This window comes from Shinella sp. HY16, assembly GCF_028534175.1.
Taxonomy (GTDB): domain Bacteria; phylum Pseudomonadota; class Alphaproteobacteria; order Rhizobiales; family Rhizobiaceae; genus Shinella.
Genome location: NZ_JAHYXL010000005.1, coordinates 57672 through 114364 on the forward strand (window position 1 = coordinate 57672; position 56693 = coordinate 114364).

Sequence of the window (56693 nt, forward strand, 5' to 3'; positions counted from 1 at the left end):
CTTCCATTCTCGTGCGTACCAGCGTGCAGCAGCGCACCGGCCACTATCGCACCTCTCTTCCGCACAGCGACGACTATGAGGTCTGGTTGCGGCTCGCCATGCACGGCTCCGTCGCCGCGCTCGATTGCGTGCAGGCCGGAATCCGTACCCACGCCGCGAACCGTTCGACAGACCTTTGGACGCACCAAAGCCTGCACGTCCTCCACACGGCCGCGGCGGCGGAGAGTTTTTTCCACCACGAGGGCCGCTGGCTGGACGGGGCCGAAGCGCTGCGCAAGCGCGCCAGGCGCGGCATCGCCCAGCGTGCCTACTGGTCGGCAGTGTCCCATGCCCTGCAGGGGAATGCGGAGGCCCTGCGATTGCTGAGGATCGCCTTTCAACTCTCCCCCTTCACGGCTCTCGTACCTCCTCTCGGTTATCTCCTCCGGCGCCGCGATATGATGCCGCGTGTGCGTTCGCTCCTCGCCCGGGCGTTGCGCTAGCGCCGATTGGGACAAGTTGCCTGCGATGCCTGTGCACAGGGGTAGGCCGCCTATACGTTCGGTGGAGGTTCTACCCCATACAGGCGCGTTAACACCGCCGGAACGGCCCAATATAGTGTTTGTTGCGGGCGTTCGGCCTGTCCGGCCTTGCCTCATGGGGGAGAAGATGACTGTTTCCGATGCAGCAGCCGTTGCCGAAAAGAACACCCACTACGACAAGTCCTATTTCGACAAAACGTTCGAGCACCAGCGCTACGCGGCCTATTTCGATCGCCTGAAGTTCGAGAGGTTTGTCGGCCCTTCGGATCGCGTGATCGATTTCGGCTGTGGTGGCGGCTACATTCTTTCCGGTCTCAACGTCAGGGACAGGGCTGGCGTCGAGATCAACGAGGCAGCCGCAGCGGTGGCACGCAAGAACGGCATCCAGGTTTTCGACAGTCTCGAGAAGATCGAGGAAGGCTGGGCCGACGTCATCATTTCCCATCATGCGCTCGAACATGTCGATGACCCGCTGAGTACGGTGCGGTTGATGCTCACCAGGCTCCGTGCGGGAGGCAGGATCGTGCTCGTGACGCCGAGCGAGTCCTTCAAGATGCGCTACCGTGAGGACGATCCGAACTTCCACCTGTTCACATGGTCGCCCGGCAACCTCGGCAATCTGCTGAAGCGCGCAGGTTTTACGGAAATCAGCGCGGTGCCCGTTCATCACCGCTGGCCGCGCTACTGGTGGCTTGTCGGCCCGGTTGTCGGCAAGAGCGTCATGAACCGCATCTGCACCGTCTACGGACGACTTATGACAGGGATCAGCCAGGTTAGGGCGATCGGCTACAGGCCTTGAGCAGATCGCCGTTACGGTTTTCCTTCGAAATCGATTGGGTTGGCCCACCGGCACTTTGTCTAAGTCCGACGCAGGATTATCCAGTCTGAAACGCCGCCGCACAGCCCGTCGAGGCAGCGTGTGGTGTCCTTTCCAGGTATTGGAAGCGGTTTGTGTCCAGGCTCATCGCCGGGCGATGTTTGCCTCGTCGAGGATGATGCTCACGCGAAGGATATCGCCTGCCAGGATCGGGTCGGTCTGGCCGACTTCGACTTCCTGATAGTTGCCGTCAAGCATCCGGATGGCGGAGAAGCGGAAGGCGACCTGCCGGCTGCCGTCCTTCTTCTGCAGAGCGATGCCGGCCTCCGCCATGGCCTGAATGTTGTAGGCCATCTTTCGGCGCAGACGCAGGATGTCGATGTTCACCTCGCGCAGATCCGCTGCGGCCTCACTGCGACGCTGGCCGCGAAGCGATACGAGGCGGCTGTCGATCAGCGTCAGGTTCTGGCGTGCCCGCGCGAGGAACGAACCGAACTCCAGGACATCGCGGTTGGTGGCGGATATTTCCCGTTGCTTCTCGCGTAGCTGGGTTTTCGAGGTGAGGCCGCGCTCCACCATCGCACTTGCCACCTTGACGTCCTCATTGAGCAGGGCAAGCTCACCGTCGCGCAGCTTGCCGCTCTTTTCCAGCGTGTCGATCTCCTCGACATAACCAACCTTCTGCCGCGCCAGGCTGTTCAGCTCGGCATCGAGCGATGTGCGCCGCATCTCGAACAGCGTGCGCTCCGCTTCCACGACCTGCTGGACGACGCGGGCATCGGGTGTTCCGATATCGTCATTCGCCAGATAGGCGAAAGGCCGTCCGTTGAGTTCCGCTTCCAGGCGTGCCCGTTTCACGTCCTGGGCGAGAAGCTGTACACCGAGATCGGCATATTCCTGCCTGAGGCCGGCAAGGCGTGTAGAGCCACTTTCACCTTCCGCCAGCGCCTCCTTTTGTCCGCCGCCGAGTGCGAACAGTTCGAGCGCGATCATGCCCGGGTGAAATTCGTATTTGCCTGGTTTCTGCACCTCGCCGACGATGTAGACGGGCGCATAGTTCTCCACCACCACGGCGACGGAGAGGTTGGCGATGTGCACCTTCAGCCCGTCATCAATGGTGGCGCGGACCTGCTCGATGCTCTTTCCCGTCACGGGGAGATTGCCCAGCAGCGGATAACCGATCGTGCCATCCGCACCGACCGGAAAGGAGCCGCTCAGCCCCGTATCGCCATAGACGGTGATACGCAGCACGTCGCCATTTCCCACCGGATATTCGGCGCCGATCGCCGTGTCCGGCCCGTTCGAAACGACGAGCAGCAGTGCGCCAAGAACCGCAGCCAGACGGGTTGCGCCTCGCCGACGGCCGGCGGCAGTGGGAATGGCCTCTTGCGCCTTCAGCATCTGTTTCAAGCCTCACATTCCGGCGATGGACGGCATGTCTACGGCCGCATCGCTGCGTTTTCTGCCTTCGTTTGCAGCCTGGAGATCCGCGGTGGTGCTCGCCCGACGGTTCAAGGTGCCGCGCGAGGCCTCGTTGATGACGAGCCCGTCTACAACGACGCCTGCCGCCGCGGCCTTGCGCAGGCCGTTCATCGCCTGCAGGGAATCACCGCCGGCCGGTATGACGAAGATGGTTGCGTCGACGAGGGCCGAGACGAGCAGCGCTCCCGATCCGCTCCCCACCGAGACGGAATCGATGACGACCGCGTCATAGGTCTGCTTGAGCGTAGAAAGCAGCCGGGCGAAGGCCTCGTGGCCGAGGATATGCTCGACGGGACCTTCCGCCACGCCGGCGCAGACGAGATCGATGCCGGATACCGCGTCATGGCGCAGGACATCGTCAAGTAGGACGCTATCGCGCGCGGCAACGAGGTCAACGACGGTGCGGCCGGGCTGGACGGAAAACTCCCGCGCTACGGCGGGGGCCAGAAGGTTTGCGTCGAGCAAGACGGTCCGTAGCCCCGTTGCCGCCAGCGATCGGGCAAGACAGGAGGCGATGAAGGTCTTGCCTTCACGAGGGCCCGCGGATGTCACCGACACCGTCAGGGCGTTGCCGGCGCGGGCAGAAAGCCGCAGGCGCCCCTGCAGATCTGCCACCGCGTGGGCGAAGGGCGTATGGCCCTGGCAAATCAGCTTGGCCATGCCGGCGCGCTGATGCTGCGACAGTTCCGGAATGCGCCCGACGATCGGCACGCCGCTATGCCCTTCATAGGCGGTCGACCGGCGCAGGAAGGCGGAGCGCACTTCCAGAAGCACGGCAACGAGCAGCCCGCCGGCGAGGCCGAAGACGATCCCGGCGAGCAGCCACGTCGATGCATCGGGGCTTGCCCGCACGGACGACGGCATCGCCTTGGAGATGATGCGTGCTTCCGCCATCGCGATGCCGTCCTGCTCGATCGTCTGCTTGTAGCGGGCAAGATAGCTCTCGTAGATTGCGCGGTTCGCACTCGCTTCGCGATCCAGCTGGTCGGCCTGGACGATTGCCTCGTTCGCGGTGGACATCTCGGTCTGCATCTGCCGGAGGCTGGCTTCCAGACCGGCCTGCTGACGCTTGGAGACCTCGATCTCGTTGCGCAGGCTCTCGACGATCTGGGCCACCTCCACCTCGATCTGCGCCTGGATCGTTTCAAGCTGGGATTTGAGCTCGGGGATCTGCGGGTTCTTGACCGCGCCGCTCTCGCTGATCGTCGCAAGCGAGCGTTTGAGCCGGGCCTCCTCGGTGCGCAATTGCTGGATTGCCGGTGAGTTCAGGACCTCTGACAGGGCGAGGCCGCTTTCGGCCTTGGAAACGTCGAGTGCGGTTTCCAGTCGGGCGCTTGCCCCTGCGACCTGCGCCCTGAGCTTTGCCAGTTCCGTATTCAGCCCGGCGATCTGCTGCGAAAGCAGGGTCGTTCCGCCCGATTTGACGATGCCGGATTTTTCGCGGAACTCGGTCGCCGCATGTTCGGATCGTTCGAGTTCGCTGCGCAGGCTCACGAGACGGGTGCCGAGCCAGTCGCTGACATGCCGTGTCGCGGTCGTCTGCACGTCGACCTGATAGTCGATGTAGGCCTCCGCATAGGCATTGGCGACGATGGCGGGAAACTCCGGGTTGGCGCCGCTGAACGAGATGTAGATCGTATAGGAGCGGCCATCGTTCGCGACCCGCACGCCGGAGAGCAGCTGATCGACCAGGATGCGATCGTCAATGGTCGCGTGGGACCTCGGCTCAGCCGTCGTTGCCGCCGCGGAACCAGCACCGGTCTCTCCCGTCAGGCCAAGACCCTTGGCGACGTCGACGCCAGCCTTCTGGAGTTGTGCCAGGACCTTTTCGCCCATCGATCGCGAACTGATGATGTCGATCTCGGTCCGCAGCGCGGGGCTTTCCTGCGGCAGGGGCGAGACGACGGATTCGGTCGGCAGCGCCTGGAACTTGCGCACATCCAGCGCCAGCACCGCCTCGGCGAAGTAGCGCGACGGCTGGTCCAGATAGCCGACCGTCGAGCTGAATATGCCCGCCGCCAGAAAGGAGAGGATCAGCCATTTGCGCTGCAAGACAAGCGACACCGCCCGAGAAACAGCAAGTTCCTCGGAGACGCCAGGGCTCCCCGACACGATCATGACACTATTCCTGTTGCGGGGCGCTCTAGGCCCGGCCGAGATGATGCTCGGCGTCAGGCAAGAGTTCGCCGACCTTGCACGCGACCTCGGTGCGGTTCGTGGCGCCGAGCTTTTTCATGATGTTCCGGATATGCACCTTGACGGTGCTTTCGCAGAGATTGAGTTCCCGTGCGATCATCTTGTTCGCCTTGCCACGGCGCAACGCCTCGGCGACGGCCGTCTGGCGCACGGTGAAGGCGGAGCGGATCGCCTTGCGGGCGACGAAGCCACCCACGAGACCGCGCATCGCGAGTACGCTGCTTGCCGGCACGAACTGCCCGCCGGCAATCGCCAGCCCGATCGCCTCGATACACACATCGACATCGACGGAGCTTGGAATGAAGCCATGCACACCGAGATCGATGGCCTGCAGCACATGGTCCAGCGCCTGGCTGTTGGAGAGCACCACGACCGGTACCGGCTCCAGCGTCGTCACGAGCTGGGTGATTTCCTGCCGAATCGAGATGTCGCTGATATCGTTGCTGCCGATGTTGATCACCGCAACCCTGAGGGTGCCGAGCGTCGTCTTGCATTGCTGCCAGCTGGCGATGCCCGAGAAGGTGAAGATGCTGATGCCGATCTGATGGGAAATGAGGCTGTTTGCGAGGCATTCCCGGTCGAGGTTCCGCTTGTCGAAAATCGCCAGGTAGTCGTTTGCCGCGTAGGTCTGCGGCGGATAGTCAACTCGCTCGCTCACGGCCTCTCGCCGCTCGACGCCGAGCGAGTTCCGCGATCGAAAGATGTCGATTGACTGCCTCTCCAAAAATGTTTCGTCTTTCGCCATGGCACCCCTCACTAACTACTGGTTCGAAATACGAGCCTTGGTCTGGTTCCGCTTATTCCTCGTTCCGCTTTATTAGCGTTAACGTTTCATGTCGGTGAATCCACCTAAACAAGCGCTAATTTTCTCACTGTGAATGCCTCTGCGAAGAGCGAAGGCGAGCGGCATTCCATTCCGCGCACCCGGGCAACGCCTCGAAACACGTCCTCGTGAAACCAATCCTTCGATCTCTGCGTCGAAAAATGCTCCATGAGCAGCTCGATCTTGCGTTCGATCATTCCTGGCAGCAGCGGCACATAGGTATTGCGCTCGACGAAGTCGCCGTCCCATTTCGGGATTTCGTATTCCAGCACGAAGTGGTCGCGGAAGACGTTTGTGGTCAGTTTGTTCAGCTCCTGATGATCCTGGTGCGCGTCGAAACGGCTGTGCGTGAAGATGACATCGGGCTCCACGCGCTCGCGCAATGCCAGCAGGAACTGTTTTATCTCCCGGCTCTGGCTCGGAAAGTAGCTGTCTTCGAAGCCGCAGACCTCCACGGCCGCGCAGGCAGCGCCCTCGAGAAAGGCAGCTGCCGAACGGCGGGTTTCCAGTGCTCGTTCGGGTGTTGCGCTCATCACGCACCAATGGACGTCGAGCCTCACGCCGGCTGCGATGAGGCCGAGGATCGTGCCGCCTGCGCCGATCTCGATGTCATCGGCATGTGCGCCGAGGCAGAGGACCTTCAACGGGAGCCCGGCAGCGGCCATCGACAGCGTTTTCATGAGCGGCCTGCCATTCGAAGGCTGGAGACCCGGCCGGCCGCCACCTGGCGCACCCACGGCATCTCGCCGCGCTCGACCATTTCCTCCAGCATCTGCCAGTCGCGCAGCGTATCCATCGACCGCCAGAAGCCCTCGTGCTTGTAGGCCATCAGCATGTCGTCCTTGATCAGCCGCGCGAAGGGCTCGAGCACCAGCTCCTCGCCCTCGCGCATGTAGTCGAAGATCTCGCGGCGCATCAGGAAATAGCCGCCGTTGATCCAGATTTCCGACGTGTCCGACGAACGGAACTCGACAACCCGGCCCGCCGGATCGATGTCGGCAAGATGATAGGTCAGCGGCGGCCTGACCGCGAGGAAGCAGGCGATCTTGCCGCTGGCCTCGAAGCGGGCGACCATGTCGTCAAGATCAACATCGGTCAGGCCGTCGCTGTAGTTGGCGAGGAACATTCGCTCACTCATGACATGGTTGCGCACGGCCCACAGGCGCTCACCGATATTACGCCAGATGCCTGTGTCTATCAGCGCCACGCGCCATTGCTCCTGGGCCTCGCCAAGAAGTTCGACCCGCCCCTCGCCGGACACCACGCAGTCCGAAAAGGTTTGCGGGCGGCAATTCAGGAAAAATCCCTTGATGACATCCGCCTTGTAGCCAAGGCAGAGGGTGAAATCGTCATGTCCATAGGAAGCGTAGTACTGCATGACATGACGCAGGATCGGCTGGGTGCCGAGCGGGATCATGGGCTTCGGAATGCTCTCGGAATATTCCCGGATGCGCGTACCCCGGCCACCGCAGAAAAGCACGACTTTCATGACCAGGCCTCCGCGGGATCGATGATGCTGACATCGGGGATGGGGATGATGAACTTCGCGCCCCAGTCGCCGACATGGCGCATCTGTGCGACGATCTCGTCCTTCAGGTTCCACGGCAGGATGAGAATGTAGTCCGGCCTGTGCTGGTCGATCGCTTCCACGGGCAGGATGGGAATGTGCATGCCTGGCGTGAACCGGCCGTGCTTGTAAGGATTGCGGTCCACGGTGAAGTCGAGGAAATCCGTGCCGATGCCGCAATAATTGAGCAGCGTGTTGCCCTTGCCGGGCGCGCCATAGCCGCAGATGCGCCCGCCGCGCTCCTTCACGCCGATGAGGAAATAGAGAAGATTGCGCTTGGCCTTGCGGGCTCTGGCCGCAAACGATGTGTACGCCTCTACCGTATGGAGCCCTGCGCGCCGTTCCTGCCCCAGGAGGTCGGCGACACGGGGACTGATCACGCTATGTGCGCCGGCATGGCCGAGATAGATCCGCAGCGAACCGCCATGCGTCGGCAATTCCTCCACGTCGAAAACCTCAAGCCCGTGCAGCCGCGCAGCTATCTGTACCGTGAGCAGGGAGAAGTAGGAAAAATGCTCGTGATAGATCGTGTCGAACTGGTTGTGTGCCAGAAGCGTCGCGACATGGGGAAATTCCAATGTGATAGCTCCATGCGACTTGAGGATGCGCCTCATGCCGGCAAGGAAGTCATTGAGGTCCGGCACCTGTGCCAGAACGTTGTTGGCGGCGATCAGATCCGCCTGCTGGCCGGCTGCGACCATGTCGTCGGCGAGCCGCTGTCCGAAGAAGGCGATTCTCGTCGGCACGTTTCTCGCAATGGCGGCCTTCGCCACATTGGCGGCGGGTTCGATGCCGAGCACGGGAATGCCGCGCGTGACGAAATGCTGGAGCAGGTAGCCGTCATTGCTGGCGATCTCCACCACGAAGCTGTCGCCACCAAGGCCGAACCGTTCGATCATCGCTCCGCAATAGCGTTTTGCGTGTTCCACCCAGCTCGTGGAGTAGGACGAGAAATAGGCATACTCCTCAAAGATGCTTTCGCGGCTGACATACTCCTCCAGTTGGACGAGCATGCATTCTTCGCAAACCCGGACATGGAGCGGGTAGTATTCCTCCATACGACCAAGTTCATTTTCCTGGCGAAAACTCTCGCAAGGTGGAGACATACCGAGATCAACGACAGTATGGTTCAGTGCCGTTCCGCATAGACGGCAGTTCGGCTTCAAGGAAATCTCAGAAACATACGAAAATGAAGGACTACTCTGAGAGCTCATCTACCGTCTCCACAGAAAGATTCGACAGAATGGGAACGAAAAGCTGAACGAGGGCAGCCTTCCAAATTGAAATCGTCTCTTGGCCCACTGTCAGATTAGGCGAGTGGTACGGCAGTTTCGATACTGCTATGCGAACACGCCCCCTGTCTGAAAGGCGTAGCATTTCGAACGTGTGGTAAGCTTTCCTTAACTATACGCTCACCGGCCGGCCAGAATACGTCGGAAGAAGCACTTGGCAGCACGACGGCGCGCGGCAGGATAGCGGACTCCAGGGAGGAAGGGTGCCATGTTGTTCGCCCAAACTGATCTCGAAGGTGTATGGTTGATCGAGTCGTGCCCCATTGCGGACGAGCGCGGTTCCTTTGCGCGAACCTTCTCCATCGATGAGATGGAGCATCACGGACTCGAACGCCATTTCGTGCAGCACAGCCTTTCCCGCTCGCGAGAAAGACACACGCTCCGTGGCCTTCATTTCCAGGATGAGCCGCATGGCGAGGTGAAGCTGGTGTCCTGTCTCAAGGGGGCGATCTGGGATGTTGCGGTCGACCTGCGGCCGCAATCTCGCACCTATCTCCGCTGGACGGCAGCAGAGCTTACCGAACAAAACATGCGGCAACTCTATATTCCCAAGGGGTTTGCGCACGGTTTCCTGTCACTCACCGAGGATGTCGCAGTCGGCTACCTAATATCGGCCCGCTATGAGCCGACGGCAGGCCGTGGCATCCGGTATGATGATCCGGCGCTCGGTATCGACTGGCCTGCGGCACCGTCCGTCGTCTCGGACAAGGACAGAAACTGGCCGCTGCTTTCAGGGTGATCCGCCCGCAACGCCAAGCAGCCCGCAGGCCTTCAGCCGGGCGGCGGCCTCGGCGATGTCGCGGAAGGAGAGGCCGGACCGGCGGGCGATATCCAGAAGCGTATGGGTGCCATCCGCCAGATTGAGGACCCAGAGGTAGCCCATCGTAACATCCGAGGTTACCTTGTGCCCGCCCGTCGTCGAATAGAGCCCGCGCCGCCCGAGCTGCGGCTCGCCTTTCGGAGAGAGGTTCAGTGGCAACCAGTCCCCCTCGAGAACCTCCACGATATCGAGGATCATCCGGAAGGAGGATGCCAGGTATTGCGGTTGCACCAAGTCCAGGTTGTCGGCCGAGGTATGATATTCCGGGAAGGTACCGAAGGCGCTTCGTTGCAGCAGACCCACCGGAAGATTGAAGCCCGGCGAGCAGAACTGGCGTTCGTCATAGCCGAAGGGACTGAAATCCACCGTTGCCACCCGCTGCCCGTCGCAGCGCACGGCATCGATCACCCGGTCGATAACGGCATTGCCACGGCGGCTGCGCTTGTAGACCGGACCGCCGCCGTCGCCGATGCAGGAGACCACCAGGCCATGGTCGATGCGATGTGCAGCCCCTTCATTTGCCGCCAGCCAGCAGAGTGAGCCTATGGTGCCCGGCGCGAAGAGAAAGCGGTAGCCGAAACGATTGCGCCGCTGCGCCAGCGTTTGCGCCAGACGGGTGAGCACGGCGAGACCCGAGCAATTGTCGTTCGCCAGAGAGGGATGGCAGATATGGGCGGAGAACAGGACCTCGCGATCCGTTTCGCCTGGCAGGAAGACTTCACCATAGGTCAGCGTCCCGTCGGCAAGTTCCGTGTCGATGATGACCTCGTACTCCTCGTCGGGTAGGGCCAGGTAGTCGCGATGGGCCATGCAGAACCCCCAGTCACGGGCGTAGTAGCTGGTGCGGTAGGGAATGAGGTCCGGCTGATCCGGCAGCGTGTGGAGATGCGGCCTCAGCTCCTCCAGCGACAGGCGGCGCGACACCGGCTCGCTGTAGTTCACGAGATGGAGGTTCGAGCTGGCGAAATCCACGATGGTTCGGCCACTGGCGGTGCGCAGAACCGCGCCGCGCACGGTCCATTCCTGCGGCACGATCCAATCAAAGACCTGCGTGCCCGTCCGCACTTCGCGCACCGCGATATCGATATGTTCGGACAGGATGGAGAGGGTTTTGCGCACCCCTTCGCCGGTGATGCTGCGGCAGATCGGAAAGAGCCGGGCGACGAGCGCAAAAAGCGCGCGGCCCGGATCGGCCGTGTCGCCCGGCAAGGCTCCGGGGAGAAATGGTGTGGCCTCACCCATGCCGATGCCTCAAATGTGGATTTCCCGCATGGCGGCCGGGTTGGGTACCGCCGGGCGCCAGCGCAGGTCCGGATCGATTGCGCCGGTTTCGAGGAGCTGGCGGATCTGGCTGATACGCTGGTAGCGCGGACCTTCGAATTCTGTGAGGCTCAGCCCGGCGCTGCTATAGGCCGCATAAAGCTGGCGCGCGCCGGCCACCACGTCCCATTGCGGCTGGAACGCCGGCAGAACACGCGCGATCTTGCCGAAATCGACGCGATAGGAGCGTGCGTCCGGTCCGGCTTCCTGGGCATATTCCAGCCGGCACCCCGGCACGATCCGCGCGACGACGTCGGCGATCTCGCGGATCTGGTAGTTGTGTGCCGTCTGGCCGACGTTGAAAGCCTCGTTGAAAACGCTCTTTGCCGGCGCCTCCAGGGCCGCAAGGAAGGCCCGGGAAATATCCTCGATGTGCACGATCGGCCGCCAGGGCGTGCCGTCCGACTTCAAGAGGATGAGGCGCTGCGTCACGGCCCAGGCGACGAGATTGTTGAGCACGATATCGAAGCGCAGCATCGGCGACAGACCGTAGGCCGTCGCAGGCCGCAGGAAGACCGGACAGAACCGGGCGTCCGCAAGTTCGGCGATATCGGCCTCGGCCCGCACCTTGGAGATGCCGTAGGCGGAGACGGGATTGAGCGGTGCGTCCTCATTGACGAGATCAGCGCCGGCAAGGCCGTAGTTGCTGCAGGAAGAAGCAAGGAGGAGGCGGGAAACGCCTGCCTGTTTCGCTGCACGCGCAACCCGCACGCTGCCCCTGTGGTTGATGTCGTAGGTGACCTCGGGATCGAGATTGCTGAGCGGGTCGTTCGAGAGGGCGGCAAGATGGATCACTGCGTCGAAGCCGTCGAGGTCACGGGGCGAGATGTCGCGCACGTCCTTGAGCACGGAGGGAACATCGACTATCGCGCCACCCGGCGCGTAGGTGCAATGCCGGTAGAGCCTGGCATCGTAGCCATGCACGTCGTGTCCGGCGCGCAAGAGGAAAGGCACCATCACGGCGCCGATATAGCCCTGGTGTCCAGTCACAAGCACTTTCATGTCGAAAACCCCCATCTGACGTTCGGGGATGGTAGGCGTGGGGGGCGGTGACCACGATTGAGGACAAAGACGGCCTCCCCTGCCGGAACGGTGCAGTCGTCGCGTCACCGTACCCCTTTCGGCGGATCAGGCCTTGTGCGCAGCGCTGTTGTAGCGGCGAAAGACGACCTCGGAGGGCCGACCCACAAGGTGGCGCTCCACGCCGTCTTCGAGTGCCATCCGGTAGATGTGGAGCGCGCCGTCGAAGGCATCGATGGTCTGGTCTATATCGTCGTCGCCGTGCGAGTAGCTCACGACGAGCGAGGGGGCGAGCACGCCGCGGCGGATCGTTTCCTGAAGGAGCAGGGTGCGGAACAGCTGTGAGGGTTTTCCCGTCGCATCCCGTGTTCCGTAGGACAGACAGGCCGGGTGCCCGGCGACATTGACGTGGCGTTCCAGGCCGTGCCGGGTGATGATCTGGTCGATCCCTGCCTTCAGCCGCAGCCCCTGGCTGCGTAGATGCTCTATGACGGGCTCCTGCGCATAGACATGCATCGTCGCGATTGCCGCCGCCATGGCATGGGTCTCGGCACCATGGGTCGTCGACAGCAGGAAGACCCGCGGCTTCTCCACCTGCTCGATGCCGCCGAGGACCATGTATTCCCGCTCGCCGGCGAGAGCGGAGATGGCGAAACCGTTGCCCAGCGCCTTGCCGAAACACGAAAGGTCCGGCCGCACGGCATACTGCGCCTGTGCGCCGCCACGGGCCCAGCGAAGCCCGGTGATCATCTCGTCGAGGATGAACAGTGCGCCGTTGTCATGGCAAAGGTCTTTCAGGTTCTGGAGATAGCCCGGTGCAGGATCCTCGCCGCGCGAGGCCTCCAGGATGAGCGCGGCGATGGCGCCGGGATGGCGGGCGAAAAGTGCACGTGCATCGTCGAGGTCATCGTAGCGAAAGCCCAGTGTCAGGCTGCTGACCGCTTTGGGGATGCCGGCATTCATCTCGGTCGTGCCGATGAACCAGTCGTCCGTCGAGAAGAACGGATGGTCGCTGCACCGCGCGACGAGATCCCGCCCCGTCACCGCGCGGGCAAGCCGCACCGCACCGGAGGTCGCATCCGATCCGTCCTTGCAGAACTTCACCATGTCGGCTGTCGGGATCATGTCGAGGAAGGTCGAGGCACATTCGACCTCGATGTGCGAGGGCCGCGTGAAATTGCAGCCGAATTCGAGCTGTCGCATGACCGCATCGAGCACGTGGCGATAGGCATGGCCGAGGCCGACGGCCCGGTTGCCCATGCCGTATTCGATGTAGCCGTTGCCATCCACGTCCCAGACATGGCAGCCGTAGCCGTTGACGATGAAGCCGGGGGAGAGCACCGGATATTGGTCGTCGCCCTTGGCATAGGTGTGGGCGCCGCCGGGGATCATCGAATGCGCGAGATCGCGTAACCTGTTCGAATTGTCGAAATTCTGGATGAACCCGGCCATTGGTCAGTCCCCCCTCGGTTCCCTAGACCTACCACCGCAGGGGTAGCGCGCCATCCAAACCCTTGGGCGTGATGGACTGGCCGATAGAGGTAGGCCTCAGCTGAACAGCTCGTTGAGCTTGAAGATGACCTCCGTCCGGTTGTGGACCTTCAGCTTCTTCATGATGTTGCGGATATGCACCTTGACTGTGCTCTCCCTGAGCGCGAGTTCGTAGGCGATGATCTTGTTGGCCTTGCCCAGCTTGAGCATGGAGATGACCTCCTCCTCGCGGCTGGTGAACACCTCCGCCCGCTTACGCTCCTGCTGGTCGGCAACGGACATCAGGCGGCGCAGCTCCGGCAGGCTCTCGGTGGAGATGAAGATGCCGCCCGAAAGGGCAAGCGAGATCGCCTTGACGCAGACGGCGATGCCGACTGCCGACGGAATGAACCCCTTGATGCCGAGATCGAGCGCCGTGAGGACCTGGCGAAGGTCGTGATTGTCGGACAGGATGATGACCGGCAGCTCGGGAAATTTCGTAACGAGCATGCGAATGCTCTCTTCGATGCCAGACTCGGTGAAGTCATGGCTTCCAAGGCTGATCAGGAGGCCGCTCGAGTCTCCGGAATATTTCGCCATCCATGCTTCGATGGAGCTGAACAGCACGATCGTCATGTTGAGACCGTGCGATACGAGGCTCTGCGACAGACACTCGCGGTCAAGTGCCCGCTCGTCGATGATGTCGAGAACCGGTGCGCGGTAGAGCGACGGTTTCACGTTTACGGACGATGGAAAAGGGGAGGACGGGATTGTCCCGTTCAAACCTTTTCCGGTGCCGGACCCGATTATTCCCCTAACTTCAGTCACAGCGAAACTCCTGGTACATCACGCTTACGGTTGCGAATGTTTGGTCGCCGGGTCACACTCCTAAAACGGTTGCAACGTCAAAACTGAGTGTGACAAATGCGGTTTCCCCGCCTATCGGCGGCAGTCGTCTTCTCGTATTTTTCCACTTTCTACTATACCTCATTAAAAAGCGACCCGAACAGATTCGGAAAATACGTAATTATCACAATTGCTTATTGTAAATAGTGTTACTTTTAATCATGGGTTGTATCTTCGGCTGGCGTAACAATCAGTTGCACGCTAGGGATAGTCATGCCGTCCATGCACGCTGCGGCTCATCTTCTTCCATCGATCGTACAGTTCTTCGATACCGGCTCTCAGGCCAATGCTTGGTGCCCATCCGAGCGCGCGAAGGCGCGAGCAGTCGAGCAGCTTTCTGGGTGCGCCATCCGGTTTCAGGCTGTCGAAAACGATATGGCCGCGAAAATTGACGATGTCGGCGATGAGGAAGGCAAGTTCACCGATCGTGATTTCCTCGCCGGAGCCGATGTTGATCGGTTTCGGGCTCTCGTACTGCTTCATCAGGAAGACGCAGGCATCGGCAAGGTCGTCGACATGCAGGAATTCGCGCCGGGGCGTGCCGGTGCCCCAGACGACGACGCTGTCGCGATGGGCGATCTTTGCCTCATGCATCTTTCGGATCAGAGCTGGGATGACATGGGAGTGATCTAGGTCGAAATTGTCGTTTCGTCCGTAGAGATTGGTCGGCATGACGGAGATGAAGCGGTGGCCATACTCTTCCGCATAGGCGGCGGCAAGCTTCATGCCGGCGATCTTGGCGATCGCATAGGCCTCGTTGGTGGGCTCAAGGCTTCCCGTCAGAAGGGCCTCCTCGCGGATCGGCTGCTCGGCATGTTTTGGATAGATGCAGCTTGAACCGAGGCACATCAGCTTCTCGACGCCCAGCTCGGAGGCCGCCTTGATGACATTGACGAGGATGAGCAGGTTCTCGACAAGGAATTCAGCAGGATAGCGGGCGTTGGCGCTGATGCCGCCAACCTTCGCGGCGGCGATGAACACTGCCTCCGGCCTCGCCTTGCGCATCCAGTTCGCCGTGTCGGCCTGGGACGTCAGATCGACTTCGCTGCGCGGCACGGTCTGTAGATCGCAGGCTTCGCCCTGAAGGCGGCGCACGAGCGCAGAGCCCACCATCCCGCGATGACCGACCACCCAGACGCGTTTTCCGCGCAGATCATAGGGACTTTCATCCATGGAGGTCATTGCGGCCCTTCTCCCTCATCATGATGTTCACATCCGACATCACCATCTCCGAAACGAGATTGCCGAAGGAAACCGTCGGGCTCCAGCCGAGCCGGGCCCAGGCCTTGCCTGGGTCGCCGAGCAGGAAATCCACCTCGGCGGGCCGGAAGTATCTGGGGTCGATCTCGATGAGGCGCTCGCCGGTCTTGCGGTCGTAACCGACCTCATCGACCCCGCGCCCCTCCCACACGATGGTCCGCCCGACGACGTCGAAGGCGCATTCCACGAATTCGCGGACGGTGTGGACCTCCCCGGTGGCCAGCACATAGTCGTCGGGCGTATCCTGCTGCAGGATGCGCCACATGCCCTCCACATAGTCCTTGGCGTGACCCCAGTCGCGCTTGGCTTCGAGATTGCCGAGATAGAGCTTGTCCTGCATGCCCCATTCGATCGCTGCCACGGCGCGCGTGATCTTGCGCGTCACGAAGGTTTCGCCCCGCCGGGGGCTCTCATGGTTGAACAGGATGCCGTTCGAGGCGTGAAACCCGTAGGCCTCGCGATAGTTGACTGTCATCCAGTAGGCGTAGAGCTTCGCCGCGGCATAGGGGCTGCGCGGATGGAAGGGCGTGTCCTCCCTTTGCGCCGTTTCCCCCAGTCCGCCGAAGAGTTCCGAGGTCGAGGCCTGGTAGTAGCGGCAATCTGCGCCGAGCTTGAGGATACGCATTGCCTCGAGGATCCGAAGGGTGCCGAGCGCGTCCGTGTTCGCCGTGTATTCCGGTGTCTCGAAGCTCACCTGGACGTGGCTCTGTGCACCCAGATTGTAGATCTCGTCCGGCTGGACCTCCTGGACGACCCGGCAAAGGTTTGTCGCGTCGGTGAGATCGCCGAAATGCATCTGGAAGCGCACGCCGGGCGTGCGCGGATCGACATAGAGATGATCGACCCGGGCGGTGTTGAACGACGAGGACCGGCGCTTCAGGCCGTGCACATGGTAACCCTTCTCGAGGAGCAGCTCCGTCAGATAGGAGCCGTCCTGGCCGGTTACGCCGATGATCAGGGCTTTCTTGTCGGTCATGGCTCGCGCCCCCTCTCATTCTGCGAGAGTCAGCGAGCGGGCGGGGGATCACAAGGTGACCGTTCGAGCAGTGCGATGCGTTTCTCCTCCTCCGATAAGGTGAAACCCGCTGCCGGCAAGCCGAAGGTCTATACTCCTCCTGCGGAAGGCGTAGGACGGATAGGGCAGCGCGATGCGCCATAGCGCCTTTGGAGAGCTTGCCGGATGCGGTGCGGCTGGCAGGATCGTAGCCTCTGGAATTGAGACGGAGTGCGGTCGTGCGGGTCATTTTCGTCAATCGATACTTCCATCCCGACCAGTCGGCGACGAGCAGGATGGTCTCCGCCCTCGCCTTCGGGCTGGCGCGATACGGGACGGAGGTTACGGTTATCGCCAGCCGCAGCCGTCATGACGATCCGCAGAGCGTCCTTGCTGCTGATGAAACGGTATCCGGCGTCAATGTCTTTAGGCTCGCAACGAGCCGTTTTGGCCGCCACACGCTGCCGGGGCGGGCTGTGGACTACCTTTCCTTCCATCTCACGGCTTTCCTCTGGCTGCTCCACCATGCCAGACGCGGCGACATGGTCGTCGTCTGTACGGATCCGCCGCTGATCTCGCTCGCCTGCGGACTACCGGTGCGTCTGCGCGGTGGCCAGATGATCAACTGGATCATGGACCTCTTCCCCGAAACCGCCGTCGAGCTCGGCCTGTTTCGCAAGGCGCCAATCCTCGGCCGGCTTGCCGCGTATTTGCGTGACCGGTCGATCGTCCGGTCGCGGCTGAGCATATGCCCGACCGAGAGGATGGCGGATTTCCTGCGCCAGCGCGGCGTGCCGGCAGACCGCATCAAGGTATTGCACCACTGGTCGGATGCCACCGAGATCCGCCCGGTCGCAAGGGAGAGAAATGCTCTGCGGGCTGCCTGGAACTATGGCGAAAAATTCGTCGTCGGCTATTCCGGGAATTTCGGCAGGGCGCACGAATTTGCCACCCTGATCGACGCTGCGACCCTTCTGCAGGACAGGGCGGATATTGCTTTCCTGATGGTCGGCGGCGGTTACAAGCTTGGCTCGGTGATGGCTGCCGTGCAGCAGCGCGGCCTTGCGAATGTGGCCTTCAAGCCCCTGCAGCCGGCGGAGCGTATCGCCGAAAGCCTTGGCGTGCCGGACATACATGTCGTCTCTCTGCTCCCCCATCTCGAACATTGCATCATTCCGAGCAAGTTCTACGGCATTCTCGCTGCCGGCCGCCCGACGCTCTTCATCGGCGATCCCAAGGGTAGCGTCGCGGCTGTCATCGACGCGCAAGGCTGCGGCGTCACGGCTGCCATCGGCGATCCTGAACGACTGGCCGGCGTAATAGAGGCGCTTGCCGCCACGCCGGAGCGTGTGGCGGCAATGGGTGTAAAGGCGCGGGCCGTGCTTGAGGCGGACTACGCCTATGACCGTGCCCTCATCACCTGGCGCAAGCTCTTTCACGCGCTGGCCGAGGAGGGCACGCTTCCTGCCCGATCCCGCATCCTGGAGGAGGAGCCGTCGTGAACGAGACGATCGTCGTCAGTCAACTCGGCGCCCGTATGCATTATGCCGTGCCCCGGATCCTGGCGCGGGAAGGTCAGCTCGGCCACTTCTTTACCGATATCTGTGGTACGAAGAGTTGGCCCGCTCTGCTGCGAAAGCTGCCGCCCGGCCTTCTGCCAAGGGCGGTACGGCGCCTGACCGGGCGCGTTCCGAGTGGCGTTCCCGCCGAACTCATCACGGATTTCCCGCTGTTCGGCCTCAGATCCGGCCTCCGCCGTCTGCGCGTGGAAAACGATATCGAGGAAATCTCGCACGCCGTCTGGGCAGGCAGCCATTTTTCAACACTCGTCGCCAGCCGTGGTTTTCACGATGCGGCCGGCCTCTACGCCTACAGCGGCGATGCGCTGGAGCAGATGCAGGCGGCCAAACGTCTGGGCATGTGGACTGCCGTCGAGCAGATGGTCGCGCCGCGCACCGTGCTGGAAGCCATCCTTGCGGAGGAGATGCTGCACTTTCCGGACTGGGCCGGACCGCCGAAGCAGAATCCGTTCGCCGATACGCTCGCCGAGCGCGAACGAGCCGAATGGCGGATTGCGGACTGCATCGTCTGCCCCTCGGGATTCGTCCGCGACCATGTCGTGGCGGAGGGCGGTCCGGCCGAGCGCTGCGTCGTCGTTCCCTATGGCGTCGATGCCGAGGAGCGGTATGGCCCGGCGGGGCGTACGCCCGGGCCGCTCCGCGTTCTCACCGTCGGTGAAGTCGGGTTGCGCAAGGGCTCGCCCTATGTGCTCCAGGCCGCCGAACGCCTCGGCGCCGCTGCCCGTATCCGCATGGTCGGTCCCGACCGCTTGCCGCCCTACATTCGCCGCAGGATGGGCCGCTCTGTCGAGTTGAGAGGCATCGTGCCACGTCAGCAGATTGCCGCCGAGTACCATTGGGCGGACGTCTTTCTGCTACCCTCGCTCTGCGAAGGCTCGGCGACGGTCGTCTACGAGGCACTGGCCTCGGGTCTCCCTGTCGTCACCACCTACAGCACGGGCAGTGTCGTGCGTGACGGCGTGGAGGGGCTCATCGTGCCCGAGCGCGATCCCCAGGCGATCGCAGACGCCATCCGGCATCTCGCCGACAACGAGGACATCAGGGCAAGCATGTCGCAAAATGCCCGGCGAACCGCCCGGGACAACACGGTCGAAAAATATGGCCGTCGCCTTCTCGACGTGCTTACCCGTCTGCATGTGCGGCATGGCGTCGTGCCATGAAGATCGTGCACGTCATCACCTCGATGGATCCGGACAAGGGCGGTCCGCAGGCGGTGGTGATGCGGCTTGCGGCCGCGCAGGCCGACCTCGGCCACGACGTCCAGGTCGTCAGCCAGGCGGATCGGGAGGTCGTCACCCGTATGGTGGCGCTCGGCCGGCTCATCCCCGGCTTCGACCGGATCAGCTGGCATCTGCTTCCTCTGCCGGGGCGTGTCGAGGAGATCCTCTGCCGCAGGGCACGGGGTGTGCTTGCCCGCGTGCTCACGGATGCAGACCAGCTGCATCTGCATGGTGTCTGGGAGCCCATTCTCGTCGCCGCCGCAGCCATGGCGCGCCGGCTTGGCATTCCCTACTGTGTCTGTCCCGCCGGCATGCTCGATACGTGGAGCCTTTCCCAGAAACGCTGGAAGAAACGGCTGGCGCTGGCGCTTGGCTGCCGCCGAATGCTCGACAACGCCGCGTTCATCCATGCGCTAAACCGGGACGAGGTCGACCTGATGCAGCCGGTGGGCCTGCGTGCACCGGCCGAGATCATTCCCAATGGCGTCTTTGTCGAGGAATTCGAACAGCTCCCGTCGCCGGAGCCGTTCCTCGACTTGATCTCCCGTCCGAACGGCCGACGCTACGTGCTCTTCCTCTCGCGGCTGCATTACAAGAAGGGATTGGACCTGCTGGCCCACGCTTTCCGCCAAGTTGCGCAGGAATGTCCCGACGTCGATCTGGTCGTCGCAGGGCCGGATGGCGGGGCGGAAGATGATTTTCGCACGCTTGTGCGACGCTTCGGGCTGGAGAGGCGTGTCCTGATGGTTGGGCCGCTCTACGGCGAGACGAAGCTCCAGGCGCTTGTCGCCGCTGCGTGCTTCTGCCTGCCGAGCCGGCAGGAGGGGTTCAGCATTGCGATTACCGAGGCGCTTGCCTGCGGCACGCCCGTCGTCATCACTCACGCCTGCCATTTTCCGGAGGTGGCGATTGCCGGTGCCGGCGTGGTCACGACGCTGGAGCCGGCGGAAATTGCCCATGGCATGATCGAGATCCTTGAGAATTCCGGTGCAGCGGAAAGGATGGGAAGACGAGGGCGCCATCTGGTCTTCGAGAACTATACCTGGCCGCGCATCGCGCGCCTGACGACCGGCCTCTACGAAGCCTATGCGCCGCCCCATCCGCACGCCGCGGCGTGACTATTGCGCATCGTCTTCATGCCGGCGGCCGGCAACGGCGCGGGCCGGGTTTCCAATATAGACGGTCCAGGGCACAAGCGGCTTTACCGCCACGCCTCGTGCGCCGAGCACGGCTCCTTCGCCCACCACCGTTCCCGGGCCGACGAAGGCTTCGGCCGCGATCCAGCACCTGCGCCGCAGCACGATCGGCCGTGACACCAGAGGAAAGGCCGCCCGGTGAATGTCGTGCGTGCCGGTACACAGATGCGCGCGCTGGGAGACGATGGCCAGCGCCTCCAGTGTCACCGGGGCGATATTGTAGCAGATCACACCTGGCCCCATCGAGGCGTTCGGTCCCATGGTGAGGTTGCCAGGCCACCAGATGAAGGTCGTGCCGTGCACGATGGCCGTCGGGTCCAGCTTCGCGCCGAAGAGACGCAGCAGCCGATTGCGCCAGCGGTGGAGCGGCGGGGGTGTCCAGGCTGCAAGGCAGCGCCAGGTGATGAGCCAGGCGAGCCGCAGCAGCCGGAAACGAAGTGCGAAGGTCGGCCCGCCGAGGAGCGGCGAAGCGGAGGCTACGTCGTCGAAACGAGGATCATCGTAGCGGGACTTCATGGGCGAACGGTCTCCTCGATGTGAAACGACTGCACCAGCTCATCGTGTCCAAAAGGTGCGACCGTCAGGAGCCGGAGCCTCGTCCTTCCTACTCCTGACGGCGGCCTTGGGAGACGGGAGGCCTCCCCTGGCCCTGATCAGACCGGCAGGCCACTTTCGCGTCGTCGCAGTTCCTCGGTCTTGATGACGATCATGTATTCGTAGGCCGCAAGCAGACGGCAGTAGTGGTAGCCTTCCCGCCCATCGAGGAAGCCGCCGCGCAGGACATACATGTAAAGGAAGCGTGCGGCGGGGCGGAAGGGCAGCCGCATGGCGAGTTCCTTCAGGGCGCGCCTGCGCGTTTCCGGAACACGGCTCAGCACGTCGCGCCAGGGAACATGCTTTTCGCGCAGGCTGACGACCGTCTCGCGTGCCTCGGAGGAGGAGTAGCGATTGTGTTTCTCGTACCAGGCCGTCATGCCCTTGTTGAAGCTGTAGTGGATGAAATGTGCGTTGAGACGCCCTTCCGGACCGTCTGAAAAGCAGCGCGAATGCGCCTCCCGCTCGTAGCGTACGCAGTCCGGCCGAACGAGGCGGGTGATCCAGGTCGGATAGAGGCTGCTGTGTTTGATCCAGCGCCCCATGAACATGTTCTTGTAGCGGATGCGGTAGGAGGTCTCCGGCCGCGTCGGATCGCGGGCGATCGCCAGCATCTCGTCGCGCAGGTCCGGCGGTGTGATCTCGTCGGCATCAGGCGTGTAGACCCAGGGGTATTTGTACGCGATTTCCTTCAAGCCATAGGTGCGCTGTCCGGATTCCGTGTCGTGTACCCGCTGGTAGACGCGCGCGCCCGCAGCACGTGCGATATCCACCGTCCGGTCGGTGCTGTAGGAATCGAGCACCACGATGTCGTCACACCAATTCAGCGAGGCAAGGCAAGCGGGCAGGTTCCGCTCCTCGTTTAGCGTCATGATCAGCACGGAAATCGACATGGGCGCTTTCCCGCCTTTCACGGATGCAGATTGATCGAGGGCCGCACGATGCGGTGGAGGCGATGGCGAACCGAGGCTTCGACGGCCAGTACGAAGGCCGTGTGGGCGAAAGCGACGAAAAAGAGACCGATCGTCATCACCGACGCCGGCACGCCGGCGACCAGACCGAGATAGCCGACGCCGCCGCACAGGAACGACACCACGATGATGGTGTAGCTTGCCGCGGCCGGCGAAAGGCCGGTATCGATCAACAGGTGGTGCAGATGCCGGCGGTCGGCTGACATCGGGCTGCGATGGTCCAGCATGCGGCGCACCATCAGGCTGAGCGTGTCGGTGACGGGGATGATGACCAGCCACAGAAGAACCGGAAAAGGCAGGTCGTCCGTCCCGCCGGAAAGGCGCAGGACGAGATAGGCGATGATCGCTCCCAGGGTGGTGCTGCCGGCATCGCCGAGATAGACGGCGGCCTTCGGCCGCCACGGGCTCCGTGCATTGAAGATCAGGAAGCCGATTATCGCCGCGATGAGCGCCATGACCGGGAAGACGAGTCCCTCTTCGTTGAGATGCACCACAAGGAGAAGGATCCAGACCAAAGCGGCGACGGCACTGCCGCCCGCAAGACCGTCGATGCCGTCCATCATGTTCCAGGCGTTGACCAGCCCGACGATGAATGTGGCGGAGAGGATGAAAAGGCCTGCCGCGCCCCCGATCGCTTCCGGCGGCAGGAGATCGCCGAGGGAAAGCCGGCCAAGACCTTCCGTGGTGATCAGGGCCAGCGCGATCAGCACCTGTGCCAGGAAGCGGGTGCGGGCAGGCAAGGTAAACCGGTCGTCGGCGACGCCGAGGATCGTGATCAGGCCCATTGCAACCCAGAAGCCGAGCCCGAGGCTCAAGGGGCCTGACAGAAGGGTAATCCCTGCAAAAGACAGGAAGATCGCGATACCGCCGCAAAGCGGAATGGCGCCCTCATGGATCTTGCGATGATCCGGCAGATCGATCAGGTGCAGCGGAATTGCGAGCCGGCGCAGGAAAACGATCAGAAAGGCACTCAAGGCAAGGGAAGCTGAACTTTCAAGCAGCAGGAAAACCATCGGATCCCCCTTGTTGCGGCGCTCACCCTTCGTCATCACGGTGTTTGGCCGACGATGAAGCATAGCGAGAGACCCCAGGGGCTGAAAATTCCAGCAAAGGGGGAAGGTGCAATTGGTAAAGTACCGGAAGATGTTTGCACGCTCTGGTTTTCTACCTCGTTTCCGCCAGACACTCCGCCTTTTGGCCGAAGGGAGGGCATATGCGGCCACCACCTTCGACGCTCCAGCCTCGTATTCCATCGGTTTTGCCGCCGGTTTGGCTGAGGAGCCGCCTTACCACCAATGGTGCAAGGCGCTGCGCCGAAAGGACAGATGGTGCGCCTTCGGCGGCACCCGCATGCTCGCCCCATGGACACGATCGAGAGCCAGCGCACGTTCTGGAATGCATGGAACGCCGAAAACCGCGAGGCGCGCGTCGGCGAGATATCACGCCGTCAAGCTGAGATCGTTCTGGACTGGCTGGGCACGCTTGGTCGCGACGATCTGGATATCATCGAAGTCGGTTGCGGCACGGGATGGCTTTGTCCGCATCTCGCGCGCTTCGGCCGGGTCACCGGCACGGATCTGTCGGATGACGTGCTGCGGCGCGCGCAGCTCAGGTGGCCCCATATTAAGTTCATCGCGGGCGATTTTGCTGCGCTGCCTCTTTCCGAGGAAGCCTATGACGTCGTGGTGAGCCTTGAAGTTCTCTCGCATATTGCTGACCAGCCGGCGTTCATTGCCGGGATCATGCGGTTGCTGAGACCGGGCGGCATCCTGCTCCTTGCCACACAGAACAGGGCCGTTCTCACCCAGCGTTGCCATATCCCGCCGCCCCAACCGGGGCAGTTGCGCAACTGGGTGGACCGAAACGAGCTTCAAAAGCTGCTGGAAGCCTGCTTCGACGTCGAGCGGCTCGTTTCCGCCACTCCCGTCGCCCACAAGGGCCTGCGCCGCATCCTGGCAAGCCAGAGGCTGAACAATGTCCTGAAGACGATGGTCGGTGATCGTTGGCGCGACCTTCTGGAACGGCGTGACTGGGGCTGGACGCTGATGGCGATGGCGCGCAAGGCCGAACGATAAAATACCGAGTGATCGAAGTTGGGTCCGGTATTTTGCAGTCTTCCAAAGATCGGTTTGCCTTTGGTTGTAAAACCATCCTCCTGCTATCGTATTTCTGCGAATGGGCCGCTGAACCGCAAACAGGATGTTTTGCTCTCTTTGGTGAATAAATAAGCCTCCGTTCACGTTATTGAGTATGCCTTATCCTGTCGATGACGATCACACGGGAGTCATAGATGAAATCGCGACAAATTGCTCTGGCCATGGAGCCAGAAAAAGCCATCGCTACTGTCGGTGTCGCGAAGAAAATCTCTGAAATTCTCAGGGCGATTGCTCAAGAATTGGACAATAAAGGGATAAGTGAAGTAGATGTCCCATCTCAGATCGGGCCATTCTTCGAAATAAATGGGAAAAGACTATGCTTATATATAATTGACCAGTCGCGGGTGGCTGCTGCGCGAGTGAGCAACAATCTCCTGTCCACTTTGTCTCGGCGCCAGCATGAGATTCTCATGGAACTGGTGGAGGGGCGCTCGGCAAAGACCATCGCTGAGCGTCTTGGCATTCATCCAAGAACTGTCGAAGCGCACATACACCGAATTTACCAGAAAACCGGAACCCACGGGATTGCGCAGCTTATGGAAGTTTTCTTCGCGCAGCTTTAGCCGATGCCGGCTTCCTTCGAGATACGGTTATCCCCCCCATATCTCTTCAGAAAGCTACCGAGAGCTTGGTAGTATTTCGAGTTTTCCTGTAACTTTATCCCTGCAAATGAAGGCTGTGGCGCTTTTCCACAACAGGTGAAGGACAATCGCGCGTTGCGCGTGTAGCCGGGATCCGGGCGATCAGAAGCACCGGTATCATGAAGAGCGCAGTGTGTACCCAGGCGATGGCGATCTCGTTCGTGAAATGCGTCACGACAAGCATGCCCGGTATGGCGGACAACATGTAGAGCAGCTGCATGGCCGTGTTGCCCTGCATGGCGCACGAGTAGATGCCTGCCAGCAGCAAGGCGACCAGCGCGAACTTCAAGCATCCGAAGTAGGAAAACGAGGCGAAGGCATCCATCATGCCCGTTGGCGTCGTTCCTGGTGCCGGTTCGTAGCCGACCGCGTAGCGCACAGGGTTTCGAAAATAGAGTGCTTCCTTGCGTGCCGAACCGATGAGCTGGGCCGGCACATAAGAATGAACCAGCGTGTTCCAGTGGGTCGAACCGTAGTCATAGGCGTTGTTTTCGGAGACGTAGGAAAGCGAGAAGGCCAGATTGCGGAATTCCGGTCCGCCTTCCTTGATCAGCTTGTTCCAGTTTTCCGCAAGGTTGATGTCGAGGACTGCACGCCAGTTCGGCGCCCCGCTATAGTAGGTCGCCGCACGGTATTCGCCGGCGGCGAGCAGGCCGACAACGGCGAAGACCAGGCTCGACGCCACAACATACCGAGGTACGGCATATCCCCGGTGAAACCAGAGCGCGAGCGCTATCATCAAAGCGAGTTCCGCGGTCTCGCCACGCCGCCCGGCGATCACGATGCGATCAAAATAGAACACGAGGTCGAACAGAATGATCCACAGCGCCATCGACGAACGTCGGCGTGCGAAACACAGCAGCGCGATTGCAAGTCCGTAGGTTAGAAGCTTGGCGAAGAAGAGGTATGCGACGGCGGTTCCGGTGAGAAAACCACGGAGGCGCTGCTCATCGTCGAGCTGGCCGAACTTGTGAAAGAAGTAGGCGCCGATCAGCGACAGCGCGGCGGAGCAGGCAAGCAGCCGCTTTTCGCTGAAGTTGGCGTCCCAGCCCAATTTCGAATGCCGCCCCACCTCCCAGCCGATGGCGCACATCACAAGACACAACCAGGAAAAGAAGATTGCGCGCGTCAGGGCGCCGTCCTGCGGCATGAAGCGGTCGTTGATGAGGCCAGGGATCTGCGGCAGGACGAATGTCAGGAACATGGCGGCGGCGAGAAACGGAAAGCCGTAGAAGCCGCCACGTTTCCAAAGCCCCCAGCCCAGAAAGGCAAGGGAGGTCAGCAGGAGAAGCACTGTGCCGATCCATGCCATGGCGAACCTCCGGCCTTTCGTATCGCCATGATTGCGACGGAACGCCGGTAGCGCAACACAGCCATTCGACGTAGCGGACCACCGGCACCTCCGTGTCGCGCCGGCGTGTTCCGCTTTAAGGCGAGGCACAAAGGGCACTCAATCTGTCTTGCACTGGTCTGAACGCCACTGTCGAAGGTGGCTGGCATGTCTGCGACGGGGAAATGACTGGCGATCGTACAATCGGAGATGGTTTTCAGTATCGAGTGGCGCATCACTTTCAAAAAAATACAAAAGCGCTGTAACAGCGCTCTTGTTGCCCACGTAGGTGCATTTGTCGGTCGCCGTTCTTGAGGATCAGGAGGGCGCGGCCGCCTCTTCTCTACGGAGTGACTTGATGAGCATAGATTCATACGGTCTCGTGACCACGACAGACAGTCACGAAGCGCAAAGAGCTTTCGAAAATGCTGTATTCGGGCTTGCGGCGCATCGCCCGAATACAGCTGCTGAACTGCAGAAAGTGCTCCTGGCGGATCCCGATCATGTGCCGTCCCACGCATTGAAGGGGTTTGCCAATCTCATCCTGGCCCGCTCGGAGCTGCTTCCGACAACAAAGACGGCGCTTGCCGATGCGCGCAGGGCACTGGCGAAGAAGAAGGGCGGCTCGACGGATGAGCGGACCCTCGTGGAGGCCCTGGAGGCGGCGGCACGGGGCTGGTTCCGCCACGCCGCGGACATGCTCGAGGATGGTTTCGAGACGCGCCCGGCCACGTTCCTGCCGTTCAAGCTTTCCCACGCCCTCCGTTTCATGGCGGGCGATCAGGCCGGTATGCTTGCTGCCAGCAGCCGTGCGGCCCTGCGCCTCGATCCGGCAAGCAAGGCGGCCGGGTTCATTCTCGGTTGCCATGCCTTTTCGCTGGAGGAACACGGGCGCTATGACGAAGCGTTGCGGGTCGGCCGGCGGGCAGTGGCGCTGCAACCCGATGACGCATGGGGGCTGCATGCCGTGTCCCATGTGTTCGAAATGCGGGGAGACACGCGGCCGGGCATCGACTGGCTCGAAAACAGCCGCAGCACCTGGTCGCGCTGCAACAATTTTTCATTCCACATGGCCTGGCATCTCGGCCTTCTGCATCTAGAGGGTGGTGATCACGAGCGTGTGCTGCAAATCTACGATGACGAGGTTCGGCCGCAGCCGACCGACGACTTCCGCGATATGGCGAATGCGGTGTCCCTCCTGTGGCGTCTCGAGCAGTCCGGTGTTCATGTCGGGGAGCGTTGGGCGCAGCTGGCCGAGGTCGCCCATGGGCGCCGCCGGGATACGACCCTGGTCTTCGCGGCGCTTCACAATCTGGCGGCCATGGTTGCGGCCGGCGATCATCGCGGCGTGCGGGAGCTGGTTTCGGAAATCGACTTCAAGGCGTGGGGAAAGGGGGACCAGGCGCGGGTCGCCGCGGAAATCGGCGTGCCGATGGCACGCATCCTCGCCGGGCTCGATGCGCCGGCCGATCGCCAGAGCATCGACCGCATGGTCGCCAACCTGCCGAAGATCGGCGGCAGCAATGCCCAGCGTGATTTTTTCGTCCTCGCCCTGGCAAAGGCCGTCGGCAAGGGCGGCGACGGGGCTACCGTCTCCAGGATCGGCCGGATCCGCCAGAGGCTGAAGGCGGACGATCAGCTCTTCCAGTCGATCGAGCGTTCGGTCGGCATGCGCCTTTCGGCCTGAAACACATCGCCCAACACGGAGAACAGTCATGTCGATGATGGAAATGAACAAGGCAGCCATCTTTCCGGAAATCCGACCGGGTCTTGTGCGAACAGTCCTTTTTGCAGGACTTGCTGCCGACATCACCTGGGAAATCTGGGCGCGCCTGATCACGCCGTTGTGGGTCGGTGGTCCTCTGCAGCCGGCGGCCCTTGTTCAGTCGGTGTTCGGCTTCAACAACCTGCTGCTTGCGGAGGTCATCCACGCCATCGTCGGCATCGTCTTCTATCCGATCGGCTATCTGTTCATTGCCCGGCCGCTGCAGCGCCTGATTCTGCCGAAACTGCCGCTCCTCCTCACGGGCATCGGCTTTGGCATCGGGCTTTGGGTCTTCGCGCTCTATGTCATGGCGTATCTCATTGCCGGTTTCCCGCCGTTCCTCGGCTTCATCACGCTGACCTGGGCTTCGCTGGTCGGCCATGTCCTGTTCGGCATCGTCGTTGCCTTCGTCGTGCGCGCCGTCGAGCGATAGGAACCTTGCCGAAGGTGTACCGGCAACAGTCCATCGGCCTGCAACCGTAGAGAATCCAAAATGCCCGACAAGAACTCGACGCTCCGGGTCGCGGACGTCGTTGCCGCGACACTTCATGCCCATGGCGTTCGCCATGCATTCGGCATGCCGGGCGGGGAGGTCGTCACGCTCCTGGATGGCCTTGGCCTGGCCGGTATTGCGTTTCATCTCGCCCGACACGAGACGGCGGCCGCGATCATGGCTGCCGGTGCGAGTGCCATGACGGACAATCCGGGGCTGCTGGTCACGACGGTGGGCCCGGGGCTTGCCAACGCGGTCAACGGCATCGCCGATGCCGCCCAGGAGCGTATTCCGTTGATTGTCCTCTCCGGGATTGTCGACCGGCCGACCAGGGCGCGCTACACGCATCAGGTCATCGACCATGGTGCGCTTCTGCGTCCCCTGGTCAAAGCCTCCTTCGAGATCGAGCCTGAAAGCGCCTCCTCGACGGTGGCGCGCGCCATCGCGATCGCCACGGCGGAACCGAAGGGGCCGGTGCATCTCGATCTGTCGCCGTCGGTTGCTGCCGCAGCTGCGCCGCGGACGGCAGTCGTCCTTCCCCCTGTCCTTCTGGCACCGGCCGTGGCGAGCAAGGATGTGTCCGTGGGCTTGCTGGCGGAGAAGATCCGGAAGGCGGAGCGGCCGCTGATCATCGCTGGGTTCGAGGCGGCGCGTGGGGGGGCGGGAGACGGGCTTCAACGACTTGCGGAAAGCATCGGTGCGCCCGTCATAACGACCTACAAGGCAAAGGGCGTGATCCCGGAAGACCATCCGCTTTGTCTCGGTGGTGCGGGCCTGTCTCCGCTGGCGGACCGCATTCTTCTCGATCTTGCCGGCAAGGCCGATCTTGTCCTCCTGATAGGCTATGATCCGATCGAGATGCGTCTCGGCTGGCTGGATTTCGTCAGCGATCAGTCGATCCTGGTCGATATCGGCATGGCGGCTCCAAGCCATGGCATGCATCATGCCGGCACGCGGATTGCTGCTGCACCCGCCGCGTTTCTTGAGGGGCTCAACCTGTGCCTTGAAAGCCGCGGCTCCTGGCCGGGCGGGGAGCCCGCCAGCGTCAGGGCCTATCTGCTGCGGCTTTTCTCCACGCGGAAATCCTGGGGACCGCATGCCATCGTCAACCAGTTGAATGCGGCTGCAGGCCCTGATTCCGTTGTCGCTGTCGATAGCGGTGCGCATCGCATCCTGCTGTCGCAGAAATGGGTGGCGAAGCGGCCGCTGACGCTGCTGCAATCGGCCGGTTTCTGCACGATGAATGCGGCGTTGCCGCTCGCAATCGGGGCAAGGACTGCCGATCCGGCACGCCGGGTCTTTGCGGTCATGGGCGATGGAGGCCTGGAAATGGGGATCGGTGAGCTTGCCACCGTGCGCGATCTTGGCCTGCCGCTGACGATCGTCGTCTTCCAGGATTGCAGTCTCGCTTTGATCGAACTGAAACAGGCCGGCGCCGGCCTGCGAACCGCCGGGGTCAAGCTCGGCGAAACCGACTTTGCCACCATCGCCCGCGGTTTCGGGGGGCATGGCGTTTCCGTGGAGAATCCCGATGAGCTACGTGACGAGCTTGAGGCTGCCGGCATACGGCAAAACTTCACCCTCATCGCCTGCAAGTTCGACGTCACCGACTACGACGGAGCGTTCTGAGACGAAGGGGGCGTTCTCCACCGGACGCGCCCTCAAGCGAGAGCGCGACCCGCGGCTCGATTTCTTTCGTGGCGTGGGCATGCTGATCATCCTTCTGGCACACATTCCCAACGACCGATGGGCGCTGTGGATACCTGCACGTTTCGGCTTTTCCGATGCCACCGAGATGTTCGTCTTTCTTTCGGGCATGGCCTCGGCGATCGCCTTCGGCACGACGTTCGACCGCAACGGTGCCTCGGCGTTGATTGCCCGCACCGCACAACGCATCTGGCAGATCTATTGGGCACATGTGATCGTCTTCATCGTGGTCGTGGCCCTGATGACGGCCGTGGGCACAGCGCCCAGCGGAAACTCCTATCTCGGCCAGCTCAATCTGATCCCGTTCATCAAGGATCCCGGTCAGCTTCTCGCCGGCCTTCTGACCCTGCGCTACGTGCCGAACTATTTCGATATCCTGCCGATGTATATCGTCATCCTGGCTCTGCTGCCGGTGATGCTTTTCGCCGAGCGGGTACATCGTGTCTTGCCATTCGTCGCCATGGTCGGCCTGTGGCTTCTGGCGCAATTCGGCTATGCCCGCTTTTCGGCTGAGCCCTGGTCCGATCGGCAGTGGTTTCTCAATCCGTTCGGATGGCAGCTTCTCTTCTTCACCGGCTTCTTCATCATGCGCGGCAGCATTCAACCGCCGAGGAGAAGCCGGCGCCTGCTGGCGCTCGCCGTTCTGTGCGTGGTCGCCACCGTGCCTTTCGCCTGGTACATCCTTCTGGATGCCGAACCCTTTCTGCGCCGGATTGCCGTCGACCTTGCGCCGCTGACGGACAAGACGCAGTTCGGCCTCCTGCGCTTTGTCCATTTTTCCGCTCTTGCCTACATCGCCGTCCATGTGGTCGGGGAAAGGGGGCGGCGCCTCAAGGGGCCGATCGTCCGTGCGGTCAGCGTCATCGGGCAGCAATCGCTTGCCGTCTTCGTGACGGGCATGGTGCTGGCACAGGGGATCGGCATCGTTCTTGATGCCGCGGGGCGTGGCCCGCTGGCGGAGGCCGCAGGCAACATCGCCGGTTTTACCATCCTGATCGCGACGGCCTACCTCGTTGGCTGGTTCAAGACCCTGCCGTGGAGAGCGTGAACATCATGTCCAGCAGCCAGACGGCCGGCAGCCTTGCGGGGCTTCGTGTTCTCGATCTCTCCCGCATCCTTGCCGGGCCGACCTGCACCCAGCTCCTCGCGGATCTCGGTGCGGATGTCATCAAGGTCGAGCGTCCCGGGGCAGGCGACGACACGCGAAGCTGGGGGCCTCCCTTCGTGCCCGGTGCCGATGGGGAAGACAGCGATCTCAGTGCCTATTTTCTTGCTGCCAACCGCAACAAGCGGTCCATCGCCATAGACCTTGCAACAACGGAGGGCGTAGCCCTCGTCAAGCGGCTTGCGGCCATTTCCGACGTGGTCATCGAGAACTACAAGCCGGGCGACCTCGACAGGCGTGGCCTCGGCTACGAGATTATCCGGGGGATAAAACCCGACATCGTCTGGTGTTCGATTTCGGGTTTCGGCCAGACTGGTCCCTATTCCGATCGCACCGGCTACGACTTCCTCATCCAGGCGATGGGCGGCATCATGAGCATCACCGGAGAGAGCGATACGGCTGGCGGGCGACCGGTGAAGGTCGGCCTCGGTATCGCCGACGTGATGTGCGGCATGTACGCGGCGGTCGGCATCCTTGCCGCGCTTCACCACCGCGACGCGACCGGCGAAGGCCAATGTATCGACTTGGCGCTCTATGACGCGCAGGTCGCCTGGCTGATCAACGCGGCCACCAACCATCTCGTGTCGGGCAAGGTGCCCGGTCGTATCGGCAACCGGCACCCGAACATCGCGCCCTACCAGACCTTTGGGACTGCCGATGGGGAGATTGCGATTGCGGTCGGCAACGACCAGCAATTTGCCCGCTTCTGCGTCGAGCTGGGCCTTCCCGACCTCGCCCTAGACGAAAGGTTCCGCCGCAACCGGGATCGTGTCGTCCATATGGACGCGCTTGACGGCATCCTTTCGGATGCGCTGAAGGCGGACGGGGCCGAGGCCTGGGAACGCAGGCTTGTCGCGGCGGGCATACCCGCGGGACGCGTTGCGACGATCGATCAGGTTCTGTCCGACCCGCACACGGTCGCGCGCGACATGGTGGTCGAGATGCCGGCTGGTGACGGTGGAATCCTGCGTCTGCTCGGAAACCCCTTGAAGATGTCGGCAACGCCGGTTCGGTTCGATCGCCCGCCACCGCATGTCGGGGAGCATGGAGACGAAATCATGGCCGAGCTTGCTCTGGCCGAGGCTGCTGCCGAAAGACAACCGTGATCATGTTGCACCGCTCCCTCCTTGTCCTTGCTCTCGTCATGGCGGCTTCTGTCAGTGTCGCAGACGCGCTTGGTGCCGAGCCGGTTGTGCGGATGGTTCCCTCCGGCAACTACAGGATCGCCATGCCCGAGGACGGGGATGTTCGTGGCGCCTATGTGTATTTCCATGGCTTCAAGGGGTCCGCAGAGCTGCAGATGCAGCAGGCCTCCCTTATGGCCACCACGCTCGCTCACCATCTGGCCTATGTCGCCGTCGATGGAACGAAGGGCGGCTGGTCCTTTCCCAATGGAGCGTGGACGGGCACGGGCCGGGATGAGCAAGCCTTCATTGCCGAGGTTCTCGATGACCTTTCGGCGCGCGACGGCTTCACGGCGAACAAGATCGTGATCGGCGGGTTCTCCATCGGTGCATCCATGGCGTGGTACACGGCCTGCCAGCAGGGGGAGAAGGCGGCGGCGATGGTGACGTTTTCAGGCGTCTTCTGGAACCCCTTGCCGCGGCCGGAAGATTGCGTGGCGGAGATCCCGCCGATGATCCATTTCCATGGCACCGCTGACCGGACCTTTCCGCTTTCCGGTCGAGCCATCGGCGCGACGCGTCATCAGGGCGACGCCTACAAGAGTGTGGCCATCCTGCGCCGACGGGCGCTGTGCGAGGATGAAGCAAGAACAAGGATCACCCTTGACGGCATCGATTGTGAGGTCGCGCCCGGCTGCCTCAGGGGCAGCAGCACCATGTGCATCCATGGCGGCGGACACCAGGCGCGCGCCGACATGCTGGATGCCGGCCTGACGGCTGTCGGGTTTCCGAAATAGCGCCGATCGTCTGCCGGAAATGCCCACCGGCCTGTAACAAATTCCTGTCCGGGACCGTAGCTGTTGCAGTGAGCCGGGGCGGCAGGCAGCCGTTCCGGCATCGAGACAAAGGAGCGTCTTGTGCTGCAATCGAAGTCGCAATTCCATTCGGGTCGCAGTGTCGTCCGGCTTTTTGGGGAAGGGACAAGTCCGTGGGGGCAGACGCTGAACCCGAGCCTTGCCCACTTCATTCAATTGCAAAGGTCGCTCTCGATCGCGTGCCCCGACGCTCCCCTTCAGGCAACGACCGGTCTTGGCACGCTGCCGCATGTGATGGCCCCCTCGACGATCCGCCTGCATGTCGATGCGGAGGTATCGCTGGCCGTGCGGCGTGCGCCGGGCCGATCCATAGGCGCGATCTTGCGCTGTAGCGTCGGCGATGGATGCGACCTGACGATCTGGGGAGGCCTGGAGCTCGAGATGCCGGGAAAGCGGCGGGAACCCGCCTTGGCGAGCGCCATGACACCCGCGTTGTTTTCGCTGGCATTCTGGTGTGTTTCCCGTTCGCCCGACGACGATCTCTCGCTGTTCGTCGCCCCAACGGACAAGGAAGCCCGCATTCGCGAACTCGAAGCGCTCGCCGCCCTGTCGAGGTGCGCACAATAGGCACCACAAAGCGCCTTATCCTCCAGCTGCCGGAACCGGCAACAATCGGAAATCAACGAAAGGACCACCCATGTTGAAGGCCAGCGTTCTCATTCCTACCGTCGTCTGCCTTGCATCCGTGCTGTCGCCCGCATTGGCGAAGGCAGGAGAGGTGTTTTCGAAGGAAGGCGTTGCGATCAATGGATATGATGCGGTCGCCTACTTCACCGAAGGCGGCCCCGTGAAGGGGGCGAGCGCATTCTCCGCTCCCTACAAGGGGGCGATTTTCCATTTCTCCACCGCGGCGAACCGGGAGGCGTTCCTGCGCGATCCCGTGCGTTATGTCCCGCAATATGGCGGCTACTGCGCCTATGGCACCGCGAAAGGTTACAAGGCGCCCACCGAACCGCAGGCCTTCAGTATCGTCGATGGAAAGCTCTACCTGAACTACAACGACGATATCAAAGCGCTCTGGAGCAAGGATACCAAAGGCTACATCCAAAAGGCGGATGAAAACTGGGGCGAGGTGAAGGTGCAGGCGGAGCCTTAGGCAGCCGCTTGGCGGTCACTCAATTCCGGTGTCGAGGTTTGCCGCAATACTACCGTTCCGGCAGGTGAAACACCTGCTGGAAATAGGAGCGGAAGGCGAGCATGGGTGGGGTGAGCTCCATGTTGCGGCGCCAGGCGAGGCCGACATCCATGGCGGGCACGGGGTCGGCGATGTTGACGGTTTCGATGCGGCGGCCTTCCAGCGACCAGGGGCGGTGCACCATGTCGGAGAGGATGGCGACGCCCTGGCCGTTGGCGACGAGAGAGCGCACGGCTTCCACGGACGACGTGCGCAGGATGACGCGCGGCTGGTAGGGGGTGGCGCTCCAGTATTTCAGGGCGGAATGGGCGGCCTCGTCCACCGTCAGCATGATGTAGGGTTCCTCGGCAATCTCCTTGAAGCCGACGGTTTCCATCTGCAGCAGCGGGTGCTGGGCGGGGAGCCAGAGGCGGCGGGTGGAGCTCAAAACCTTTTCCGTCACCAGGGCCGGGTTGAGAATGTTCGAGGTGAGCAGCACCGACATATCGTAGCGATTGCTCAGCAGCCCCTCCTCGATGGATTCGCGGTTCAACTCGAAAAGCTGGATCTCGAGCCTCGGGAAGAGGCGGCGCAGGCGCTCGATATGGAGGGGAAGGAAATAGCCGATGACGGTATAGGTCGCGGCGACCGTCAGCGTACCTTCGATCTCGCTGCTGACGACGTTGAGATGCATCGCCTCGTCGACCTTCTTCAGGATCTCATAGGCATGCGAGAGGAACTGGCGGCCGGCGGGCGTCAGGTCCATGCCGTGCGGGGCGCGCAGGAACAGGCTGGCGCCGAGCGTGCGTTCCAGCTCCTTGATCGCCGTCGTCACCGCCGATTGCGAAATGGAGAGGTCCACCGCGGCCTGCGAGATCTGGCCGAGCTCGGCGGTCGCGACAAAGTAGCGGATCTGGCGGAGGCTGATCGTCACGGCTGCAATTCCTCTTCTGGTTTATCGTGGCATGGTATCGAAAAATCAGAATGCACGCTGCAGAATTGGGCGTGATGTCGAAAAGTTTTGGGCATTCCTGCGTTATCTCACTGTTTTTTTTGGATTCTGCGTTGCAACAAAAGCAGGCTTATTGTTCTGATTTTCAGAATTCGTATCTGCAAAAATAGAATTTTTCAAAAGCCCTGAAACCGCCTAGCGTTTCTTTCGAGGAAAACAGCAGGCGAGGGTAGAGCAGTGCGCGAGGTCGTCGATATCAATTGCGACATGGGCGAGGCCTTTGGCCGCTGGCGCGTCGGCGATACAGACGACGCAGCGCTGATGCCGCTGATCAGCTCTGCCAATATTGCGGCGGGCTTCCATGCCGGCGATCCCAACCTGATGGACGAGACGGTGCGGCTTGCCGCCGAACACGGCGTCGGCATCGGGGCGCATCCCGGCTACAACGACCTGCAAGGTTTTGGCCGGCGCAAGATCGCCGGCACGGCGCGCGAACTCGTCAACGACATCGTCTACCAGGTCGGGGCCATCAGGGAATTCGCCCATCGCCACGGCGTGCGCCTGCAACATGTCAAGCCGCACGGTGCGCTCTACATGGAGATGGCGGTCAATCCGGAACTGTCGCAGATTTTCGTCCAGTATATGCGCACCGTTGAGCCGAACGCCTTCATCTTTTGCATGGGCGGCTCGGCGACGTTTCGTGCGGCGCAGGAGGCGGGTCAGCCGGTCGTGCGGGAGTTCTATGCCGACCGGGATTACGATGACAGCGGCTCCATCGTCTTCACCCGCGATGCCGGCCGGCCGGATCCCGCCACCATCGCGAAGAAGGTGCTGCGCGCCTGCCAGGAGGGCCGGGTGCGCACGGTGCAGGGCAACGACATCGCCATCGACTTCGAATCCATCTGCTTCCATTCCGATACGCTCGGCGCCTTCGAGATTGTTAGCCGCATGCGGGAGGCGCTGGTGGGGGCCGGCATTCGCATCGCGCCGGTCTCGGCGGCCGGGCGCTGACGCAGTTCCGGCAAACGTTCGAAAGCGGTTTGCGCCGGCAAGTGCGTGACAACAAAGAGTTCAAGTGGAGAGAGACAATATGAGCAAGATCGAGATCAGATCGCCCCTGCCGGGCACTTTCTACCGTTCGCCCTCGCCGGACGTGCCGCCGTTCAAGACGGATGGCGACAGCGTTTCGAGCGGTGATGCGATCGGGCTCATCGAGGTGATGAAGACGTTCCAGGAAGTGCCGGCGGGCGTCGAAGGCAGGAACATTACCTTCCTCGTCGACAACGAGGAGCCGGTCATGGCGGGGCAGGTGATTGCCGAGGTAGAGGCATGACGATCCGCTCGATCCTCGTCGCCAACCGCGGGGAGATCGCGGTTCGCATCATCAAGGCGGCCAAGGCGCTCGGCATTCGCACCGTGCAGGTGCACAGCGCCGCCGATGCGGACATGCTGGCGGTGAAACTGGCGGACCAGGCGGTCGATATCGGTTCGCCGGCGCCGAAGAAATCCTATCTCAACATCGAGGCGGTGGTGAACGCTGCCAAGGCGGCCAGCGTCGATGCGGTGCACCCGGGCTACGGTTTCCTCTCGGAAAATGCCGATTTCGCCGATGCGGTGGAGGCCGCGGGGCTGATCTTCATTGGCCCGAAAGGCGATGCCATCCGCCTGCTCGGCGACAAGGTGGCCGCGCGCGAAGTGGCGGCAAGAGCCGGCGTGCCGACGGTGCCCGGCAGCGCCGGGCGGCTTGCGACCCTTGAGGAAGCGCGGGCCGTGGCTGAGAAAACCGGCTTTCCCATCATGATCAAGGCGGCAGCGGGCGGGGGCGGTCGCGGCATCCGCATTGCCGCCGATCTCGCCGATCTTGAACGACATTTTCCGCAGGCGTCGGCTGAGGCGCTCGCCTCCTTCGGCGATGGCGGGCTCTATCTCGAAAAGGTCATCACCAAGGCCCGCCATGTCGAGGTGCAGATCCTCGGCGACGGCGAAAACTTCGTCCACTGCTTCGAGCGGGAGTGCTCGCTGCAACGCCGCCGCCAGAAGGTCTGGGAGGAGGCGCCGTCCTTCCTGCTTCCCGCCGAGGTGCGCAAGCGGCTGTGCGACAGTGCGGTGGCGCTGGCGCGGGAGGTCAGCTATCGCGGCGCGGGCACGGTGGAATATCTCTATGACGAGACGACGCGCGATTTCTACTTCATCGAGGTGAACACGCGCATCCAGGTCGAGCATCCCGTGACGGAGATGATCACCGGCGTCGACCTCGTGGAAGAGATGATCCGCATTGCCGGCGGCGCGCCGCTGTCGATCGGCCAGGGCGATATTGCGGCCGAGGGCCACGCCATCGAATGCCGCATCAACGCCGAGGACCCGGCGAAGGGTTTCCTGCCCGCGCCGGGCACGATCACCAGGCTCGTCGTTCCCGAGGGCGAGGGCATCCGCTTCGATACGATGCTCTACGAGGGCTATACGATCCCGCCCTTCTACGATTCGCTCGTCGGCAAGCTGATCGTCTGGGGCGAGACGCGCGAGGCCTGCCTTGCACGGCTGAAGGGTGCGCTGGAAGGTCTCGTCATCGAAGGCATTCCGACGACCATTCCGCTGCATCTGGCGCTCGCCACGGATGAAAGCGTCGCGCGCGGCGCCTTCGATACCCGCTTCCTCGAACATTGGCTTGAAACCGATTTCGCCGCAAAGGCCGGCGCAACTGCGGAGGTTGCCTGATGAGCATCCGATACACATTTGGCGGCGACGAGCACCTGTTCGTCGAATGCAGCGAGGAGATGTCGCTGGAAGCCTTCTTCAAGAGCCTGTCCATGGCGAAGGGGGTGCGCGAGAGCGCCATCAGGGGCGTGACGGAAATCTGCCCGGCAAACGCCTCCTTCCAGGTGAAATTCGACCCCGACCTCATCCACCCCGACGACATCCTGCGCGAGGTGAAGGCCATCGAGGGCGCGGCGGAAAAGGCCGAGCCTGTCCTGACCACCCGCATCGTCGAAATCCCCGTCTTCTACAACGATCCCTTCACGCATGAGACGCTGATGCGCTTTCGCGAGCGCCACCAGGACCCCTCGGGCACCGATCTCGACTATGCCGCGCGCATCAACGGCTACGGCTCGGTGGAGGATTTCGTCGCCGCGCATTCCGGCTCGCCCTGGTTCGTCTCCATGGTCGGCTTCGTCGCGGGCCTGCCCTTCATGTACCAGATGGTGGAGCGCCAGCGGCAGATCCAGGTGCCGAAATATCTGAGGCCGCGCACGGATACGCCGCGCCTCACGGTCGGCCATGGCGGCTGCTTCGGCTGCATCTATTCGGTGCGCGGGGCGGGCGGCTACCAGATGTTCGGTATCACGCCGATGCCGATCTTCGATCCGGCGCAGACGACCAGTCATCTCCGCGATTTCATGGTGTTCTTCCGCCCCGGCGACATCGTGAAGTTCAAGCCGATCGACCGCGACGCCTATGACCAGGCGGTGGAGGATGTCGACAAGGGCCGTTTCGCCCCGCCCATCCGCGAGGTGCGTTTCGACCTCAGGGACTTCCAGAAGGACATCGACGGCACCAACGCCAAGCTGGAGGGCATGCTCCATGGCCATTAAGGTACTCCATCACGGTCTTGCGACCACCGTCCAGGATCTCGGCCGGCCCGGCTATTTCCACCTCGGCATTCCCGTCGGCGGGGCGATGGATCGTTTCGCGATGCGCGCGGCGAACCTGCTGGTCGGCAACGAGGAGGGCGCGGCGGGGCTGGAGGCCGTGTTCATCGGTCCCAAGCTGGAATTTTCCGAAGATGCGCTGGTCGCCGTGACCGGCGCGGACATGCCGGCTAAGGTGGACGGCGTTCTCCAGCCCGGCTGGACGGCCTTCAGGGTGAAGGCGGGCCAGACGCTAACCTTCGATTTCCTGAAGTCCGGCGCGCGTATCTGCATTGCGGTCTCCGGCGGCATCGACGTGCCGGAAGCGCTCGGCAGCCGCTCGACCTATCCGATCGGGGCGCTCGGCGGTTTCAAGGGCCGGCCGCTTGCGGCGGGCGACGAACTGCCGGTCGGCGCGGGAAGTCTTGCAAGCGAGGGCAAAACCGTGCCCGAAACGCTACGCCGCAAGCCCGGCGTGCCGGCGGAGCTGCGCGTGCTGCCGGGCCTTTACTGGCACCGTGTCACCGAACAATCGCAGGAAAACTTCTTCGCCGACGAATGGAAGGTGGCGAACGAGGCGGACCGCATGGGCTATCGCTTCAAGGGCGGGCGCAAGCTCGATTTCGTGGAGCGCGACCAGCCGTTCGGGGCGGGTTCAGACCCGTCGAACATCGTCGATAGCTGCTATCCCTACGGCTCGATCCAGGTGCCAGGCGGCACGGAGCCGATCATCCTGCACCGCGACGCCGTCTCGGGCGGCGGCTATTTCATGGTCGGCACGGTCATTTCCGCCGACATGGACTTCATCGGCCAACTCCAGCCGCACACGCCGACGCGCTTCGTCAAGGTGACGATGGAGGAGGCGCTGGCGGCGCGGAAAGTCCGACAGGCGGGGCTTGTGCAGCTGCGCCAAGCGCTGGCGTAGGAGGCGGGGCTATGCGGTCGGCCGTCGCGCTCAGGACGAGACGTGGACTGCCTGACGGGGCGCGGCCTTTGACCGCGGTGCGGCGGATGCTTTGGGTGCACTCCCCTCTGATCTGCCGGCCATCCCCCTCGCGAGAGAGGAGATCGGATGGGGCACCGTTTCGTCCATTCCCGGCGTTGCAATTTGCGCGAGGTTCATGCCTCTTGCCAATTTACCCCCTTGAGGGGGGAATGGCCGACGGGCCAGGGGGCGATATGCCCCACAGCCCAGCGAGTGATGCACGATACCGTCAGCGCTCAATCGAGAACGGGCGTCAGATAGGCGGCTGTCACCCCCGGCCCCGGAATGATCGCGACGATCTTCATCTGGGCGATGGTGCGGTTCAGCGAAGCCTGCAGGTGAGTCTCCATCATGGAGACCGCCGATTCCGTCGCCCCGCGCAGCAGAAGTTCTGCGACGAGGCGCAGTTCCGTTATGATCGCGGGATCGCCGGGCAGGCCAAGACGGCGCAGCAGGCGGTCGGTGGCGGTGACGGGCATGAGATTGTTGCGCACCAGGTCCTTCAACCGCTCGTTCGGCGCGGCGAGTACGCAGCATTCGATGAACTCGGTCTGGATCGCCTCGACCTCGCGCAGCGCCCCGGCGGTGCTCGCCTCTTCGGCGGTGCGCAGGCGCCTCAAAAGGGTTTCCAGCCGTGCCTGGCTGACGGCGCGGGCACCGAGGCGGATCGCCGGCGGTTCCAGCATGGTGCGCAGCACGAAATGGTCTTTCACCGTCTGGGCGGTCAGCGGCCCGGCGATCCAGTGCGAGCTCTGGTTCTTGCGCACGAGTCCCCGCTCGCGCAGCCGCGTCAGCACGTCGCGCACCACGGTGCGGCTGACGTTGAAATGGTTGGCGAGCTCCATCTCTATGATCCGGTAGCGGCCGAACACCACACAGCCCGCCACATCCGCTTCCACCTGGTTGTAGATGCGCTCCCAGGAGGAGCGGCTTTGCAGGGCTTCGTCGGCATGGCGCGGCACGATGAGGCCGAGGGCCTTGATATCCGTGCGGTTCGGCTCGACATCCGCGCCCGGCGGGCCGACGAGAAAGCCGCGGCCGGAAAAGCGGTGCACCAATCCTTCCGCTTCCAGCGTCTGCAAGGCGCGCTGCACCGGCGCGCGCGAGGTTTGCAGGATGTCGGCGATCGGGCCTTCCAGGAGCACCAGGCCGGGTGGCAGCGTGCCCGTTTCGATATTGCTGCGCAGCACGTCCTCGGCGATCGCGTAGCGCCGCTGGGTGCCGGTGGCTGCCTGCTCGTCCGTCATGGAATCCCGTATCCGTCGGCCTCGTGGAGGGGTGCACTCTGACGCATTCTCCGGCGCAAGGAAAGGACAACATAAATGATTATTGAATACAAAGATTGAATATAGCTTTCGCTTATCGTTGACGATGGAAAGTCGCGGCGCATTCATGATGGCTGTGCCGTCTTTGTGGAGTGATCGCCGACTTTATCGGCGAATGCGATGGATTTTGCGCACAATGCGCGAAAAATCGACAGAGAGTTGAAAGAGGCTGCGCGAGAAAGTCAGGTCGTCGTGGCTGGATTTCTGTGGCCTGAAGGCGAAAATGGTTGCGCGATAGAAATTTCTAAAAAGTCTATTGAATACAAAAATCATTCATGCCATGCTTTTGATACCAAGACGTCCGCAAGAGGCGTCGACAGTGGAACAAAACGAAATGCTCAGGATCGACGCTGCGCCGCGCATCTGACCGATGCGGGACTGCAAGCTCTTTGTCTTCTCCGGACGCGGCTTCCCGTCCGGTGGACGGCGGAGCCTTGCCTGCAGGAAGGTCCTGGCGGGAACTGGTGGGAACAGAGTTGTCAGCCGTCCTCCAACTGAAAAATGTACACAAGGCGTTTGCCGGCGTGCCGGCGCTTGCAGGCGTCGATGCGATGCTGGCCGAGGATAGTTACGTCTCGCTGCTAGGACCGTCGGGTTCCGGCAAGACGACGCTTCTGCGGGTCATCGCCGGTTTCGAGCAGCCGGATGGCGGTGAAATCCTCTTTGCCGGCCGGCGTATCGACGGTGTTCCGCCACATGAGCGCGGCATCGGCTTCGTCTTCCAGAACTTTGCGCTCTTTCCCCACCTCAGCGTTGCCGAAAATATCGCCTTCGGCCTTGAAAACCGTGCAGTCGATCCGGTGACGGATGCGAAGGTCGTTGCCGTGCGGGTACGCGACATGATCGGCCTCGTCGGGCTTTCAGGCCTGGAAGACCGTGCCGTTACGCAGATTTCCGGCGGACAGAAGCAGCGCGTCGCGCTCGCCCGCACGCTGGTGACGGAGCCGAGCATGGTGTTGCTCGACGAGCCGCTCGGCGCGCTCGATGCCAATCTGCGCACACGCATGCGCAGCGAACTGCGTACGATCCGCGAGCGCTGCGGCGTGACCTTCCTGCATGTCACGGGGTCCGAGACCGAGGCGCTCGCCATGGGCGACACCGTGCTGGTGCTCGATCGTGGCCGCATTGCGCAATCGAGCGATGCCGGCACGCTCTACAGCCGCCCGGCCTCGGCTGACGTCGCGCGTTTCCTCAACTGCTACAACATCTTTTCCGGCGCGGTGTCGGGGGATGTCTTCGAGAGCGCGGTCGGCCGCCTGGCACTTGGCGGCAGCAGGCAGAAATCCGGCAAGCAGGCCTACGCCATCCGTTACGACCGGGTTGCGATCCGCCCGAGAGATGCGGCGGCCGCTGGCGACGAGGTGCGCATCGAGGCGAGCTTCGTCGCCAGCGAGTATTCCGGTGCGGCGATCAACTCCTTCTTCACGCTCGACGACGGTCGCGTCTTCGAGGTGGAGACCCATCTCAGCCACGCCGCGCCCGAGGTTTTCGAGGAAAAGGCTCGCTACGCCCTCGTCTGGAAACGGGAGGACGCGCTTGTCTTCGTTTGAAGCCCCCATCCACCCGGAGAATGAGAGATGACGATGGCCGCCACCAGCCATGACACGCCGGTCGAGACGGCGGCATCCGCCGCCCGCAAGCAGCCGGACCGCACCATTTGGCTGCTCGCCCCCGGCGTCCTGTGGATGCTGCTCTTCCTCGTCGCGCCTATCCTGATGATGGTCTACGTCTCGTTCTGGACGCAGACCACCTTCAAGATCGAGCCGACGCTGACCCTGAAGAGCTGGGTCACCTTCTTCTCGTCGGACACCTATCTCGGCGCGCTCTGGACGACGATCCGCATCTGGCTGATCGTACTCGTCTCGACGCTCCTCGTCGGATATCCCGCGGCGCTCTTCGTCGGACTGTTCGTGAAGAACAAGACGCTCTCGACGGCGCTGTTGGTGCTCTGCGTCATTCCGTTCTGGACCTCCTTCCTCATCCGCGTGCTCGCCTGGCGGCCGATGCTCGGCAAGGAGGGCGCGATCAACATGATCCTGATGAAGCTCGGCATCGTCACCCAGCCGATCGAGGTGCTGCTCTTCTCCGAACTTTCGGTCATCATCGGCATGACGCAGATCTATTGCGTCTTCATGGTTGGGCCTATCGCCTTCATGCTCGGTCGCATCGATCCCTCCGTCATCGAGGCGGCGCAGGATCTCGGCGCGAGCTTCTGGCGGATTTTCCGAACCATCATCCTGCCGCTCTCCATGCCGGGCGTGGTGGTGGGCTCGATCTTCGTCTCCGTCATGGTGCTCGGCGAATTCGCGACGTCGGCCGCCCTTTCCGGGCGCAAGGTCAACCTCCTCGGCAACATCATCGTCACCCAGGTCGGTTCGCTGAAATGGGCCTTCGCCGCCGTCGCCGGCGTGGTGCTGACCATCCTGATGGGGGCGGTCGTTGCCGCCATGCTTCGGGTCGTCGATCTCAGGAAGGAGCTCTGAGCCATGAACGCAGCTGGCATCAAGCTTGGCCTTGGCCTCTATACGACGTTGTTCATCGTCTTCCTCTACGGCCCGCTTGCGGTGCTCGCCATCCTTTCCTTCCAGACCGGGCCGGAGGGCGGGCCGCAGTTCCCGATCATCGAATGGTCGACCTACTGGTACAAGCACCTCTTCGGCCTTACGCCGCCGTCGCGCATCGCGCCGCTGCCGATCGACCAGGCACTGGTGCGCTCGCTGGCGCTCGCGGTCATGACGATGATCGTCTCCACCGTGCTCGGCGTTACCGCCGCACAGGCATTCCGCAAGAAGTTTCGCGGCTCGGGCGTCGTCTTCTATCTCATCGTGCTCGGCATGATGGTGCCCGGCGTGCTCGTCGGCCTCGGCATGGCGCTGGTCGCCAACGCGCTCGGTATCGACCGCCACTGGTGGGGCACGGCCTTCGTGCTGCATGTCGTCTACACCTTCCCTTTCGCCTTCCTCGTCATGCTGGCGATCTTCAACCGCTTCGATCCGAGCGTCGAGGAGGCCGCGTGGTCGCTCGGGGTCACTCCGGCACGCACCTTCCGCAAGATCACCTTCCCGCTGATCTTCCCCGGCGTGCTTTCGGCCATGCTCTTTGCCTTCACGCTCTCCTATGACGAGTTTTCGCGCACGCTCTTTGCCTCCGGCCGGGACCTGACGCTGCCGCTCGCCATCTACGGCACCTTCTCGGTGGAAGTGCATCCGAACGTCTTCGCCTTCGGCGTGTTGACGACGCTGTTCTCCTTCGCGCTGCTCGGCACCTATGCCGTTCTGATGGGCCTTTCAGTGCGCCGTGCCAAGCGCATGGCGATCCAGGAGGAAGCGTGATGGCGGGCGCTGCTCTCGTCACCGGCGCAGGCTCCGGCATCGGCCGCGCCATCGCGATAAAACTTGCGGCGGATGGGTATGCCGTCACCGTCAACGATCTCTCGCTCGAACATGCCGAGGCTGTCGTGGGCGAGATCCGCGCGGCGGGCGGCCGGGCCGTCGCCGTTGTGGGCGACGTCTCCGGCGAGGCGGATGTCGCGCTCATCCATCTTGCCGCCGTTGCGGCGCATGGCGATGTCACGCTGCTCGTCAACAATGCCGGCATCGTCCATCAGGCCCTGTTCGAAAATCTCGATGTCGGCGATTTCGACCGCATGTTCGCCGTGCATGTGCGCGGCACCTTCCTGATGACCAAGGCCGTGCTGCCGGCAATGCTTGCCGCCGGAACAGGCGTCATCATCAATGTCGCCTCGCAGCTCGGCCAGATCGGTGGCGTGGAGCTGGTGCACTATTCCGGCGCGAAAGCCGCGATCATCGGCATGACCAAGGCGCTCGCCCGCGAGATTTCCGCCCGCGGCGTGCGGGTGAACGCCGTCGCGCCGGGGCCGATCAACACGCCACTGGTCATGGGCCTTTCCGAAGACTGGCGCGCCGCCAAACGCGCCGGCCTTCCCCTCGGTCGCTTCGGCGAGCCGGAGGAGGTCGCCGAGACGGTCGCCTTCCTCGCCTCGCCTGCCGCCAGCCTCTTCGTCGGGCAGACGCTCGGGCCGAATTCCGGAGACGTCATGCTGTGAACCCGGAGACAACAATGTCCAACCAAAAGAAACGCATCGTCATCATCACCGGGGCCGGCATCGGCATCGGCGCAGCCACCGCGAAGGCGTTTGGCGCGCTCGGCGACCATGTGGTCGTCACCGATATTCTGGAGGCGGAAGGCCGCGCGGTCGTCGAGGCGATTTCTGCGGCCGGCGGCTCGGCGGAATTCCATTGCTACGACGTGCGCTCAACGGCGGCGACCGATGCGCTCGTTGCTGATGTCGAGGCGCGGCACGGGCGGATCGACGTCGTTGTCGCCAATGCCGGCATCGCGCACCGTACGAAGCTTGCCGATCTCACCGACGAGAAGTGGGACCTCACCTTCGACATCGACCTCAAGGGCATCTTCCGCCTCGTGCGCGCCGCCGCGCCCGGAATGCGTGCCCGTCGATCCGGGGCGGTCGTCGCGCTCTCCTCCATCATGGGTGTCGCCTATGGCTGGGACGAGCATGTGCACTATTCGGCGGCCAAATCCGGCGTCGTCGGCCTCGTGCGGGGGCTCGCGGTCGAGATGGCGCGCGACGGTGTGCGGGTGAACGGCATTGCGCCCGGCTACATCCGCACCGCCCAGCTTCTGTCCGAGGAAAATTCGCTCGGGCCGGCGGCAGCGGAAAAGGCGGCGGAGTTCATTCCGATGGGGCGGCTTGGAACCGGGGAGGACATCGCCGATGTCGCCGCGTTCCTTGCCTCCGACAGCGCGAGATACATGACCGGCCAGGTGCTGGTCGTGGATGGCGGCCTTCTGGTGGGCCGGTACTGAGCAATTCCAGCAAACGTGTGCAGCGGTTTTGCGTCCGGAATTGCGAACAAAAAGAGAGCCGCGGGGCGGCTCGGGGAACGATAACAACTGGAGAAGAGACATGTTCAAGTCGGAAATCAATCGCCGCTCGCTTCTCAAGCGCTCGGCAGGCGTGATGGCGCTGGCGATGGGTGGCGGCACGCCGTTCCTGTCCTCCCGCATGGCCTTCGCGCAGGCCGCTGACCTCGCCGGCCAGCAGCTCCGCACCATCGGCCTTTCCGTAACGGTGCAGGAACGCATCCTCGAAGAGTTCAAGAAGGCGTCGGGCGTTGGCGGTACGTCCGGTACCGCCGCCACCTTCCCGGATGCGCAGACGAAGATCCTCTCGGGCTCGAAGGACTACGATTGCTGGGAGATCATCGCCGAGCGCCTGCCCTCCATCGTCATGACCGACAATGTGGAGACGATCCCGGCGGCTTCGCTGAAGAACTGGGCGAACATCCGCGATACCTTCACCACGGCGAGCGACAAGTGGGACCGCGCCGCGCAGATCGTCGGCCAGATCTGGGCGGACGAGGGCCAGACCGTGCTCAACATGGTGCCCGCCGTCTACAACTACGATTCCATCGGCTACAACCCGGATGTGCTCTCCGATGAGGAGGCCAATACCTGGACGGCGATCTTCGATGCGAAGTGGAAGGGCAAGTCGGGTCTCAACACCGACCCGCTCATCGCCTTCGGCCAGGCCATCATGGCGATGAACACGCTCGGCCTTTCGGATGTGAAGAACCCCGGCAATCCGACCGCCGCCGAGATCGACGAGGCCGCCGCCTTCCTCGTCTCCAAGAAGAAGGAAGGCCAGTTCCGTGCGCTCTGGGGTGATTTCGGCGAGCTGGTCAACCTAATGGCCTCGGGTGAGATGGTCGTCTGCGACGCCTGGCAACCCGCTGTCATGGCTGTCAAGGCGCAGGGCAAGGCCTGCAAATACGCCGTGCCGAAGGAAGGCTATCGCGGCTGGGCAATCGGCCCGTCGATGATCGCGGGCACCACCAACCGGGAGGCTGTCATCGCCTATGCTGATTACTGGCTCTCGGGTGAACCCGGCATCACCGTCTCCGAACAGGGCTACTATTCGCCCTCGACCAACATCAAGGACGTCATGGCCCCTGAAAAATACGCCTTCTGGTACGAGGGCAAGCCCTGGGTCGGTGCGGAAGAGCGCGGCATCAAGGAGGGGGACCTGCGCGATGGTGGTTCGCTGGAAGAGCGCGCCAAGAACGTCGCCTACTGGCACCAGTGGCCGGAAGAATACGATCACCTCATCCAGAAGTGGGACGAATTCCTCAACGCCTGATCCCAAGACGAAGGACCGGGGCGCGCGTGGCCCCGGTCCGCGACCGGAGATTTTCTGATGCTATTCGACCTCGAACTCAACACTGTCGGCAAGGTCTATGACAACGGAACGCCCGCCGTCATCGACTTCAATCTTTCCGTCCAGAAGGGCGAGTTCATTGCCTTCCTCGGCCCCTCGGGCTGCGGCAAGACGACGACGCTGCGCATGATCGCCGGTTTCGAGGGCATTTCCTCCGGCGAGATGCGCATCCGCGGCGAGCGCATGAACGAGGTGCCGCCGCAGCGCCGCCCGACCTCGATGATTTTTCAGAACTACGCGCTCTTTCCGCATATGAGTGTGCGCCGCAATGTCGGTTACGGGCTGGAGGTGAAGGGTATCGCCAAGAGCGAACGCGAGGCCAAGGTCGACCGCATCCTCGCAACGCTCGGCCTCGAGGACATCGCCGAGCGCAAGCCGGAAAAACTCTCGGGCGGCCAGCGCCAGCGCATCGCGCTCGCCCGCGGCCTTGTCGTCGAGCCGGACATCCTGCTGCTCGACGAGCCGCTCGGTGCGCTCGATGCGAACCTCCGCAAGGCCATCCAGAATGAGTTGAAGCTCCTGCAAAAGAGCCTCGGCGTCACCTTCATCTTCGTCACGCATGCCCAGTCCGAGGCTTTGGCGCTCTCCGACCGCATCGTTGTGATGAACCAGGGCCGCGTCGAGCAGGTGAGCCCGCCGCACCAGCTCTATACCCGGCCGAACACGCCCTTCGTCGCGCAGTTCATCGGCCGCAACACCGTGCTTTCGGGCGAGGTTGCAGGCAGCGAGGGTGAGGACGTGGTGGTGACGACGGGCATCGGCACGCTTTGCGGCCGTGCCAACGGGGCGCTCGCCGAGAAGGGCCGCGTCAATCTCGTCGTGCCTGCCGAGGCGATCGAGCTGCATACGGCGAGCGAGGCCGCGCTTTCCGGTGTGAAGAACCGCGTCGATGCCCGCATCGAGCGCTCCGAGGTCGTCGGTCATATCGCCCACCTGACGGCGCGGCTTCAGGACGGCCGGGCTATCGCGCTGGAAGCCCATGTCGACAAGTACCGCCCGGGCGCGTTCCCGGCCGGAACCCCCGTTCTTTTGAGCTGGAACCCCGCCGAGGCGACGGTCATCCCGGCCCAGTGATCCTTCTTTCAGGGAACCAAGGAGATAAAAATGGCAAAAGAGATTTTGTGCAGTTTCGGCGTCGACGTCGATGCGGTGGCCGGCTGGATCGGCTCCTATGGCGGTGAGGATTCGCCCGACGACATCTCGCGCGGCATCTTTGCCGGCGAGGTGGGCAGCTTGCGGCTCCTGAAACTCTTCGAGCGGTTCGGTATCAGGACGACCTGGTTCATCCCCGGCCATTCGATCGAGACGTTCCCGGAGCAGATGCAAGCCGTTGCCGAAGCCGGCCACGAGATCGGCATTCACGGCTATACCCATGAAAACCCCATCGCCATGACGCGGGAGCAGGAGACGGAGGTGCTCGACAAAAGCATCGAACTGGTCACCAAACTTTCGGGCAAGCGGCCGACCGGCTATGTCGCACCGTGGTGGGAGTTCTCCAATGTCACCAACGAGTTGCTGCTGGAGCGCGGCATCAAGTACGACCACTCGTTGATGCACAATGACTTCACGCCCTACTACGTGCGCGTCGGCGACAGCTGGACGAAGATCGACTATTCCAGGAAGCCGTCGGACTGGATGGTGCCGCTGAAGCGCGGCCATGAGACCGACCTCATCGAAATCCCGGCCTCCTGGTATCTCGACGACCTGCCGCCGATGATGTTCATCAAGAAATCCCCGAACAGCCACGGCTTCGTCAATCCGCGGCAGATCGAGGAGATGTGGCGCGACCAGTTCGACTGGGTCTATCGCGAGATGGATTACGCGGTGTTCCCGCTGACCATCCATCCGGACGTCGCCGGCCGGCCACAGGTGCTGATGATGCTGGAGCGGCTTTATGCCCATATGATCAAGCATCCGGGTGTGAAGTTCGTGACGATGGACGAGATCGCGGATGACTTCGCCAAGCGGTTTCCACGCAAGAAATGACTGCGGGGATCGCGCGGAGCGTTTGCCCCTCACTCTAACCCCCTCCCCGCAAGCGGGGAGGGGAGGTGCCCAACGGAACGGTGATGCCTGAGGCAACCGGCATATCCTGCCTCCTTCTCGCCGCTTGTGGGGAGAAGGAGGTTGGCAGGCCGGATGAGGGGCCGTGCGTCTCGGCGATAGAAAGGACGAAACCCCATGTGCTCCCTATGCGGCATCATCGGCGGAGACCAGCATTGGACGGATGCCGCGGCGCGCCCCGGCGTCTTCACCCGCAATCTTGAGCGCCTCGATCGGCATCGCGAGCGCGCCCGGCGGGTAGCGGCTGCCAATCGCGTGCTCGCCGCTTTCGGGATGAGCCTTTCCGACTGGCAGGGTGCGTCCTTTATCCTCGCCACCCGCACCGGCAAGAGCGAGATGATCGACGACCTCGGCCATCTCTGGCCGGCCGCCGAGCGCCTTGCCGGTCGTCCCTGCGATCCGCTCGATCCTTCGCTGATCACCCGCATGGAGCGGAGCGATGGCTGACATTCCTGCCTTCACCCCCGTCCATCTCCTCACCGGCTTCCTCGGCTCGGGCAAGACGACGCTGCTGAAGCGCCTGCTCACCGATCCCGCGCTCGCCAATACCGCGGTGCTGATCAACGAATTCGGTGAGGTCGGCCTCGACCACTACCTCGTCGAGCGCATCGATGAGACGATGGTGCTGCTGCAATCGGGCTGCGTATGCTGTACCGTGCGCGGCGAGCTTGCCGAGGCGTTGCGTGACCTCCATTCGAAGCGCGAACGCGGCCTTGCGCCACCCTTCACCCGCGTTGTCATCGAGAGCACCGGCCTGGCCGACCCCTTCCCGGTGCTTTCGACGCTGAAATCCGACCCCGTTCTGCGCCACCATTTTCGCGCTGGCAGCGTTGTGACGACGGTCGATGCCGTCAATGGCCTTGCCCAGCTGGAGACCTATGTCGAATCGAACCGGCAGGCGGCCATCGCCGACCACATCGTCGTCACCAAGGCGGATCTTTGCGATGGTAATGGTGGTCTGGCGCGTCTGCTTTCACGCCTTGCCGAGCTCAACCCGGATGCGGTCCGCCACATTGCAACGGTCGGTGGACCGGGTGCCGATGCGCTCTTCGGGGATGACACGGCGCATCGTGCGGCAAAGCTGCAATCGGCGAGCGGCTTCTACTGCGATACCCCAACCGGGTTGGTGGCGGCGGACGGCGCGGTACACCAGGCGGCTATTTCCTCCTTCGTGATCGCCGTCGATACTCCGATCGACTGGACGGGCTTCGGTGTCTGGCTCACCATGCTGCTCAACCGCCATGGAGAACGTGTACTGAGGGTGAAGGGCATGCTCGATATTCAGGGCGAGGATCGCCCGGTGGCGGTGCATGGCGTGCAGCATCTCGTCCATCCGCCCGTGCATATGGAAACATGGCCGGTGGGGGAGCGCTCCTCGCGCATCGTCTTTATTGTTGACGGTCTCGATCCGAACCTGTTGAAACGGTCCTTCAATGCCTTCGCGCTTGTCGGGAGGGCCGCAGACAGTCCGCAGCCAGAGGCAGCCGCACCGGTTCGCAACGCCCAGAGCCCTTGATGAACAAGCATTCCCCGAAACCGGAACCCGCAGCGCCGGCACTCCACCTGGCCGGCAAGCCGAAGCTGCGTGTGCTCGGCACCGCCATCTCGCTTCTGGAGGAGTTGCGGGTGAAGGCCGAAGCGGATCTCGGCATCGAGGTCAGTTTCGACAACAACGATTTCATCGTCACCCAGCACAAGGCCGCGCAGGAGCCGGACAGCTACGACATCTACGACCAGTGCTTCCACAATCTCGATATCGTCTGGTACTGGCGTGCCATCCAGCCGATCGAGATTGCCCGCGTTCCGCTCTGGGGCGAGATCAACGACCTCACGAAAACCGGCCAGATCGGTCCGAGCGCCCGTCTCGGCCAGGGCGATGTGCCGGCGCGCAAACTCTATGTCCAGCCGAGCCTTGCCCTCGGCGACACGCCGACCGGCCGCATCTCCATGCTGCCGACGACACACAATTTCGACAGCTTTGGCTATCGCAGCGACATCCTCGATCCCCTTCAGCCGATGAACAGCTGGGCCGCGCTGCTCGACGAACGCTGGAGCGGCCGTGCCGCCCTCGTGGATGAACCGGCGATCGGTATTTTCGATGCCGCGCTCGCTGCGCAGGCCGCCGGCCTTATGACCTTCGGCAATATCGGCAACATGACCGTCGCAGAGATCGACGCGTTGATGGATATTCTGGAGACAAGGCGCAAGGCGGGCTTCTTCCGCAGCTTCTGGCGCACGGCGGAAGACGCTGCGGGATTGATGGTGGCGGATGAAACCGATATCCAGAGCATGTGGTCGACGGGCATCGGCATCCTGAACGGCCGCGGTTTTCCCGTCGAACAAGCGGCGCCTGCGGAAGGCTACCGTGCCTGGCATGGGGGTCTCTGCCTGTCGAGGCACCTTTCCGGCCGCATGCTGGATGTCGCCTACGACTATCTCAACTGGTGGATTTCCGGCTGGCCGGGCGCCGTCGTCGCCCGGCAGGGCTATTACATCTCCACCCCGGAGCGCTCGCGCCGCTACATGAGCGCCGCCGAGTGGGATTACTGGTATGAGGGGCTAGCCGCGCGGGAAGACCTGCCTGGTCCGGATGGTACGATCCGCGTAAAACGCGGCTCGGTGCGCAGCGGTGGCTCCTACTGGCAGCGTGCCAACGGTATCGCCGTCTGGAACACGACCATGGATGAACACAACTATCTCGTCCGCCGCTGGATGCAGCTCGTCGGGCGCGCAGAAAAGGACATTTGACGATGACGACAGAGCCGCGCTCGATCGCCCAGCTTTCCGTGCTTCTGCAATCGGGCGCGCTCGATCCCGTTACGCTTGTGGAAGAGACGCTTGCAGCCATCCGGTCGCATCCGGATGCCGCGGTCTTCACCTTTCTCCTGGAGGAGCGGGCGAGAACGGAAGCTGAGGCCGCACGGCAGCGCCTGCGGGAAGGGCGCTCGCGCGGCGTCCTCGACGGTGTGCCGGTTGCCTGGAAGGACCTCTTCGATATCGCGGGCCTGCCGACCACCGCCGGTTCCCGCGTGCTGAGGGACGCGGAGCCCGCAAGCCGCGATGCGGCCGTGGTGCAGGCTCTTGCGGGCGCCGGCATGGTCAGCGTCGGGCGGGTGAACATGAGCGAGTTCGCCTTTTCCGGCCTCGGTATCAATCCGCATTACGGCACGCCGCGCAACCCGGCCTCGCCCGCTGGCGAGCACCGCATTCCCGGCGGCTCCTCGTCCGGTTCCGGGGTCGCGGTCGCGGCTGGGCTCGTGCCCGTCTCCATCGGCACGGATACCGGCGGCTCGGTGCGCATCCCCGCCGCCTTCAATGGTATCGTCGGTTACAAGGCGTCCCGCGGGCGCTACGCCATGGAGGGTGTGTTCCCCCTGGCCAAAAGCCTCGATTCCCTTGGTCCGCTCTGCCGCACCGTGCAGGACGCGATCCTCATCGATGCTGCCATGCGGGGCCTGCCCGCTGCCGGCCCCGTCCCGCACCAGAATGTTGCCGACCTCTCCTTCGTCATTCCCGAGACCGTGTTCTTCGACGGTGCGGAACCGGAGGTCGTCGCGGCTTTCGAGGCGGGCGTCACGCAGCTTTCGCGCGCCGGCGCGCGCATCCGGCGCGAGGCCTTCCCGGAGTTTTCCGCAATTTTCGAACTGATGGCGAAACACGGCGCGCTGGTGACGGCGGAAGCTTTCGTCCTTCATCGTGCGCGCATCAAGGGTGCGGCGGCGGCGGAGATGGATCCCCGTGTCGTCAAGCGCACGCTGCTCGGTGAGAAGATCACCATCGCCGATTATCTCGAGACGCTGGAGGCCCGAGAAAAACTGACAGCGGCCTTCGAAGCCAGGCTCGGTCCGCAGGACCTGCTGCTCAGCCCGACGCTTCCTCATGTCGCCCCGGAAATCCAGCCGTTGCTCGATGATGAGGACCTGTTCTTCCAGACCAACGGCAAGACGCTGCGCAACACGCTTGTCGGCAATTTTCTCGATTGGTGCGGGGTGTCGCTGCCGTGTGGCACGGGTGCCGGGGGCTTGCCCGTCGGGCTCCTCGTGTCGGCTCCGCGGTGTGGTGACGACCGGTTGCTGGCCGCCGCTATGGCGGTGGAAGGCGTGCTCGGCTGAGGTTCCTAGCCGCTTCTCTGCGACTTTCCGCAGATTCTGGCGCGCAGGTTCGCGTCAGGACTGCAGGCGGGCCATTGCCTTGACGAGTGGGGTCGCGGACACCGCGCCGTGCTCGGAATGGCCGAGGGAACGCTCCCGAAGGCGCGCTGCGCGGCCCTTTGTTGCGACCATGGTGGCCTTGGCCGTGGCGCCGGTTTCGGCAGCGGTCTCGACGGCGTTCCAGACGTCCGGTTTCGAGCGGTTGCGGGCAACGGCGGAGGATGCCGCCTCGGCGGCAGGGAGCCAGACATCGAGCAGGGTCTTGTCGCCACGCTACGCCTTGCCGCGGTCGCGGATGCCCTTGGCGATGGCGATGAGCATGTCGTAGCCGGCAAGCGCTTGTGCCGCGCGCCGGAGGTCTGTCGCGTAAAGTGGGCCGGTGGAGGCGCCGACGGCGTCGAGAAAGCCGCTGGCCGCTATCGACAGGACATCGGACGGGCTCGCAGTGTCAAGATCGGGCCTGGAGAGAGCGGTGTTCACCGCCTTGAAGTTGCCGCCGCGGCCGGCGGTGCCAGGCTCGGTGCGTTGAACGGCCTTCTGGTCCACAAGCTTAGCGCGCCTTCGCTCATCGTCACGATTGGTACGCACACCATTTTCGATCTTCTCGGCGCGAATGACGGGACGCTCGGTCTCATCGAGCCGCTGTTCCCGTATATCGATTACTTCACGCCCCGGATCGAAGAGGCCAGACAGATCTCGGCCGCGCCCGATGTCGAGGGCGCAGGGCGGTTCTTCCTGGAGCGTGGCGTAAAACATTGTTTTTTTACCCTCGGCGGCGACGATGTCTGCTTCATGGATGCCGCAAGTACTGTCGTCCGGGAGCGGGTGTTCGAAATCGAGGTGGTCGAATACGATGGGTTGCGGCGACGCCTTCGATGCCGGTTACATCACGGCCCTGCATCACAAGATGGACCTGGTCACCGCGCTAACCTCGCGCAGGCAAGCGCCGCGCTCGTGGCGACCGGTCTCGGTTCGGATGCCGGTATCCGCTCTTTCGATGAAACACTTGCCTTCATGAACAGCGCGCCGCGCAAGGCGGCTTGAGGCGATCTATTAGGGGCCGCCCCAAGGCCCTTGGCAAAATTCGCATCCGACGACGGGGTTGCCGAAGAAACCGCGTTTGGTTTCGGTATGTCATTTTTGCGCTACGATCGCATAACGGTGTTGAAGGCCCCGCGCGATGGCCTTGAAGAAACCGAAATGCGCTGCCTGCGTCTTGTGGATTTGCCGCAGATCCCTGTCCGCCGTCACGCTTGAAAAACCCGCTTCCGCAAGCAGGCGTGAAACGACGTCGACCCGCGCACCGCCGGAAAAATGGACGCGGGAGAGGATGTCTGCATGCGTGCCGGTCATGGCCGCGGGCGCCTGCACTCCTGTCGTGCCTGCTCGCTCCAGAAAGGCGGCGAGCCGTTTTACAAGCCGCTCGGCGAGGCCCGTATTGACGAAATCACCGTCGATGACCAGCAGCTTGCCGCCCGGTTTGAGGACACGCAGCCACTCTGCAAAACAAGCGGCCGGATCGACAAGGGTCCAGACAAGATGGCGCGTGACAATCACGTCGTAGCTGCCATCGGCCTCAAGCGTGTTCTCCGCATCGCCGAGATGAAAACGGATGGAACGGCCGCGGGCTGCGGCCTTGGCGCGGGCGCGTTCCAGCATGGGTTCGGCCCAGTCGATGCCGGTTACGCGATAGCCGAGGTCATCCATCAGGTGGGAGATCACGCCGGTTCCGCTCGCAAGGTCGAGAGCCTCGCGGCCATCGCCACGGCCGAGATGCCGTTCGATGAGCGCATGCCAGGCGGCGCGTTCCTCCTCGGAGAAGATCTCGTGGCCGGGCGACTGGTCGAATGTTGCAGCGCGCGCGGACCAATAGGCCTTGATTTCATCCCGCAAGGTGAAATTGGTGCCCTCCGTCGTGCGGTTGCTCTGCATGCTTCGTTCCCCGATTTCAGCTTCGAACGCTTCTAAAAGATAATACTTGACTATAAAAGTCATAAAATAATATGTGCCGGGCAGTTTCCACCGGAGATGAATCCCATGCGCTTTTCTGCCAAGTCGGCGATGTTTGCCCTCGGCCTCCTCGTGTCCACCGTGCTGCCGGCAATGGCCGATCCCGTCGTCCTCAAGGACGTTACCGGGCGAGACGTCGAAGTGAATGTGCCGGTCAAGCATGTCATCCTCGGCGAAGGCCGGCAGATCTATTTCCTCGCCGCGCTCGACAAGGAAAACCCGTTCCAGCACGTTGTCGGCTGGCGCGACGACCTGCCGAAGGCTGATCCGGAATCCTACGCCGCTTACCTCGCGAAATACCCCAACATCGCCAAGCTGCCGACCTTCGGCGGCATGAAGGACGGTACGTTCGATATCGAGCAGGCCGTGGCCCTGAAGCCGGACGTCATCCTGATGAATGTCGATGCCAAGACCGCGACGGAAGAAGCCGGCTACATCGAGAAGCTTGCCAAGGTCGGCATCCCGCTCGTCTATGTCGATTTCCGCGAGAAGCCGATGGAGAACACCGAGCCGAGCATGCGCATCATGGGCACGCTGATGGGCAAGGAGAAGGTTGCGGAGGATTTCATCACCTTCCGGGCCGATGCGATCAGGAAGGTCACGGACGTCCTTGAAAAGAATGGTCCGGCAAAGCCAGTCGTCTTCGTCGAGCGGGCAGGGGGCTACTCCGACGATTGCTGCATGTCCTTCGGCAACGAGAACTTCGGCAAGATGGTCGAACTCGCCGGCGGCACGAACATGGCCAGGGAGATCATCCCCGGCACGTTCGGCACGGTGAACCCGGAGCAGATCATCGCCTCCAATCCCGACCAGGTGATCATCACCGGCGGCATGTGGGAAGGGTATGTGCCGGGTGGCAACTGGGTCGGCGTCGGGTATGGCGCCGATACGGCGGAAGCCCG

The 56693-nt window shown here is 62.9% G+C and carries 56 protein-coding genes and 1 pseudogene (2 of these 57 cut by a window edge); 36 read left to right on the top strand and 21 right to left on the bottom strand.

Translation table 11 applies throughout. From position 1 onward, the window contains the following. Both K0P03_RS30675 and K0P03_RS30680 read left to right on the top strand, forming a co-directional pair. Window positions 1-482 carry the 3' end of a glycosyltransferase family 2 protein gene (locus K0P03_RS30675; RefSeq protein WP_272791602.1) on the top strand. The gene continues 490 nt to the left of window position 1, outside the view, so the window shows 482 of its 972 coding nt (coding positions 491-972); the start codon falls outside the window, past its left edge; the stop codon is at window positions 480-482. A gap of 166 nt (window positions 483-648) precedes the next feature. Next, the gene (locus tag K0P03_RS30680; RefSeq protein ID WP_023515873.1) at window positions 649-1320 is read left to right on the top strand and encodes a class I SAM-dependent methyltransferase; all 672 of its coding nucleotides are present in this window, start codon (window positions 649-651) and stop codon (window positions 1318-1320) included. A 162-nt stretch (window positions 1321-1482) separates the two neighbouring features. Here K0P03_RS30680 and K0P03_RS30685 read toward each other — a convergent pair whose 3' ends face one another. The 6 genes from K0P03_RS30685 to K0P03_RS30710 form a co-directional block, all read right to left on the bottom strand. Continuing rightward, a complete protein-coding gene (locus tag K0P03_RS30685; protein ID WP_272791738.1) occupies window positions 1483-2739 on the bottom strand; it encodes a polysaccharide biosynthesis/export family protein in 1257 nt (418 codons plus the stop codon). Window positions 2740-2751: 12 nt separating this feature from the next. Beyond that, window positions 2752-4938 (bottom strand): GumC family protein, encoded by a 2187-nt coding sequence (locus K0P03_RS30690; RefSeq protein WP_130518806.1) that lies wholly within the window; start codon window positions 4936-4938, stop codon window positions 2752-2754. Window positions 4939-4963: 25 nt separating this feature from the next. After that, entirely contained in the window at window positions 4964-5674 is a 711-nt protein-coding gene (locus K0P03_RS30695) for a response regulator transcription factor (protein WP_050746376.1), read from the bottom strand. A 191-nt stretch (window positions 5675-5865) separates the two neighbouring features. Then, window positions 5866-6519 carry a PIG-L deacetylase family protein gene (locus tag K0P03_RS30700; protein WP_023516403.1) on the bottom strand — a complete coding sequence of 218 codons (654 nt, stop codon included), beginning with the start codon at window positions 6517-6519 and terminating at the stop codon, window positions 5866-5868. Then, window positions 6516-7328, bottom strand: coding sequence for a glucose-1-phosphate cytidylyltransferase (locus K0P03_RS30705; RefSeq protein ID WP_023516402.1), 813 nt, complete (start codon window positions 7326-7328; stop codon window positions 6516-6518). The genes K0P03_RS30700 and K0P03_RS30705 overlap by 4 nt, the downstream gene beginning before the upstream one ends. Continuing rightward, on the bottom strand, window positions 7325-8620 hold the full coding sequence (locus K0P03_RS30710; RefSeq protein WP_050746372.1) for a class I SAM-dependent methyltransferase: 1296 nt from the start codon (window positions 8618-8620) through the stop codon (window positions 7325-7327). Before K0P03_RS30710 ends, K0P03_RS30705 begins: the two co-directional genes overlap by 4 nt. A 286-nt stretch (window positions 8621-8906) precedes the next feature. On the opposite strand from K0P03_RS30710, the gene rfbC reads away from it, so the two are divergent. Next, window positions 8907-9437, top strand: a complete 531-nt coding sequence (gene rfbC / locus K0P03_RS30715; RefSeq protein WP_272791604.1) for a dTDP-4-dehydrorhamnose 3,5-epimerase — start codon at window positions 8907-8909, stop codon at window positions 9435-9437. On the opposite strand, the gene K0P03_RS30720 is transcribed toward rfbC, so the two are convergent. The 6 genes from K0P03_RS30720 to gmd all read right to left on the bottom strand — a co-directional run bounded on the left by K0P03_RS30720 (window position 9429) and on the right by gmd (window position 16470). Then, on the bottom strand, window positions 9429-10760 hold the full coding sequence (locus K0P03_RS30720) for a DUF4910 domain-containing protein (RefSeq protein WP_272791605.1): 1332 nt from the start codon (window positions 10758-10760) through the stop codon (window positions 9429-9431). The genes rfbC and K0P03_RS30720 overlap by 9 nt on opposite strands. A 9-nt stretch (window positions 10761-10769) precedes the next feature. After that, a complete protein-coding gene (locus K0P03_RS30725; RefSeq protein WP_272791606.1) occupies window positions 10770-11840 on the bottom strand; it encodes an NAD-dependent epimerase/dehydratase family protein in 1071 nt (356 codons plus the stop codon). Window positions 11841-11966: 126 nt separating this feature from the next. Further along, entirely contained in the window at window positions 11967-13310 is a 1344-nt protein-coding gene (locus tag K0P03_RS30730; protein ID WP_130518818.1) for a glutamate-1-semialdehyde 2,1-aminomutase, read from the bottom strand. Window positions 13311-13406: 96 nt separating this feature from the next. Further along, on the bottom strand, window positions 13407-14066 hold the full coding sequence (locus tag K0P03_RS30735) for a LuxR family transcriptional regulator (RefSeq protein ID WP_037409046.1): 660 nt from the start codon (window positions 14064-14066) through the stop codon (window positions 13407-13409). Between the two features lie 369 nt (window positions 14067-14435). Further along, complete coding sequence (locus K0P03_RS30740) at window positions 14436-15407, bottom strand: GDP-L-fucose synthase family protein (protein WP_130518917.1); 972 nt, start codon at window positions 15405-15407, stop codon at window positions 14436-14438. Next, a complete protein-coding gene (gene gmd / locus K0P03_RS30745; RefSeq protein WP_023514181.1) occupies window positions 15400-16470 on the bottom strand; it encodes a GDP-mannose 4,6-dehydratase in 1071 nt (356 codons plus the stop codon). The genes K0P03_RS30740 and gmd overlap by 8 nt, the downstream gene beginning before the upstream one ends. 257 nt (window positions 16471-16727) lie before the next feature. Between gmd and K0P03_RS30750 the strand changes: the two genes are divergently transcribed. The 3 genes from K0P03_RS30750 to K0P03_RS30760 are packed head-to-tail and all read left to right on the top strand — an operon-like array spanning window position 16728 to window position 20406. Next, complete coding sequence (locus K0P03_RS30750; protein WP_272791607.1) at window positions 16728-17990, top strand: glycosyltransferase family 4 protein; 1263 nt, start codon at window positions 16728-16730, stop codon at window positions 17988-17990. Continuing rightward, window positions 17987-19228 carry a glycosyltransferase family 4 protein gene (locus K0P03_RS30755; protein WP_272791608.1) on the top strand — a complete coding sequence of 414 codons (1242 nt, stop codon included), beginning with the start codon at window positions 17987-17989 and terminating at the stop codon, window positions 19226-19228. Before K0P03_RS30750 ends, K0P03_RS30755 begins: the two co-directional genes overlap by 4 nt. Further along, entirely contained in the window at window positions 19225-20406 is a 1182-nt protein-coding gene (locus K0P03_RS30760) for a glycosyltransferase (protein WP_023514184.1), read from the top strand. Before K0P03_RS30755 ends, K0P03_RS30760 begins: the two co-directional genes overlap by 4 nt. Here K0P03_RS30760 and K0P03_RS30765 read toward each other — a convergent pair whose 3' ends face one another. The 3 genes from K0P03_RS30765 to K0P03_RS30775 form a co-directional block, all read right to left on the bottom strand. Next, window positions 20407-21000 (bottom strand): putative colanic acid biosynthesis acetyltransferase, encoded by a 594-nt coding sequence (locus K0P03_RS30765; RefSeq protein WP_023514185.1) that lies wholly within the window; start codon window positions 20998-21000, stop codon window positions 20407-20409. 137 nt (window positions 21001-21137) lie between these two features. After that, window positions 21138-21971 (bottom strand): glycosyltransferase family 2 protein, encoded by an 834-nt coding sequence (locus K0P03_RS30770; RefSeq protein WP_023514186.1) that lies wholly within the window; start codon window positions 21969-21971, stop codon window positions 21138-21140. Between the two features lie 17 nt (window positions 21972-21988). Further along, window positions 21989-23101: an MraY family glycosyltransferase gene (locus tag K0P03_RS30775; protein ID WP_165909403.1), complete on the bottom strand. Its 1113-nt coding sequence runs from the start codon at window positions 23099-23101 to the stop codon at window positions 21989-21991. A gap of 309 nt (window positions 23102-23410) precedes the next feature. On the opposite strand from K0P03_RS30775, the gene K0P03_RS30780 reads away from it, so the two are divergent. Further along, window positions 23411-24124, top strand: a complete 714-nt coding sequence (locus K0P03_RS30780) for a class I SAM-dependent methyltransferase (RefSeq protein ID WP_272791609.1) — start codon at window positions 23411-23413, stop codon at window positions 24122-24124. A 215-nt stretch (window positions 24125-24339) separates the two neighbouring features. Next, a complete protein-coding gene (locus K0P03_RS30785; RefSeq protein WP_272791610.1) occupies window positions 24340-24768 on the top strand; it encodes a LuxR C-terminal-related transcriptional regulator in 429 nt (142 codons plus the stop codon). Between the two features lie 94 nt (window positions 24769-24862). Here K0P03_RS30785 and K0P03_RS30790 read toward each other — a convergent pair whose 3' ends face one another. Then, entirely contained in the window at window positions 24863-26158 is a 1296-nt protein-coding gene (locus tag K0P03_RS30790) for a hypothetical protein (protein ID WP_024271363.1), read from the bottom strand. A gap of 376 nt (window positions 26159-26534) precedes the next feature. On the opposite strand from K0P03_RS30790, the gene K0P03_RS30795 reads away from it, so the two are divergent. From K0P03_RS30795 to K0P03_RS30830, 8 genes are all read left to right on the top strand, one after another. Further along, complete coding sequence (locus K0P03_RS30795; protein ID WP_272791611.1) at window positions 26535-27863, top strand: tetratricopeptide repeat protein; 1329 nt, start codon at window positions 26535-26537, stop codon at window positions 27861-27863. Window positions 27864-27891: 28 nt separating this feature from the next. Continuing rightward, a complete protein-coding gene (locus K0P03_RS30800) occupies window positions 27892-28374 on the top strand; it encodes a hypothetical protein (protein ID WP_130518833.1) in 483 nt (160 codons plus the stop codon). Window positions 28375-28434: 60 nt separating this feature from the next. Beyond that, on the top strand, window positions 28435-30063 hold the full coding sequence (locus K0P03_RS30805; protein WP_272791612.1) for a thiamine pyrophosphate-binding protein: 1629 nt from the start codon (window positions 28435-28437) through the stop codon (window positions 30061-30063). Continuing rightward, window positions 29984-31189, top strand: coding sequence for an OpgC family protein (locus K0P03_RS30810; protein WP_443020631.1), 1206 nt, complete (start codon window positions 29984-29986; stop codon window positions 31187-31189). Before K0P03_RS30805 ends, K0P03_RS30810 begins: the two co-directional genes overlap by 80 nt. A 5-nt stretch (window positions 31190-31194) precedes the next feature. After that, window positions 31195-32412, top strand: a complete 1218-nt coding sequence (locus K0P03_RS30815; RefSeq protein WP_272791614.1) for a CaiB/BaiF CoA transferase family protein — start codon at window positions 31195-31197, stop codon at window positions 32410-32412. A gap of 2 nt (window positions 32413-32414) precedes the next feature. Further along, entirely contained in the window at window positions 32415-33227 is an 813-nt protein-coding gene (locus tag K0P03_RS30820) for an alpha/beta hydrolase family esterase (RefSeq protein WP_272791615.1), read from the top strand. Between the two features lie 120 nt (window positions 33228-33347). After that, on the top strand, window positions 33348-33872 hold the full coding sequence (locus tag K0P03_RS30825) for a hypothetical protein (protein WP_272791616.1): 525 nt from the start codon (window positions 33348-33350) through the stop codon (window positions 33870-33872). Window positions 33873-33942: 70 nt separating this feature from the next. Next, the gene (locus K0P03_RS30830; RefSeq protein ID WP_272791617.1) at window positions 33943-34401 is read left to right on the top strand and encodes a YHS domain-containing (seleno)protein; all 459 of its coding nucleotides are present in this window, start codon (window positions 33943-33945) and stop codon (window positions 34399-34401) included. Between the two features lie 49 nt (window positions 34402-34450). Here the strand turns inward: K0P03_RS30830 and K0P03_RS30835 are convergent, their stop codons facing one another. After that, window positions 34451-35353 carry a LysR family transcriptional regulator gene (locus K0P03_RS30835; RefSeq protein WP_023513357.1) on the bottom strand — a complete coding sequence of 301 codons (903 nt, stop codon included), beginning with the start codon at window positions 35351-35353 and terminating at the stop codon, window positions 34451-34453. 255 nt (window positions 35354-35608) lie between these two features. On the opposite strand from K0P03_RS30835, the gene K0P03_RS30840 reads away from it, so the two are divergent. From K0P03_RS30840 to K0P03_RS30860, 5 genes are all read left to right on the top strand, one after another. Beyond that, entirely contained in the window at window positions 35609-36382 is a 774-nt protein-coding gene (locus tag K0P03_RS30840; protein ID WP_023513358.1) for a 5-oxoprolinase subunit PxpA, read from the top strand. A 79-nt stretch (window positions 36383-36461) separates the two neighbouring features. Further along, complete coding sequence (locus K0P03_RS30845) at window positions 36462-36704, top strand: acetyl-CoA carboxylase (protein ID WP_023513359.1); 243 nt, start codon at window positions 36462-36464, stop codon at window positions 36702-36704. Beyond that, window positions 36701-38086, top strand: coding sequence for an acetyl-CoA carboxylase biotin carboxylase subunit (locus K0P03_RS30850; protein WP_272791618.1), 1386 nt, complete (start codon window positions 36701-36703; stop codon window positions 38084-38086). Before K0P03_RS30845 ends, K0P03_RS30850 begins: the two co-directional genes overlap by 4 nt. Then, complete coding sequence (locus tag K0P03_RS30855) at window positions 38086-38961, top strand: 5-oxoprolinase subunit B family protein (protein ID WP_272791619.1); 876 nt, start codon at window positions 38086-38088, stop codon at window positions 38959-38961. The genes K0P03_RS30850 and K0P03_RS30855 overlap by 1 nt, the downstream gene beginning before the upstream one ends. Beyond that, entirely contained in the window at window positions 38951-39922 is a 972-nt protein-coding gene (locus tag K0P03_RS30860; protein WP_272791620.1) for a biotin-dependent carboxyltransferase family protein, read from the top strand. The genes K0P03_RS30855 and K0P03_RS30860 overlap by 11 nt, the downstream gene beginning before the upstream one ends. Window positions 39923-40218: 296 nt before the next feature. Here K0P03_RS30860 and K0P03_RS30865 read toward each other — a convergent pair whose 3' ends face one another. Further along, entirely contained in the window at window positions 40219-41229 is a 1011-nt protein-coding gene (locus tag K0P03_RS30865; protein ID WP_272791621.1) for a GntR family transcriptional regulator, read from the bottom strand. Between the two features lie 198 nt (window positions 41230-41427). Between K0P03_RS30865 and K0P03_RS30870 the strand changes: the two genes are divergently transcribed. The 13 genes from K0P03_RS30870 (at window position 41428) to K0P03_RS30930 (ending at window position 53742) form a co-directional block, all read left to right on the top strand. Then, window positions 41428-41805 carry a hypothetical protein gene (locus K0P03_RS30870; RefSeq protein ID WP_272791622.1) on the top strand — a complete coding sequence of 126 codons (378 nt, stop codon included), beginning with the start codon at window positions 41428-41430 and terminating at the stop codon, window positions 41803-41805. Continuing rightward, complete coding sequence (locus tag K0P03_RS30875; protein WP_050745176.1) at window positions 41784-42857, top strand: ABC transporter ATP-binding protein; 1074 nt, start codon at window positions 41784-41786, stop codon at window positions 42855-42857. Before K0P03_RS30870 ends, K0P03_RS30875 begins: the two co-directional genes overlap by 22 nt. Window positions 42858-42884: 27 nt before the next feature. Continuing rightward, entirely contained in the window at window positions 42885-43790 is a 906-nt protein-coding gene (locus K0P03_RS30880) for an ABC transporter permease (protein WP_272791623.1), read from the top strand. A 3-nt stretch (window positions 43791-43793) separates the two neighbouring features. After that, complete coding sequence (locus K0P03_RS30885) at window positions 43794-44639, top strand: ABC transporter permease (protein ID WP_130518856.1); 846 nt, start codon at window positions 43794-43796, stop codon at window positions 44637-44639. Beyond that, window positions 44639-45373 (top strand): SDR family NAD(P)-dependent oxidoreductase, encoded by a 735-nt coding sequence (locus tag K0P03_RS30890; RefSeq protein WP_272791624.1) that lies wholly within the window; start codon window positions 44639-44641, stop codon window positions 45371-45373. Before K0P03_RS30885 ends, K0P03_RS30890 begins: the two co-directional genes overlap by 1 nt. Before the next feature lie 14 nt (window positions 45374-45387). Then, window positions 45388-46155 carry an SDR family NAD(P)-dependent oxidoreductase gene (locus K0P03_RS30895; RefSeq protein ID WP_272791625.1) on the top strand — a complete coding sequence of 256 codons (768 nt, stop codon included), beginning with the start codon at window positions 45388-45390 and terminating at the stop codon, window positions 46153-46155. 100 nt (window positions 46156-46255) lie between these two features. Next, a complete protein-coding gene (locus tag K0P03_RS30900; RefSeq protein WP_023516196.1) occupies window positions 46256-47488 on the top strand; it encodes an ABC transporter substrate-binding protein in 1233 nt (410 codons plus the stop codon). Window positions 47489-47545: 57 nt separating this feature from the next. Next, a complete protein-coding gene (locus K0P03_RS30905) occupies window positions 47546-48640 on the top strand; it encodes an ABC transporter ATP-binding protein (protein ID WP_272791626.1) in 1095 nt (364 codons plus the stop codon). Between the two features lie 30 nt (window positions 48641-48670). Next, window positions 48671-49552: a polysaccharide deacetylase family protein gene (locus K0P03_RS30910; RefSeq protein ID WP_023517322.1), complete on the top strand. Its 882-nt coding sequence runs from the start codon at window positions 48671-48673 to the stop codon at window positions 49550-49552. A 195-nt stretch (window positions 49553-49747) separates the two neighbouring features. After that, the gene (locus K0P03_RS30915; RefSeq protein ID WP_272791627.1) at window positions 49748-50077 is read left to right on the top strand and encodes a hypothetical protein; all 330 of its coding nucleotides are present in this window, start codon (window positions 49748-49750) and stop codon (window positions 50075-50077) included. Continuing rightward, window positions 50070-51146 carry a CobW family GTP-binding protein gene (locus K0P03_RS30920; RefSeq protein ID WP_272791628.1) on the top strand — a complete coding sequence of 359 codons (1077 nt, stop codon included), beginning with the start codon at window positions 50070-50072 and terminating at the stop codon, window positions 51144-51146. The genes K0P03_RS30915 and K0P03_RS30920 overlap by 8 nt, the downstream gene beginning before the upstream one ends. Continuing rightward, window positions 51146-52378, top strand: a complete 1233-nt coding sequence (locus tag K0P03_RS30925; RefSeq protein WP_272791629.1) for an ABC transporter substrate-binding protein — start codon at window positions 51146-51148, stop codon at window positions 52376-52378. Before K0P03_RS30920 ends, K0P03_RS30925 begins: the two co-directional genes overlap by 1 nt. A 2-nt stretch (window positions 52379-52380) precedes the next feature. Beyond that, window positions 52381-53742, top strand: coding sequence for an amidase (locus tag K0P03_RS30930; protein ID WP_272791630.1), 1362 nt, complete (start codon window positions 52381-52383; stop codon window positions 53740-53742). A gap of 54 nt (window positions 53743-53796) precedes the next feature. On the opposite strand, the gene K0P03_RS30935 is transcribed toward K0P03_RS30930, so the two are convergent. Together K0P03_RS30935 and K0P03_RS30940 are read right to left on the bottom strand one after the other, a co-directional pair. Continuing rightward, window positions 53797-54039, bottom strand: a complete 243-nt coding sequence (locus tag K0P03_RS30935; RefSeq protein ID WP_272791739.1) for a DAK2 domain-containing protein — start codon at window positions 54037-54039, stop codon at window positions 53797-53799. A 15-nt stretch (window positions 54040-54054) separates the two neighbouring features. Beyond that, complete coding sequence (locus tag K0P03_RS30940; protein WP_272791631.1) at window positions 54055-54327, bottom strand: hypothetical protein; 273 nt, start codon at window positions 54325-54327, stop codon at window positions 54055-54057. On the opposite strand from K0P03_RS30940, the pseudogene K0P03_RS30945 reads away from it, so the two are divergent. Further along, window positions 54277-54825 (top strand): annotated as a pseudogene (locus K0P03_RS30945) (carbohydrate kinase family protein); the annotation flags it as partial. The gene K0P03_RS30940 and the pseudogene K0P03_RS30945 sit on opposite strands and share 51 nt — an antisense overlap. Window positions 54826-54915: 90 nt before the next feature. Here the strand turns inward: K0P03_RS30945 and K0P03_RS30950 are convergent. Next, window positions 54916-55713, bottom strand: coding sequence for a class I SAM-dependent methyltransferase (locus K0P03_RS30950; RefSeq protein ID WP_272791632.1), 798 nt, complete (start codon window positions 55711-55713; stop codon window positions 54916-54918). Window positions 55714-55818: 105 nt separating this feature from the next. Here K0P03_RS30950 and K0P03_RS30955 point away from each other — a divergent pair, with 105 nt between their 5' ends. Continuing rightward, a protein-coding gene (locus tag K0P03_RS30955; protein ID WP_272791633.1) for an ABC transporter substrate-binding protein crosses the window boundary here: on the top strand, window positions 55819-56693 show its 5' portion. Its footprint extends 256 nt past the window's final position; 875 of the gene's 1131 nt are visible here — the first part of the coding sequence; it begins with the start codon at window positions 55819-55821; its stop codon lies off the right edge, out of view.

Coding starts and splice junctions, on each gene's coding strand:
- K0P03_RS30705 (WP_023516402.1), bottom strand. CDS start 7,328: ATGAAAGTCGTGCTTTTCTGCGGTGGCCGGGGTACGCGCATCCGGGAA.
- K0P03_RS30795 (WP_272791611.1), top strand. CDS start 26,535: ATGAGCATAGATTCATACGGTCTCGTGACCACGACAGACAGTCACGAA.
- K0P03_RS30865 (WP_272791621.1), bottom strand. CDS start 41,229: ATGACGGACGAGCAGGCAGCCACCGGCACCCAGCGGCGCTACGCGATC.
- gmd (WP_023514181.1), bottom strand. CDS start 16,470: ATGACCGACAAGAAAGCCCTGATCATCGGCGTAACCGGCCAGGACGGC.
- K0P03_RS30690 (WP_130518806.1), bottom strand. CDS start 4,938: ATGATCGTGTCGGGGAGCCCTGGCGTCTCCGAGGAACTTGCTGTTTCT.
- K0P03_RS30910 (WP_023517322.1), top strand. CDS start 48,671: ATGGCAAAAGAGATTTTGTGCAGTTTCGGCGTCGACGTCGATGCGGTG.
- K0P03_RS30725 (WP_272791606.1), bottom strand. CDS start 11,840: ATGAAAGTGCTTGTGACTGGACACCAGGGCTATATCGGCGCCGTGATG.
- K0P03_RS30720 (WP_272791605.1), bottom strand. CDS start 10,760: ATGGGTGAGGCCACACCATTTCTCCCCGGAGCCTTGCCGGGCGACACG.
- rfbC (WP_272791604.1), top strand. CDS start 8,907: ATGTTGTTCGCCCAAACTGATCTCGAAGGTGTATGGTTGATCGAGTCG.
- K0P03_RS30915 (WP_272791627.1), top strand. CDS start 49,748: ATGTGCTCCCTATGCGGCATCATCGGCGGAGACCAGCATTGGACGGAT.
- K0P03_RS30730 (WP_130518818.1), bottom strand. CDS start 13,310: ATGGCCGGGTTCATCCAGAATTTCGACAATTCGAACAGGTTACGCGAT.
- K0P03_RS30800 (WP_130518833.1), top strand. CDS start 27,892: ATGTCGATGATGGAAATGAACAAGGCAGCCATCTTTCCGGAAATCCGA.
- K0P03_RS30950 (WP_272791632.1), bottom strand. CDS start 55,713: ATGCAGAGCAACCGCACGACGGAGGGCACCAATTTCACCTTGCGGGAT.
- K0P03_RS30710 (WP_050746372.1), bottom strand. CDS start 8,620: ATGAGCTCTCAGAGTAGTCCTTCATTTTCGTATGTTTCTGAGATTTCC.
- K0P03_RS30790 (WP_024271363.1), bottom strand. CDS start 26,158: ATGGCATGGATCGGCACAGTGCTTCTCCTGCTGACCTCCCTTGCCTTT.
- K0P03_RS30850 (WP_272791618.1), top strand. CDS start 36,701: ATGACGATCCGCTCGATCCTCGTCGCCAACCGCGGGGAGATCGCGGTT.
- K0P03_RS30760 (WP_023514184.1), top strand. CDS start 19,225: ATGAAGATCGTGCACGTCATCACCTCGATGGATCCGGACAAGGGCGGT.
- K0P03_RS30895 (WP_272791625.1), top strand. CDS start 45,388: ATGTCCAACCAAAAGAAACGCATCGTCATCATCACCGGGGCCGGCATC.
- K0P03_RS30805 (WP_272791612.1), top strand. CDS start 28,435: ATGCCCGACAAGAACTCGACGCTCCGGGTCGCGGACGTCGTTGCCGCG.
- K0P03_RS30815 (WP_272791614.1), top strand. CDS start 31,195: ATGTCCAGCAGCCAGACGGCCGGCAGCCTTGCGGGGCTTCGTGTTCTC.
- K0P03_RS30680 (WP_023515873.1), top strand. CDS start 649: ATGACTGTTTCCGATGCAGCAGCCGTTGCCGAAAAGAACACCCACTAC.
- K0P03_RS30700 (WP_023516403.1), bottom strand. CDS start 6,519: ATGAAAACGCTGTCGATGGCCGCTGCCGGGCTCCCGTTGAAGGTCCTC.
- K0P03_RS30925 (WP_272791629.1), top strand. CDS start 51,146: ATGAACAAGCATTCCCCGAAACCGGAACCCGCAGCGCCGGCACTCCAC.
- K0P03_RS30845 (WP_023513359.1), top strand. CDS start 36,462: ATGAGCAAGATCGAGATCAGATCGCCCCTGCCGGGCACTTTCTACCGT.
- K0P03_RS30820 (WP_272791615.1), top strand. CDS start 32,415: ATGTTGCACCGCTCCCTCCTTGTCCTTGCTCTCGTCATGGCGGCTTCT.
- K0P03_RS30785 (WP_272791610.1), top strand. CDS start 24,340: ATGAAATCGCGACAAATTGCTCTGGCCATGGAGCCAGAAAAAGCCATC.
- K0P03_RS30930 (WP_272791630.1), top strand. CDS start 52,381: ATGACGACAGAGCCGCGCTCGATCGCCCAGCTTTCCGTGCTTCTGCAA.
- K0P03_RS30920 (WP_272791628.1), top strand. CDS start 50,070: ATGGCTGACATTCCTGCCTTCACCCCCGTCCATCTCCTCACCGGCTTC.
- K0P03_RS30770 (WP_023514186.1), bottom strand. CDS start 21,971: ATGTCGATTTCCGTGCTGATCATGACGCTAAACGAGGAGCGGAACCTG.
- K0P03_RS30860 (WP_272791620.1), top strand. CDS start 38,951: ATGGCCATTAAGGTACTCCATCACGGTCTTGCGACCACCGTCCAGGAT.
- K0P03_RS30765 (WP_023514185.1), bottom strand. CDS start 21,000: ATGAAGTCCCGCTACGATGATCCTCGTTTCGACGACGTAGCCTCCGCT.
- K0P03_RS30855 (WP_272791619.1), top strand. CDS start 38,086: ATGAGCATCCGATACACATTTGGCGGCGACGAGCACCTGTTCGTCGAA.
- K0P03_RS30830 (WP_272791617.1), top strand. CDS start 33,943: ATGTTGAAGGCCAGCGTTCTCATTCCTACCGTCGTCTGCCTTGCATCC.
- K0P03_RS30870 (WP_272791622.1), top strand. CDS start 41,428: ATGGATTTTGCGCACAATGCGCGAAAAATCGACAGAGAGTTGAAAGAG.
- K0P03_RS30780 (WP_272791609.1), top strand. CDS start 23,411: ATGGACACGATCGAGAGCCAGCGCACGTTCTGGAATGCATGGAACGCC.
- K0P03_RS30685 (WP_272791738.1), bottom strand. CDS start 2,739: ATGCTGAAGGCGCAAGAGGCCATTCCCACTGCCGCCGGCCGTCGGCGA.
- K0P03_RS30880 (WP_272791623.1), top strand. CDS start 42,885: ATGACGATGGCCGCCACCAGCCATGACACGCCGGTCGAGACGGCGGCA.
- K0P03_RS30890 (WP_272791624.1), top strand. CDS start 44,639: ATGGCGGGCGCTGCTCTCGTCACCGGCGCAGGCTCCGGCATCGGCCGC.
- K0P03_RS30905 (WP_272791626.1), top strand. CDS start 47,546: ATGCTATTCGACCTCGAACTCAACACTGTCGGCAAGGTCTATGACAAC.
- K0P03_RS30885 (WP_130518856.1), top strand. CDS start 43,794: ATGAACGCAGCTGGCATCAAGCTTGGCCTTGGCCTCTATACGACGTTG.
- K0P03_RS30900 (WP_023516196.1), top strand. CDS start 46,256: ATGTTCAAGTCGGAAATCAATCGCCGCTCGCTTCTCAAGCGCTCGGCA.
- K0P03_RS30740 (WP_130518917.1), bottom strand. CDS start 15,407: ATGGATGAAAGTCCCTATGATCTGCGCGGAAAACGCGTCTGGGTGGTC.